Source organism: Aerococcus sp. HMSC23C02 (assembly GCF_001806805.1).
Classification (GTDB): Bacteria; Bacillota; Bacilli; order Lactobacillales; family Aerococcaceae; genus Aerococcus; species Aerococcus sanguinicola.
Genome location: NZ_KV786044.1, coordinates 140,798 through 190,088 on the forward strand (window position 1 = coordinate 140,798; position 49,291 = coordinate 190,088).

At 46.1% G+C, this 49,291-nt stretch carries 57 protein-coding genes and 1 pseudogene; 55 read left to right on the forward strand and 3 right to left on the reverse strand.

Annotation, left to right across the window (positions count from 1 at the left end; translation table 11 throughout):
• Window positions 1-160 precede the first annotated feature (160 nt).
• Complete coding sequence (locus tag HMPREF3090_RS04780) at window positions 161-1,123, reverse strand: L-lactate dehydrogenase (protein ID WP_067973132.1); 963 nt, start codon at window positions 1,121-1,123, stop codon at window positions 161-163.
• Window positions 1,124-1,533: 410 nt separating this feature from the next.
• Between HMPREF3090_RS04780 and pth the strand changes: the two genes are divergently transcribed.
• From pth to lysS, 13 genes are all read left to right on the forward strand, one after another.
• Window positions 1,534-2,103, forward strand: coding sequence for an aminoacyl-tRNA hydrolase (gene pth, locus HMPREF3090_RS04785; protein WP_210382185.1), 570 nt, complete (start codon window positions 1,534-1,536; stop codon window positions 2,101-2,103).
• Between the two features lie 15 nt (window positions 2,104-2,118).
• Complete coding sequence (mfd, locus tag HMPREF3090_RS04790; RefSeq protein ID WP_246818692.1) at window positions 2,119-5,658, forward strand: transcription-repair coupling factor; 3,540 nt, start codon at window positions 2,119-2,121, stop codon at window positions 5,656-5,658.
• Window positions 5,659-5,667: 9 nt separating this feature from the next.
• Entirely contained in the window at window positions 5,668-7,290 is a 1,623-nt protein-coding gene (locus tag HMPREF3090_RS04795) for a putative polysaccharide biosynthesis protein (RefSeq protein ID WP_067973124.1), read from the forward strand.
• A gap of 12 nt (window positions 7,291-7,302) precedes the next feature.
• The gene (locus tag HMPREF3090_RS04800; protein WP_067973121.1) at window positions 7,303-7,581 is read left to right on the forward strand and encodes an RNA-binding S4 domain-containing protein; all 279 of its coding nucleotides are present in this window, start codon (window positions 7,303-7,305) and stop codon (window positions 7,579-7,581) included.
• Window positions 7,582-7,717: 136 nt separating this feature from the next.
• Window positions 7,718-8,173: an FtsB family cell division protein gene (locus HMPREF3090_RS04805; RefSeq protein ID WP_067973118.1), complete on the forward strand. Its 456-nt coding sequence runs from the start codon at window positions 7,718-7,720 to the stop codon at window positions 8,171-8,173.
• A gap of 31 nt (window positions 8,174-8,204) precedes the next feature.
• Window positions 8,205-8,648 (forward strand): S1 domain-containing RNA-binding protein, encoded by a 444-nt coding sequence (locus tag HMPREF3090_RS04810; RefSeq protein ID WP_067973116.1) that lies wholly within the window; start codon window positions 8,205-8,207, stop codon window positions 8,646-8,648.
• Between the two features lie 339 nt (window positions 8,649-8,987).
• On the forward strand, window positions 8,988-10,367 hold the full coding sequence (tilS, locus tag HMPREF3090_RS04815) for a tRNA lysidine(34) synthetase TilS (protein ID WP_067973113.1): 1,380 nt from the start codon (window positions 8,988-8,990) through the stop codon (window positions 10,365-10,367).
• A gap of 136 nt (window positions 10,368-10,503) precedes the next feature.
• Window positions 10,504-11,049 (forward strand): hypoxanthine phosphoribosyltransferase, encoded by a 546-nt coding sequence (hpt, locus tag HMPREF3090_RS04820; RefSeq protein WP_067973109.1) that lies wholly within the window; start codon window positions 10,504-10,506, stop codon window positions 11,047-11,049.
• 45 nt (window positions 11,050-11,094) lie between these two features.
• Window positions 11,095-13,236, forward strand: a complete 2,142-nt coding sequence (gene ftsH, locus HMPREF3090_RS04825; RefSeq protein ID WP_067973107.1) for an ATP-dependent zinc metalloprotease FtsH — start codon at window positions 11,095-11,097, stop codon at window positions 13,234-13,236.
• Between the two features lie 183 nt (window positions 13,237-13,419).
• Window positions 13,420-14,301 carry an Hsp33 family molecular chaperone HslO gene (hslO, locus tag HMPREF3090_RS04830; protein ID WP_067976541.1) on the forward strand — a complete coding sequence of 294 codons (882 nt, stop codon included), beginning with the start codon at window positions 13,420-13,422 and terminating at the stop codon, window positions 14,299-14,301.
• A gap of 14 nt (window positions 14,302-14,315) precedes the next feature.
• Window positions 14,316-15,212, forward strand: coding sequence for a pyridoxal-phosphate dependent enzyme (locus HMPREF3090_RS04835; protein WP_067973104.1), 897 nt, complete (start codon window positions 14,316-14,318; stop codon window positions 15,210-15,212).
• A 75-nt stretch (window positions 15,213-15,287) separates the two neighbouring features.
• Window positions 15,288-16,283 carry a tRNA dihydrouridine synthase DusB gene (gene dusB / locus HMPREF3090_RS04840; RefSeq protein ID WP_067973102.1) on the forward strand — a complete coding sequence of 332 codons (996 nt, stop codon included), beginning with the start codon at window positions 15,288-15,290 and terminating at the stop codon, window positions 16,281-16,283.
• A 73-nt stretch (window positions 16,284-16,356) separates the two neighbouring features.
• Window positions 16,357-17,880, forward strand: a complete 1,524-nt coding sequence (gene lysS / locus HMPREF3090_RS04845) for a lysine--tRNA ligase (protein WP_101603701.1) — start codon at window positions 16,357-16,359, stop codon at window positions 17,878-17,880.
• A gap of 163 nt (window positions 17,881-18,043) precedes the next feature.
• Here the strand turns inward: lysS and HMPREF3090_RS04850 are convergent, their stop codons facing one another.
• Window positions 18,044-18,739 (reverse strand): ABC transporter permease, encoded by a 696-nt coding sequence (locus HMPREF3090_RS04850; RefSeq protein ID WP_067973094.1) that lies wholly within the window; start codon window positions 18,737-18,739, stop codon window positions 18,044-18,046.
• The gene (locus HMPREF3090_RS04855) at window positions 18,732-19,580 is read right to left on the reverse strand and encodes an ABC transporter ATP-binding protein (protein ID WP_067973091.1); all 849 of its coding nucleotides are present in this window, start codon (window positions 19,578-19,580) and stop codon (window positions 18,732-18,734) included. Before HMPREF3090_RS04855 ends, HMPREF3090_RS04850 begins: the two co-directional genes overlap by 8 nt.
• A gap of 281 nt (window positions 19,581-19,861) precedes the next feature.
• Here HMPREF3090_RS04855 and HMPREF3090_RS04860 point away from each other — a divergent pair, with 281 nt between their 5' ends.
• From HMPREF3090_RS04860 to rplQ, 42 genes and pseudogenes are all read left to right on the forward strand, one after another.
• Window positions 19,862-22,567 (forward strand): GW dipeptide domain-containing protein, encoded by a 2,706-nt coding sequence (locus HMPREF3090_RS04860; RefSeq protein ID WP_067973089.1) that lies wholly within the window; start codon window positions 19,862-19,864, stop codon window positions 22,565-22,567.
• A gap of 464 nt (window positions 22,568-23,031) precedes the next feature.
• Window positions 23,032-23,445, forward strand: a complete 414-nt coding sequence (gene rpsL / locus HMPREF3090_RS04865; RefSeq protein WP_067973086.1) for a 30S ribosomal protein S12 — start codon at window positions 23,032-23,034, stop codon at window positions 23,443-23,445.
• 24 nt (window positions 23,446-23,469) lie between these two features.
• On the forward strand, window positions 23,470-23,940 hold the full coding sequence (rpsG, locus tag HMPREF3090_RS04870; RefSeq protein ID WP_067973083.1) for a 30S ribosomal protein S7: 471 nt from the start codon (window positions 23,470-23,472) through the stop codon (window positions 23,938-23,940).
• 208 nt (window positions 23,941-24,148) lie between these two features.
• A complete protein-coding gene (gene fusA / locus HMPREF3090_RS04875; RefSeq protein ID WP_067973080.1) occupies window positions 24,149-26,239 on the forward strand; it encodes an elongation factor G in 2,091 nt (696 codons plus the stop codon).
• A gap of 163 nt (window positions 26,240-26,402) precedes the next feature.
• Entirely contained in the window at window positions 26,403-27,590 is a 1,188-nt protein-coding gene (gene tuf, locus HMPREF3090_RS04880; protein WP_067973078.1) for an elongation factor Tu, read from the forward strand.
• Between the two features lie 562 nt (window positions 27,591-28,152).
• Window positions 28,153-28,545 carry an SseB family protein gene (locus tag HMPREF3090_RS04885; protein ID WP_067973075.1) on the forward strand — a complete coding sequence of 131 codons (393 nt, stop codon included), beginning with the start codon at window positions 28,153-28,155 and terminating at the stop codon, window positions 28,543-28,545.
• A gap of 109 nt (window positions 28,546-28,654) precedes the next feature.
• Window positions 28,655-29,335, forward strand: a complete 681-nt coding sequence (locus HMPREF3090_RS04890; RefSeq protein WP_067973071.1) for a 2,3-bisphosphoglycerate-dependent phosphoglycerate mutase — start codon at window positions 28,655-28,657, stop codon at window positions 29,333-29,335.
• A gap of 211 nt (window positions 29,336-29,546) precedes the next feature.
• Window positions 29,547-30,095 (forward strand): carboxymuconolactone decarboxylase family protein, encoded by a 549-nt coding sequence (locus HMPREF3090_RS04895; RefSeq protein WP_067973067.1) that lies wholly within the window; start codon window positions 29,547-29,549, stop codon window positions 30,093-30,095.
• A gap of 12 nt (window positions 30,096-30,107) precedes the next feature.
• A pseudogene (locus HMPREF3090_RS04900) lies at window positions 30,108-31,171 on the forward strand (acyl-CoA dehydrogenase family protein).
• A 152-nt stretch (window positions 31,172-31,323) separates the two neighbouring features.
• Window positions 31,324-31,668: a YbaN family protein gene (locus tag HMPREF3090_RS09590; protein WP_256364775.1), complete on the forward strand. Its 345-nt coding sequence runs from the start codon at window positions 31,324-31,326 to the stop codon at window positions 31,666-31,668.
• 44 nt (window positions 31,669-31,712) lie between these two features.
• The gene (locus HMPREF3090_RS04905) at window positions 31,713-32,624 is read left to right on the forward strand and encodes an FAD:protein FMN transferase (RefSeq protein WP_067976538.1); all 912 of its coding nucleotides are present in this window, start codon (window positions 31,713-31,715) and stop codon (window positions 32,622-32,624) included.
• A 23-nt stretch (window positions 32,625-32,647) separates the two neighbouring features.
• Window positions 32,648-33,274 (forward strand): NADPH-dependent FMN reductase, encoded by a 627-nt coding sequence (locus HMPREF3090_RS04910; protein WP_070486079.1) that lies wholly within the window; start codon window positions 32,648-32,650, stop codon window positions 33,272-33,274.
• Entirely contained in the window at window positions 33,274-34,557 is a 1,284-nt protein-coding gene (locus HMPREF3090_RS04915) for an NADPH-dependent oxidoreductase (RefSeq protein WP_070486081.1), read from the forward strand. Before HMPREF3090_RS04910 ends, HMPREF3090_RS04915 begins: the two co-directional genes overlap by 1 nt.
• A gap of 344 nt (window positions 34,558-34,901) precedes the next feature.
• Window positions 34,902-35,210, forward strand: a complete 309-nt coding sequence (gene rpsJ / locus HMPREF3090_RS04920; RefSeq protein WP_067973054.1) for a 30S ribosomal protein S10 — start codon at window positions 34,902-34,904, stop codon at window positions 35,208-35,210.
• A gap of 77 nt (window positions 35,211-35,287) precedes the next feature.
• The gene (gene rplC, locus HMPREF3090_RS04925) at window positions 35,288-35,923 is read left to right on the forward strand and encodes a 50S ribosomal protein L3 (RefSeq protein ID WP_067973051.1); all 636 of its coding nucleotides are present in this window, start codon (window positions 35,288-35,290) and stop codon (window positions 35,921-35,923) included.
• A 26-nt stretch (window positions 35,924-35,949) separates the two neighbouring features.
• Window positions 35,950-36,573: a 50S ribosomal protein L4 gene (rplD, locus tag HMPREF3090_RS04930; protein WP_067973048.1), complete on the forward strand. Its 624-nt coding sequence runs from the start codon at window positions 35,950-35,952 to the stop codon at window positions 36,571-36,573.
• The gene (rplW, locus tag HMPREF3090_RS04935) at window positions 36,573-36,866 is read left to right on the forward strand and encodes a 50S ribosomal protein L23 (protein WP_067973045.1); all 294 of its coding nucleotides are present in this window, start codon (window positions 36,573-36,575) and stop codon (window positions 36,864-36,866) included. The genes rplD and rplW overlap by 1 nt, the downstream gene beginning before the upstream one ends.
• Window positions 36,867-36,884: 18 nt before the next feature.
• Entirely contained in the window at window positions 36,885-37,715 is an 831-nt protein-coding gene (gene rplB, locus HMPREF3090_RS04940) for a 50S ribosomal protein L2 (RefSeq protein WP_067973042.1), read from the forward strand.
• Between the two features lie 39 nt (window positions 37,716-37,754).
• Window positions 37,755-38,033: a 30S ribosomal protein S19 gene (gene rpsS / locus HMPREF3090_RS04945; RefSeq protein WP_067973039.1), complete on the forward strand. Its 279-nt coding sequence runs from the start codon at window positions 37,755-37,757 to the stop codon at window positions 38,031-38,033.
• A gap of 21 nt (window positions 38,034-38,054) precedes the next feature.
• Window positions 38,055-38,408: a 50S ribosomal protein L22 gene (gene rplV / locus HMPREF3090_RS04950; protein ID WP_067973036.1), complete on the forward strand. Its 354-nt coding sequence runs from the start codon at window positions 38,055-38,057 to the stop codon at window positions 38,406-38,408.
• A 3-nt stretch (window positions 38,409-38,411) separates the two neighbouring features.
• The gene (rpsC, locus tag HMPREF3090_RS04955; protein WP_067973033.1) at window positions 38,412-39,062 is read left to right on the forward strand and encodes a 30S ribosomal protein S3; all 651 of its coding nucleotides are present in this window, start codon (window positions 38,412-38,414) and stop codon (window positions 39,060-39,062) included.
• Between the two features lies 1 nt (window position 39,063).
• Window positions 39,064-39,492, forward strand: a complete 429-nt coding sequence (rplP, locus tag HMPREF3090_RS04960) for a 50S ribosomal protein L16 (protein WP_067973029.1) — start codon at window positions 39,064-39,066, stop codon at window positions 39,490-39,492.
• Window positions 39,485-39,682 carry a 50S ribosomal protein L29 gene (gene rpmC, locus HMPREF3090_RS04965; RefSeq protein WP_067973027.1) on the forward strand — a complete coding sequence of 66 codons (198 nt, stop codon included), beginning with the start codon at window positions 39,485-39,487 and terminating at the stop codon, window positions 39,680-39,682. The genes rplP and rpmC overlap by 8 nt, the downstream gene beginning before the upstream one ends.
• 28 nt (window positions 39,683-39,710) lie before the next feature.
• Window positions 39,711-39,974 (forward strand): 30S ribosomal protein S17, encoded by a 264-nt coding sequence (rpsQ, locus tag HMPREF3090_RS04970; protein ID WP_067973024.1) that lies wholly within the window; start codon window positions 39,711-39,713, stop codon window positions 39,972-39,974.
• A gap of 28 nt (window positions 39,975-40,002) precedes the next feature.
• The gene (gene rplN / locus HMPREF3090_RS04975; protein ID WP_067973021.1) at window positions 40,003-40,371 is read left to right on the forward strand and encodes a 50S ribosomal protein L14; all 369 of its coding nucleotides are present in this window, start codon (window positions 40,003-40,005) and stop codon (window positions 40,369-40,371) included.
• A gap of 29 nt (window positions 40,372-40,400) precedes the next feature.
• Window positions 40,401-40,709, forward strand: a complete 309-nt coding sequence (gene rplX, locus HMPREF3090_RS04980) for a 50S ribosomal protein L24 (RefSeq protein WP_067973017.1) — start codon at window positions 40,401-40,403, stop codon at window positions 40,707-40,709.
• Window positions 40,710-40,732: 23 nt separating this feature from the next.
• Complete coding sequence (gene rplE / locus HMPREF3090_RS04985; protein ID WP_067973015.1) at window positions 40,733-41,275, forward strand: 50S ribosomal protein L5; 543 nt, start codon at window positions 40,733-40,735, stop codon at window positions 41,273-41,275.
• Window positions 41,276-41,293: 18 nt separating this feature from the next.
• The gene (locus tag HMPREF3090_RS09595; RefSeq protein ID WP_083272384.1) at window positions 41,294-41,479 is read left to right on the forward strand and encodes a type Z 30S ribosomal protein S14; all 186 of its coding nucleotides are present in this window, start codon (window positions 41,294-41,296) and stop codon (window positions 41,477-41,479) included.
• Between the two features lie 34 nt (window positions 41,480-41,513).
• Window positions 41,514-41,912, forward strand: a complete 399-nt coding sequence (gene rpsH / locus HMPREF3090_RS04990) for a 30S ribosomal protein S8 (protein ID WP_067973014.1) — start codon at window positions 41,514-41,516, stop codon at window positions 41,910-41,912.
• A 36-nt stretch (window positions 41,913-41,948) separates the two neighbouring features.
• Window positions 41,949-42,485: a 50S ribosomal protein L6 gene (gene rplF, locus HMPREF3090_RS04995; protein WP_067973011.1), complete on the forward strand. Its 537-nt coding sequence runs from the start codon at window positions 41,949-41,951 to the stop codon at window positions 42,483-42,485.
• A 55-nt stretch (window positions 42,486-42,540) separates the two neighbouring features.
• Window positions 42,541-42,888, forward strand: coding sequence for a 50S ribosomal protein L18 (gene rplR, locus HMPREF3090_RS05000; RefSeq protein WP_067973008.1), 348 nt, complete (start codon window positions 42,541-42,543; stop codon window positions 42,886-42,888).
• Window positions 42,889-42,908: 20 nt separating this feature from the next.
• Window positions 42,909-43,415, forward strand: a complete 507-nt coding sequence (rpsE, locus tag HMPREF3090_RS05005; protein WP_067973005.1) for a 30S ribosomal protein S5 — start codon at window positions 42,909-42,911, stop codon at window positions 43,413-43,415.
• A gap of 13 nt (window positions 43,416-43,428) precedes the next feature.
• Complete coding sequence (gene rpmD, locus HMPREF3090_RS05010) at window positions 43,429-43,611, forward strand: 50S ribosomal protein L30 (protein WP_067973002.1); 183 nt, start codon at window positions 43,429-43,431, stop codon at window positions 43,609-43,611.
• 33 nt (window positions 43,612-43,644) lie between these two features.
• Window positions 43,645-44,085, forward strand: coding sequence for a 50S ribosomal protein L15 (gene rplO / locus HMPREF3090_RS05015; RefSeq protein WP_067972999.1), 441 nt, complete (start codon window positions 43,645-43,647; stop codon window positions 44,083-44,085).
• A complete protein-coding gene (gene secY, locus HMPREF3090_RS05020) occupies window positions 44,085-45,383 on the forward strand; it encodes a preprotein translocase subunit SecY (RefSeq protein WP_067972997.1) in 1,299 nt (432 codons plus the stop codon). The genes rplO and secY overlap by 1 nt, the downstream gene beginning before the upstream one ends.
• A 27-nt stretch (window positions 45,384-45,410) precedes the next feature.
• Window positions 45,411-46,058, forward strand: coding sequence for an adenylate kinase (locus tag HMPREF3090_RS05025; RefSeq protein WP_067972994.1), 648 nt, complete (start codon window positions 45,411-45,413; stop codon window positions 46,056-46,058).
• Between the two features lie 120 nt (window positions 46,059-46,178).
• A complete protein-coding gene (gene infA / locus HMPREF3090_RS05030) occupies window positions 46,179-46,397 on the forward strand; it encodes a translation initiation factor IF-1 (protein WP_067972992.1) in 219 nt (72 codons plus the stop codon).
• 27 nt (window positions 46,398-46,424) lie between these two features.
• Entirely contained in the window at window positions 46,425-46,538 is a 114-nt protein-coding gene (rpmJ, locus tag HMPREF3090_RS09600) for a 50S ribosomal protein L36 (protein WP_083272385.1), read from the forward strand.
• Between the two features lie 19 nt (window positions 46,539-46,557).
• Window positions 46,558-46,923, forward strand: a complete 366-nt coding sequence (gene rpsM, locus HMPREF3090_RS05035) for a 30S ribosomal protein S13 (protein WP_067972988.1) — start codon at window positions 46,558-46,560, stop codon at window positions 46,921-46,923.
• Window positions 46,924-46,955: 32 nt separating this feature from the next.
• Window positions 46,956-47,348, forward strand: coding sequence for a 30S ribosomal protein S11 (gene rpsK, locus HMPREF3090_RS05040; RefSeq protein ID WP_067972985.1), 393 nt, complete (start codon window positions 46,956-46,958; stop codon window positions 47,346-47,348).
• Window positions 47,349-47,435: 87 nt separating this feature from the next.
• Window positions 47,436-48,380 (forward strand): DNA-directed RNA polymerase subunit alpha, encoded by a 945-nt coding sequence (locus HMPREF3090_RS05045; RefSeq protein WP_067972982.1) that lies wholly within the window; start codon window positions 47,436-47,438, stop codon window positions 48,378-48,380.
• Window positions 48,381-48,406: 26 nt separating this feature from the next.
• Window positions 48,407-48,787 (forward strand): 50S ribosomal protein L17, encoded by a 381-nt coding sequence (gene rplQ / locus HMPREF3090_RS05050; RefSeq protein ID WP_067972980.1) that lies wholly within the window; start codon window positions 48,407-48,409, stop codon window positions 48,785-48,787.
• The last annotated feature ends 504 nt before the right edge of the window (window positions 48,788-49,291 follow it).

Sequence of the window (49,291 nt, forward strand, 5' to 3'; positions counted from 1 at the left end):
AGACGGCGCTAGCCGTTCTTGAACCTTTGAAATTCAACGATCAAATTCAAAAGTGCAACGGATGCTCACCAATACAACTTGTTAAAGACACATTAAAAAAGCCGTCCCAGCTAGCGCATGAGCGTTAGCTGGGACGGCAATTTTTATGACTTTAGAGAGCTTATTTATTTTCTAATTCAGCAAAGGCTGAATCAATAACTTCTTTCATTTGACCAGCAGACTTGTCCATTAAGTTTTGTTCGTGGTCGCTGAGTGGTAATTCGATGACGCTACGAACGCCTTCGCTGGTTAGGACAGCAGGGGCACCGATATAGATGTCCTCTTGATTGTACTCACCATCAAGGTAAACAGAGATAGGGAGGATGGCTCCTTCATTGTTGAGGATAGCCTTCACGATCCGGGCTAGGGAAGCAGCGATACCGTAGAATGTTGCACCCTTGTTTTCGATAATGCGGTAAGCTTTATCGCGAACATCGTAATAGATTTCTGTCAAGCGTTCTTCATTGATTTCGGGGTGAACCTTAACCCAGTCTTCCATTGGGAGTCCCCCAATATTAGCGTGAGACCAGACGGCAAATTCACTGTCGCCGTGTTCCCCCATGATGAGGGCGTGGACACTACGGGAGTCAACATTGGTTAAAGCACCAATTTCTTGGCGGAAACGAGCACTGTCGAGGGCAGTCCCTGAACCGATAACCCGGGAAGATGGGAAGCCAGAGAATTTCCATGTGGCATAGGTCAGGATGTCTACAGGGTTGGTGGCTACCAGGAAGATCCCGTCGAAACCACTAGCGACAACTTGGTCAACCATGTCTTTGAAGATTACCAAGTTCTTGCTGACAAGGTCGAGACGCGTTTCACCTTCTTTTTGAGCCATGCCTGCGCAGAGAACCACGATGTCGGCATCCTTACAATCGCTATATTCAGCAGCAAAAATCTTCTTAGGGCTAGAATAAACTAGGGCGTCTTTTAAGTCTTCGACGTCACCAATCACACGTTTTTTATTAATATCAATGATACCAAGTTCGTGGCCGATGCCTTGCAATACAGTAGAGAAAGCGAAGCTAGAGCCAACTGCACCATCACCAATTAAAATAATTTTATGTGTTTTATCTTTTGCCATCAATAAGACCTCTCATTTCTATTGTATCAATATGCTTATACTAGCCATTATAGTGATTAGCTAGGGGGATTTCAATGCTTTCCTAGAAATTGTGAAATGATAAACGAAGTTAGAAAAAAACAGCAAGCGTTATCATATGTGATTTAACAAAAAAGGAAAGAAATTTAAGGGGATGAAATAAATACAAAAAATGTATTCGATAGATAATTGTGATTGTTTTTACAATTATGATAGCTAAGATTTAAGCCTTAAAAGATAGTCTTGGTCCTAGTTTAACTGCAAGCTGAGAACTTGTTTGCGCTGGGGGTCTAAGGTACAATAAGTATGATTAGAAGCTACTTGCGCTTCGCAATCAGAGCAGCAGTATAGGATGCTTAGAAGAGAAGGGCTCCGCCCTTAAATAAAGGAGTATGACGATGAAATTAGTAGCAGGCTTGGGAAATCCAGGCCCTAAATATGAACGATCCCGCCACAATATTGGTTTTATTACTTTGGATGAATGGGCTTACCAGCACCATCTGACCTTTGACCAGGAGAAATTCAAGGCCAAATATGTGGAATACCGTATCCAAGGGGAGAAGGTTTTCTTTATCAAGCCACAGACTTTTATGAACCTATCGGGTGAGAGTTTGATTGGCTTTGTGAATTATTTCGATATTGAATTAGAGGACCTCCTAGTGATCTATGATGATATGGATATGGATGTGGGTCGCTTGCGTATGCGGCGCAAGGGCAGTTCTGGTGGCCATAATGGGATGAAGAGTATTATCCAACACTTAGGGACTGACCAAGTCCAACGTTTAAAACTAGGCGTGGGCCGGCCACAAGCAGGCGTGAGTGTGGTGAACCATGTCTTAGGGAACTTCCCCAAAGAAGACCATACCGCCATGCTCGAGAGCACTCGCCAGGCGGTAGCAGCCATTGATTATTGGCTAGCCGGCCATTCTTTTGAAGAAACCATGACCAAGTATAACCATTAGAGAGCAGGTGTTTTCTTGCAATTAGATCAATATATGACTGAAGCGCTCGATACGGATGCCCGTCAAGCTCTGGCTGAAGGGCAGAGCGTTCTCTTTCTAGGCTTACAGGGCTTATCCAAGGCCTATATCGCCCAACTCGCCTACAAGCAGGCGGTGGGTCAAAAATATTTAATTGTGACTAATAATTTACTTGAAGCTGAACGCTATTTGGATGATTTAGCCAACTTCATTCCCGAAGACCGGCTCTATCTCTTTAATACCGCAGAGAGTGTGGCAGCCGACCTAGCTGTAGCCAGTCCAGAAGCCTTGGCTGACCGCTTGGCTGTGATGAAATTCTTAAGAGAAAGTGAAGAAGGGGGAATTATTCTTGCCCCGCTTTTTGCTTTGAAGAAGCGTCTGATGCCTGCTGCACTCTGGGACAGTCTGCACTTAGAATTAAGCTTGGGGGATGACTTGCCTGCCCCCCAACTGGCCAAGGACCTCTTAGCGCGGGGCTATAAGAGGCGGCCAATTGTCGCAAGTCCGGGTGAGATGAGTTTACGGGGAGATATTGTGGATTGCTTTCCTCTTGACCGGGACCAGCCCGTCCGCTTCTCTCTGGCCTTTGATGAACTGGAACGGATTTCAAGCTTTGATCCAGACAATCAGAAAAGTCTAGAGGACCTAGACCAAGTCCAGATCATCCCGGCTGATGACTTCCTCTTTCAGCCTGAACAAATGAAAGCCCAAGCGGACCGGCTCCAAGAAGCAGTCAAGCAAGAAGTTGGGGGCATGGCGGATGCTGACTTAGCCCAAGAAATCAAGGGAAATATGGCAGAAGAGGTCAACTTATGGCGGACCGGGGAGAGTTCGGAACTGACCGCTTACTTTAGCCAATACCTCTATGAGAGTGAGGACAACTTGCTCAGTTACTTAGGGGATGAGAGTCTTCTAATAATCGATGACTATCCTCGCCTCCAAGAATCTGCTGCTAGCATTGACGAGAATGCAGCAGCCTTCCTCCAAGCTAAAACGGAGCAAGGCCAGCTCCCGCCGCAAATCGCTTATTATACTTCCTTTAAGGAGAGTTTAGAGGCCTACAAGGGGCGGTGCTTGTACTTGGGCATCTTCCAGAGGGGCTATGGCCAGATGAAGTTTGACTATCTCCATGAATTCCAAACCCGGCCGGTCGTTCAATTTTATGAACAGATGGACGCCCTCAAGATGGAGATCCAGGCCTGGCAGAAGACCAAGCGCCAAGTGGTTATTGCCCTGTCGACCGCTGACCGCCGGCGCAAATTAGAGGAAATCCTCCAAGCTGAAGGCCTGGCGGTGGTGTCTTCGGACTTAGGCCGGCTCCAAGAAGATGCCGTGAACTTAGTTTTGGCTAATTTCACGTCTGGGATTGAGTTCGTCAATGAGCGCTTGGTCCTAGTCTCGGAGGCAGATATCTACCAGCAGGTCAAGAAGAAGAAACGCCCTAAAGCTAACAAGCAGCTCTCGAATGCGGAGCGCCTTAAGAACTACCAGCAATTAGAGGTGGGCGATTATGTCGTTCATATCAACCATGGGATTGGGCAATTCACAGGGATTGAGACCATTGAAGTGGCCGGGTCGCACCGGGACTATTTGACCATTGTCTATGCCGACCAGGCCGCTATCCATGTGCCTGTGGAGCAGATTGACTTGGTACAAAAATATGTCTCTAGTGAAGGCAAGACACCTAAGCTCAATAAGATGGGCGGCAGCGAATGGGCTAAGACTAAGCGTAAGGTGAGCGGGCAGATCGAGGATATCGCAGATGACCTGATCGAAATCTATGCCAACCGGGAAGCCCAGGAAGGCTATGCTTTCGGCCCCGATACCCCGGAACAAGCAGACTTTGAAGCAGCCTTTCCTTACAGTGAAACGGAAGACCAGTTGCGATCCATTGACGAGATTAAGACGGATATGGAGAAGTCCAAAGCGATGGACCGTTTACTCGTGGGAGATGTCGGCTTTGGGAAGACGGAAGTTGCCATGCGGGCTATTTTTAAGGCGCTAATGGAAGGGAAACAGGCTGCCTTCCTAGTGCCCACTACCGTGCTCGCCCAGCAGCATTATGAAACGCTCCTGGAACGTTTCCAAGACTGGCCCTTTGAAATTGCTCTCTTGAGTCGTTTTAGGACTAAGGCCCAGCAGGATGAAACCATTGAGGGCCTCGCTTCTGGCAGGGTCAACTTAGTTGTTGGTACCCACCGACTCTTGTCCAAGGATGTCAGTTTCCTAGACCTGGGCCTCCTCGTTGTCGATGAGGAGCAGCGCTTCGGGGTCAAGGCCAAGGAACGACTCAAGCAGCTCAAGGCCAATGTAGATGTGCTGACCCTGACGGCGACACCGATTCCACGGACCCTCCACCTATCGATTTTAGGGGGCCGCGACTTGAGTGTGATTGAGACGCCACCAGCCAACCGCTATCCAGTTCAGACTTATATTCTCGAGCAGAATCCGGAAGCTATCCGCGAAGCTATTGAGCGCGAGCTCGGCCGGTCGGGTCAAGTTTTTTATCTCTTTAATAATGTGCAAAAAATCGAAGAGAAGGCCTTGGCTATCTCGGGTCTGGTACCCGAAGCCCGGGTTGGGATTGCCCATGGTCAGATGTCGGTGAACCAGCTGGAAGAGGTCTTGATGGCCTTTATCGAGGGGGACTACGATGTCCTCGTAACGACCACGATCATTGAGACAGGCGTGGATATTCCTAATGTCAATACCCTTCTCGTTGAATCGGCTGACCGCATGGGGCTCTCAACCCTCTACCAATTGCGCGGCCGGGTAGGGCGGAGCAACCGGGTAGCCTATGCCTACTTCATGTACCAGCCGGACAAGATGCTCAGTGAAGTCTCTGAAAAACGCTTGGCGGCCTTGCGTGATTTCACTGACTTGGGCAGCGGCTTCAAGATTGCCATGCGAGACTTGGCCATCCGGGGTGCCGGTAATCTCTTAGGCAAGCAGCAGCACGGCTTCGTGAATTCGGTCGGCTTCGACCTCTATTCGCAAATGCTCAGTGAAGCGGTGGCTAAGAAGCGGGGCCAAGCGCCAAGCCAACCTGAAGAGCCGGTCGAACTCGAGATGAATATCAATGCCTATATTCCTTCGACTTATATTGCTGATGAGAAGCAGAAGTTGGAAATTTATAAGCGGATCAACCTATTAGAAGATACGGAAGCCATGTGGGACTTGGACGAAGAATTGATGGACCGTTTCGGCGAACCGCCGCTTGAAGTCCAACTCCTCTTGAATGTGGGTGCGCTTAAGGCCAATGCTAAGAAAGTTGGCATCAACCATATCCAGACTCGAAATAATGGGGTAGAGTTACACTTCCATGCCAGTCTGGACCAGCAGACGGCTGTACCTAAGATATTTGAGGCCTTGGATAAGATTCCTATGCGCCTACAAATGAAAGAAGACAAGGAAGGCCAACTTACCCTCTTCCTGCAGATTGGAAAGTTAGAGCCAGTAGAATGGCTCGACTACTTGCTCCAATTTGTGAGTCAACTCGCTGACCAGATCGATAGCCCGTCTGATGAGGAGAGCTAGGAGGCTAAAATGAAAGACCCAAGGAAAAATATTGCCAAAGGAGCCTTCCTCTTGACCCTAGCCGGTATCATTGCCAAGATTTTGAGTGCAGTCTACCGGGTGCCCTTCCAAAATATTGTGGGCGACGAGGGCTTCTATGTTTACCAGCAAGTCTATCCCATCTATGGGATAGGCATGACCTTTAGCCTGTCCGGTTTGCCTAATTTTATTGGCCGGCAGATTGCCTTCCAAGCCAAGCTGAGTCAGCGGCGTCTCTTTGTTCAACGTTACAGTCTGATGATGTTGGTTTTTGCTGGCTTATGTTTTGGCCTGACTTACTTTGGGGCTGGAGTCTTGGCCCAGGCCATGGGTGATCCCCTCTTGGCACCGGTCATCCGCTCGGTTAGCTTTATGTTCCTCTTTATGCCGGTGCTGATGATCTTACGGGGAAGTTTTCAAGCTTATCAAGTGATGCTACCCGTCGCCCTCTCCCAGATCATTGAACAAGTAGTCCGGGTAGGGGTGATTCTCCTAGCCGCCTTCCATTTTGTCAGCCTGAGTGCTGAAGGAAGAAATTATTACCAAATGGGAGCCCAGGCCATGCAGGGGGCTTGGCTTGCGGCCCTGGCTGCTAGTCTTGTCCTAGTTTGGGCCTTGGCTCAGAGCCGGAGCTTGCGCCGTTTTATTACCTGGCCGAAGCCCCAGCAGCAGGTAGAAAAGACCCCCTACCATCTGCGCTGGTCATATCTCATTAAGGAATTTCTCAGCGAAGGCCTGCTCTTGTGCTGCTTTGCCTCGCTCTTGGTCTTCTTCCAATTGGTGGATTCTTTCACCCTCTATGAGGCTCTGCTAGGGAGCGGTTGGTCGGATTTAAGCGCCAAGTTGGCTAAGGGGGTCTATGATCGAGGCCAGCCCCTCGTTCAACTGGGCATGGTCCTAGCCGTTGCTTTCTCCAGCTCCTATTTACCGGCCTTGACCCGGTCCTATATCCGTCGGCAAGAATCTGCCTTTATCCAGAATAGCCGGGTCTACCTCCGCCTGACCACTTTCGTTAGTCTGTTAGTGACGGCGGGTCTAATTAGCATCATGCCCCAGATCAACCACCTGCTCTTTAGCGACCGGGAAGGGGCTCTGGTTCTGGCCCAATATGTCCTGATGATTATCTTCGCCAGCCTGGTGACAGGTTTAGCCAACATCTACCAGGCCCAGGGGCGGAGCCTCTACGTTGCCTTTAGCTTTATCCTAGGTATTACGATCAAGATGGCGGTCAACTCCCTCCTGGTAAGCTGGGCGGGGAGTCAGGGGGCCGTCTGGGCGAGCTTGCTGGCCCTAGCTGCCATGCTGACCTCGCTCTATAGCCTCTTAAAGGCCAAGATTCGGTGCAAGCTAGGACTTGCTGATTTGGTGTTAAGGACCCTGCCTCTCTGCTTGCTCATGCTTAGCATCAATTATTTCGCCCTGACCAGCTTTGAAGCAATCTTCGGCGCTAGCCGCTTCTTGGATAGCCTAGCTGTCCTCCTGGGCGTGGGGATGGGCCTTCTTGTAACAGCGGTCTACATGCACCAAGTGGCCGTTCTCAGTGAAGAGGAGCTTTTAAGCTTGCCTCTAGGTCGGGCTCTGTTAAAATGGATAAAAGTAAGAAAAACACAGTAAAGGAGTGCTCTTATGCGTTTAGATAAGTTTCTCAAAGTCTCCCGGGTGATTAAACGGCGGACGGTTGCTAAGGACATTGCCGACAAGGGGCGGATCCAAGTGAATGGGAATCCAGCTAAGTCGGGGACCAAACTCAAGATTGGGGATGAAGTCAGCATTGAATTTGGTAATAAGACACTGAAAATCCGTGTCGACGACCTCAAAGAATCGACCCGTAAAGCAGATGCGACCTCCATGTATACGATTCTGGAAGAAGACTTCAAGTCGCGCGACCTACCTGAATTTTATTAAAAAATAATAAAAATGGCGCTATACTTTCTGACTTAAGATGGGTATACTGTATTAATAAGCTATCAGATAGAAGTTATGCTATAATAGATGCTGATAGATAAGAGCTGGGAATTTAGGCGGCTTTTAATCCTAGGTGATGAAGGTAGGTGTCAGTGTGCGGCCTAAGAAACGAAATAAAAAAGTAACCCCCCTCTATGCAAAAAGCTCCTCAAAGAAGCGTCCCCATCATTCTAAGCAGTCTGCCCGCCAGTGGTTAGTGCGGGGTCTCTTAGTAATTATGGGAGTGATTTGCTTGACGAGTCTCTTCCAGATCCGGCGCACCCAGCAAGCGACTGCTTCGGTTAAGGAAGAAATGAAGGCAGCGGAGGCTGCCTTGCTTAGTGAGGAGAATAATCTGGCTTACTTGAAGGACCAGGAGACCCTGCTTGAGAATGAAGACTATGTGGCTAAGCTAGCCCGCAGCCGCTTCTACTTAAGCAAGGACGATGAGATTATCTTTAGCCTGCCTGAAGATAATGATTCCAAACAAGCTAAAGCCTTCAATAAAGCCTATCTTAAGGAACAAGAGAATGCACAAAATCAAAAACAATAAGTAAGAGCTGAAGGGAGAAAGAAATTAGTTCATGGCAATTGAAATCGGAAGCAAACTGACTGGCAAGGTCACAGGCATTACAAATTTTGGTGCCTTTGTTGACCTTGGAGACGGTAAGAGCGGATTAGTACATATTTCTGAAATTTCAAATGAATATGTCAAAAATATTAATGACTTTTTAAGTGTAGGGGATGAGGTGAAAGTCCTCGTTACCAATATTGATCAATCAGGTAAGATTGCCTTGTCAATGCGGAAGGCGGAAGATTCTGCCCCAGCAAAAGCCCCTAAGGCAGCGCGTGACAACAAACCACGCCGGTCCAAACCCGCCCCTAATTTTAAGCGGCAACAAAGTTCGCGGAGTTCGGATTTCGATACCATGATGAGTAATTTCTTGAAAGACAGTGATGACCGCTTAGCATCGCTGAAGAAGAATACAGAAGGTAAGCGCGGTGGCCGTGGAGGTCGTCGTAGCTAGCAAGTGATGGAGAAGAGGCCTAGGAAGTAATTTCAAGCCTCTTTTTTCGTCGTTAATCGACATTTTACCAAATAGCGGCAGCATCCGTTCCACTTTTGAATTTGATCGTTGAAGAGCCGTGGCACCGGTTCGGGCCAAGGCCCCTCACCTAGCGAGCTTCAAAGGGCTAGTAACGGCTGACGCCGACTATCCCTAATTCACATCGCTTGCTTAGTCACGGCTAACGATCAAATTCAAAGCTCCACTGCTGCTCAAAAGAAGCTGATGTATCCGATATAAAACTATTTGTGACTAGCTATCAATATTAAAAATAGAGAACTGTTAAAGCAGGAGGTTGTGATGTTATTTAAAGAACTGGTTGAGCAAGTGGAAGCGTTTTTGCGACGGGAGGCGGCGGAAGTTTTTGAAGAGGGGGCGCCCTTATTGCTGGCGGTTTCTTATGGGGTGGACTCTATGGTTTTGCTGCGGGTGGCTGAGTATTTAGGGAAAACAAGGGGATTGAAATTTGCGGTGGCCCATATTAACCACCGCTTGCGTTCTGAGTCAGATGCTGAGCAGGAAGCGCTAGTGGCCTACTGCCAGAACCGGGATATTCCAATCTCTGTTCGCATCTGGGCCCATCCAGATTTTGGCCAAGCTTCTTATGAGGAGGCGGCCCGGCACTTTCGCTATGCCAATTTTGGTCAAATTTTGGAGCAGAAAGGCTGGTCCTACTTGCTGACTGCCCACCATCTAAATGACCAGGCGGAGACGGTACTCATGCGGCTCATCCAAGGCAGCCAGCTCCAAGCCCTAGCAGGCATGCGGCCAGTCAGCGCACTATATAGCTATTCTGAGGCCCAAGTCCTCCGTCCCTTCTTGGATGTTCCTAAGGCAGATCTCTATGCCATCGCCCAGGAAGAGGGACTTCCTTATGCGGAGGACGCCTCTAACCAAGAGCGAGCGGCTCTGAGAAACCGCTTGCGCTTAGACTATTTGCCCGCCTTAGAGGAGCTCAATCCTAATGTTCAGGACCAGCTAGCTACTTTTGCTAAGGACCTGGGAGCGGGTTGGCAATTGATGGAAGAGGCCCTAGAAGCGAAGACAAGGGGCCTCATGACAGGGTCAAAGGACCACTGGCAGTTAGCTATCGACCAGCTTGACCACTTGCCTAGGAACCAGCGCCTTTTGGCCTTGCAGTACGCTTTTCAAGGAAGTCGGGTGGAAGCCTTGGCTGCCTTCCCTCGCCAGGGCCTAGAGAAGCTGCTGGATTTTTTATTAGAAGGCAAGGCTCAGGGCCTGTGGAGCTTACCGGGTGGCTACCAATTAGCTAAGGTCTACCGCCAAGCTTACATCTACCCTGCTGGTCAAGAAAAGCTCAGTCCTAGTCTCAGCCTGACTTACTCGCTAAAGATCGGCCAGTCTTTAACTTTGGAAGATGGAAGTCAAATCAGTCTAAAAGTACAAAATTACGGCTACGGCTTCTTGCCTCGATCAGCTAGCCGTGACGCGCTCCAAGTGCGCCACCGTCAGGCTGGAGATTATCTGCTTTTGAGCCAAGGCCAGCATAAGAAAATTCGGCGCTGGTTTATTGATCAAAAACTTCCTCAAGCGGACCGCGACCGGGCCTGGCTGGTCGCTTTAGCCGACCAACATATCCTAGCCATCTTCTTAGATGGCGACTTTCTCTACCTGGAACGGCACGAGAACAGCCCCTTCCATTTGTTTCTTGAAAAATAAGCATTAAATTTTATATAATTAAGCGGCAATTGGTTTTAAATTATTAAAGTTATGATAGAATGAAGGAGTTCAGAATATTTGCTGATTCTGTAATTATTTTGTTAGAATAGAAAGCGTGTGGAGGATTATTAAAGCTATGACACATCCTAATGATGATATCCAAGAAGTGCTGCTGTCTCAGGAAGAAATTGCCGAGACAGTTGATCGCTTAGGGCAAGAACTAACTGAGGACTACCGGGGGAAGAATCCCCTTGTAATTGGTATCCTCAAGGGTTCTGTCGTATTTATGACGGACCTGGTACGCCGTATGGACTGTCCTTTAGAGATGGACTTTATGTCTGTTTCCAGCTACGGCTCAGGTACGGAATCCTCCGGTCAGGTTAAGATACTCAAAGACCTAGACCAAAGCGTTGAAGGGCGTCACATCTTAATTGTCGAAGATATTATCGATACAGGACGCACCCTCAAGAAGGTCTGTGAACTGATGGCCCACCGCAAGGCAGCCTCCGTTAAGGTCTGCGCCTTGCTGAACAAGCCTGAGCGCCGGGTGGTGGACATGACTTGCGACTATACTGGCCGTGATGTTCCAGATGAATTCGTAGTCGGCTATGGCCTCGACTATAACGAGAAGTACCGCGCCTTACCTTATATAGGTATCCTTAAGGCTGAGGTTTACAGTTAATCAGCATAACTATCAGATCAAAATTAAGCAGATAGGAGAAACTACATGCAGAGAAAAGGACCAAATAAGAGTTTTCTGACAAGTGGTCTTCTTTGGATTATTATCTTCTTCGCCCTAATTGGCTTGGTCAATTATATTGCAGGTGGTGGAGATGATGGATCAACCGAAGAAATCACGCAAACGGAATTTATGCAGGAATTATCGGATGAAAATCTGCAAAATATCGCCATTCAACCGCAAGCTGGAGCCTATCAGATAACTGGGGACTATCGGGCCTCGCGGGACAAGCAAGAGAGCCAGAGTGAAAACAACCTGCCTATCTTTAACAATGCTAAAACAGGCCAGGCTAAGAAGTTCTTCACGCGTGTCCTCCCCAACAATGACACCCTAGCTAAGATTAGCCAGACAGCTGAAGAGACCGATACCTCGCTCAAGGCTCTCAAGGAAGATAGCTCCGGGGTCTGGGTTAACCTCCTCTTCAGTGCCTTGCCATTAGTTATCTTTATTGGTTTTATGTACTTTATGACCCAGCGTGCCCAAGGCGGTGGCCGGGGGAACCCCATGTCTATGGGCAAGTCCAACGCCAAGGACCAATCCCAACAGTCTAAGGTACGCTTTGCCGATGTAGCTGGAGCCGATGAGGAAAAGCAAGAACTTGTTGAAGTGGTTGAATTCCTCAAAGACCCACGCAAGTACCACCAATTAGGGGCACGGATTCCTAAAGGGGTCCTCCTCGAAGGCCCTCCAGGGACCGGGAAGACCTTGCTAGCTAAGGCCGTAGCTGGGGAAGCCCAGGTGCCTTTCTACTCGATTTCAGGGTCTGAATTCGTTGAGATGTTCGTTGGGGTCGGTGCTAGCCGGGTCCGCGACCTCTTCGATACCGCCAAGAAGAATTCACCGGCTATTATCTTCATCGATGAAATCGATGCGGTCGGACGTAAGCGTGGATCTGGTATGGGTGGCGGCCACGATGAACGGGAGCAAACCCTCAACCAATTGCTGGTTGAATTAGACGGCTTTACCGAGCAGGATAATGTGATCGTTATTGCGGCAACCAACCGTTCCGATGTACTCGACCCAGCCTTGCTCCGTCCAGGTCGTTTTGACCGTCAAATCTTAGTTGGTCGCCCTGACGTTAAGGGCCGGGAAGCCATCCTCAAGGTCCATGCCCGCAATAAGAAGTTAGGGCCTGATGTGGATCTTAAGGTTTTAGCCCGTCAGACCCCAGGCTTTACGGGGGCAGAACTTGAGAATGTCTTGAATGAAGCAGCACTCTTAGCAGCCCGCTTGGACAAGGCAGCTATCGACATGGTGGATGTGGATGAAGCCCAAGACCGGGTGATTGCTGGGCCAGCTAAGCCAGACCGGCAAGTGAGTGAGAAAGAAAGACGGGTCACAGCCTTCCACGAAGCGGGCCATACCGTCTGTGGTCTGGTCCTCAATGAAGCTCGGATTGTCCATAAGGTGACCATCGTTCCCCGGGGCAAGGCTGGCGGTTATGCTATTATGCTGCCACGCGAAGACCAGAACATGTACAATGCTAAGGACTTGCGCGAACAGATTGTTGGCTTACTCGGGGGTCGGGCAGCTGAAGAAGTCTTCTTCAATACCCAAACCTCTGGGGCTTCCAACGACTTTGAACAAGCTACCTCACTAGGACGCAGCATGATCACCGAATATGGGATGAGCAAAACTTTGGGCCCTATCTCTTATGAAGGGAACCACAGCATGCGGGGCGCACAAAGTTATGGTGAGAAGACCTACTCTGCTCAAACGGCAGCCAAGATTGACCAAGAACTCCTCCAATTGATGGAAGACTGCTTGGCTGAAGCTAAACAAATTCTCAGCGACCACCGTGAACAAGTGACGATTATCGCTGAAAAACTCTTGGAACTTGAAACCTTGGATGCCCGCACCATCAAGAGTCTCTTTGAAACAGGTGAAATGCCGGCTGAAACTGTAACAGAAGTCGAAGAAGAAGCCCGTCCTAAGACTTATGATGAAGTCAAAGAGAAGATGCAGCGCGAAGGTCAAAAGAAACAGGAAGAATCTAAAGAACAGTTAGAAGAACGCCAAGGTCTAGACGCTTCTGAATCTGATTCAGAAGACCAAGAACCTGGTCGGCGAAATGAACATATTCAAGAAGAAATTGCTCAACGCCGGCAGGACGAAAAGGATGAGGACTAAGGCTCATCACTGGCTTGAAGATTAAGCAGGGAGCGCTTCGGCGCCCTGCTTTTCTGCTTTTTAATTTACTTATATCATTAAATCGTATTGGGGAGCATGCCTTCCGCTTTTGAAGCAAATTATTTGGCAAGGCCAAGAAAACAACGTAATCTGTAAGAAAAGATGAAAAAAGGACGTGAAGAAGTGACAGATCAATTAGTTAAAGCCACAGCCTTCGACGGGCAGATCCGTGTACGTGCAGTAGATGCTAGCCAGGTGGTTGCTAGCGCCCAAGAAAAACACGATTCTTGGAGCGCTTCTAGTGCAGCTCTGGGACGAACCCTTGCAGGAACCCTTCTCCTAGCTGCGGATATTAAAGACGATGCCAAGATGACGGTGCAAATCGCCGGAAATGGACCAGCGGGTAAGATTGTTGTGTCTGCAGATGGCCAAGGCCATGTTAAGGGCTATATTGACCAGCCCCATGTCAGCCTCGATTCCAATGCCCAAGGCAAGATTGATGTCCGCGGGGCAGTTGGAAGGGAAGGAACTTTTTCTGTCATCAAAGATCTCGGTTTAAAAGAACCTTTCCAGGGTCAAGTGCCCCTGGTTTCGGGCGAGATTGCCGAAGACTTCACCTATTATTTAACAGTTTCTGAACAGGTGCCTTCTGCTGTTGGACTGGGCGTTCTTGTGAACCCAGATGAGTCGATTGCTTGTGCGGGCGGCTGGATGATTCAAGTTTTGCCAGGCTGCTCCGAAGAAGTTATCGATCAACTTGAGGCAAGTATCGCTGACATGCCCCAAGTGACGGACTTGCTCAGCCAGGGCTTGACGCCAGAAGAGATGATTTATCGCTTGCTGGGTCAAGACCAGGTCAAGATCTTGAGTCAGGAAGAAGTCAGCTTTAAGTGTGACTGTTCCAAGGAACGTTTTGCCCAAGGCCTAGCTGCAATCGGCAGTCAAGAATTAGAAACGATTATTGAAGAAGATGGTGGCGCTGAAACGGTCTGCCACTTCTGTAACAAAACCTATGAATTTACGGCGGATGAACTGAGAGCCATTGCGGCCCAGGCACGAGCCTAGAAGAGGAGGAGAGCATGTCAGCTGTAGAGCGAGATTTGAGTCAATTAATTATGGGGACGCCCTTGGTTAAATTGCAGCGGTCGACCCCCTACCGTGCAGCGGATGTCTATGTCAAACTTGAAAACCGCAATTTGACAGGCAGCGGGCGCGACCGGGCAGCCTTGAACATGCTGGAGGTCAAAGAAGCGGAAGGAGCCTTCGATGAGAAACGTGCCTTCGTTGCTATCGATGATGGTTACTTTGGTCTCAGCCTGGCTAGCCTGGCTGCCATCCGTGGCTTCGATGCGGTAATCTTTCGCAGTCAGGCTTGGCGGCCGGAAGTGACAGAAAAGATTCAGGCCCTAGGTGCCCAGGTTGAGAGTCTGGATGGTCAGCTAAGTTTCAGCGAGCAAGTGGAAGCTGCTAGGACCTATGCTCTGGCCCATGACCTGCCTTTCCTAGATCCCTTCTCTGACCTAGCAAATCCAAGCATCCATGCAGTAACGACAGGTCCTGAGATTATTGAAGCCCTGGGCCGGGTACCGGATGCCTTTGTGGCGGGGGTCGGAACGGGTGGTACCCTGACTGGAGTTGCCCAGGCCTTGTGTGAGCAGAAGGAAGATGTTGGTATTTATGCTGTGGAACCCGCTCAAGCCGCTGTCCTATCGGGGGAAAGCGCCGGCCAACATCACTTATCGGGGATTGGCTACGGCTTTATCCCTGCTAGCCTGGACCGGACCTGCTTCGACCAGACTATCGTCGTGGACGAGGTCAAAGCTTTGCACTGCCAGCGTTCCTTAGCCATTAACGAAGGCTTGATCGTAGACTCTGGAAGTGGAGCAGCCGTCGCTGGAGCCCTCGCCCTAGCTGAACGCTTAGGCCAGGACCGTCAAGTAGTGGTAAGTGTGACTGCTGTTTATGAGGCTGTGTAGGCATAAATATGAGTAGAAGCTGGGGGATGCCCGGCTTCTTTGCACGAAGAAACGAATCGAGAAAAAGGTGACTGAATGATAAAAATAGGAAATATTGACATCTCCAATCCGATCGCTGTTGCCCCCATGGCTGGTATTTCGAATGCGGCTTTCCGGGTGATGGTGAAGGAGATGGGCGCGGGACTGGTGGTTTGTGAGATGATCTCCGACCAAGGCATCCACTACCGCAATAAAAAGACCCTGTCCATGCTCCATATTGAAGAGAGCGAATGGCCTCTCTCTGTTCAGATCTTCGGTGGGTCTGAAGAGTCTCTAGCTGAGGCCGCTCGCTTTGTCCAAGACAATACCCAGGCAGCGATCATTGACATTAATATGGGCTGCCCCGTCAATAAGGTTGTGAAGACTGATGCGGGCGCCCGCTGCCTCTTGGATCCTGAAGAAGTCCACTGCCGGATTAAGGCAGTCGTCGATGCAGTCGACCTGCCTGTTTCGGTGAAGATGCGGACAGGCTGGGACGCCGACCACATTCTGGCCAAGGAGAATGCTCGAGCTGCCGAGGAAGCAGGCGTCTCTATGATTGCCATGCACGGCCGGACCCGCGAGCAGATGTACCGTGGCCATGCCGACTGGGACATTATTGCTGAAGTTGCCCAGGAATTGACCGTACCTTTCTACGGCAATGGCGATATCCGGACCCCTGAAGAAGCCAAGGCGGCCCTAGATAATTATGGCGTCGACGGCGTCATGGTCGGCCGGGCCTGTCTGGGGGATCCTTTCATCATCCAACGCATGGTCCACTACTTAGAGACTGGTGAACTCCTGCCAGAGAAGAAGGGATCTGAACGAATCGATGAGGCCCTAGACCACTTGCGACGCCTAGTTAATCTCAAGGGAGAAGTCATCGGTGTCAAAGAATTCCGTGGCCTGGTGAGCTACTATCTCAAAGGAATTTCCCGGGCCTCTAAGGTGAAACTAGCCTGCACCCAAGCGGACACTTATGACGAAGTGCTGGGCCTACTCAGCCAGTTCCAAGAACAAGTCTTAGAACGCGAAGCAAAAGAAGGGCGCTAGGCCCAAATAGACCTTGCAATTTCGGCTAGAAATTGGCAAGATAGTAGGAGATAATAGAAATAGCGATAAAAGTATGGGAGTGAGAAGTTTGACGAAGGAAAATGTCAACCAAACAGCAGAATCGAGCACTGACCAATTGCAGGTTCGCCGTGCCAAAGTTGATGAATTAAGAGAGCATGGGATTAACCCCTTCGCTTCAGGTTATCAACGCGAAAACACAGCAGGTGAATTGCACGAGGGCTACGAAGCCTTCGACAAGGAAGAGCTTGCTGAGAAGGACTTAGATGTTGCCATTGCGGGGCGTTTGATGACCAAACGCGGCAAGGGGAAAGTTGGTTTTGGTCATGTCCAAGACATGAGCGGCCAAATCCAAATCTATGTCCGTAAAGACGAAATCGGAGAAGAAGCCTATAATACGATTTGGAAGAAGTCAGACCTGGGGGATATTCTAGGCATCCGCGGAAAATTAATGCGGACCAATACCGGTGAATTATCCGTTCAAGCCAAGGAATTGATCCACCTAACCAAGGCCCTCCGTCCCCTACCGGACAAGTACCATGGCTTACAAGACAAGGAACAGATCTACCGCCAACGCCACCTGGATTTAATTACCAATCCAGAAAGCATGGATCGCTTTGTCAAACGGTCTAAGATTGTCCGTGAAGTTCGTCGCTTCTTGGATGACCAAGGCTATTTGGAAGTGGAAACACCAACCCTCCATAACTTGGCTGGGGGAGCGAGCGCACGTCCCTTTATCACCCACCACAATGCCTTAGATATTGACCTCTACCTCCGCATCGCCCTGGAACTCCACCTCAAACGTTTAGTAGTTGGGGGCTTTGAGAAGGTTTACGAGGTGGGCCGGGTCTTCCGTAATGAGGGGATTGACCATACCCACAACCCAGAATTTACCCTACTTGAAGTCTACACAGCCTTTAGTGATATGGCGGGCGTGATGGACTTGGTGGAAGGCCTCTACCAACATGTGGCCCAGGAAGTACTGGGAACCACCCAGGTCACTTATGGCGACTATGAATTAGAGTTCGGTGGCAAATGGGCCCGCATCCATATGGTAGACGCCATTAAAGAGGCCTGCGGTGTGGACTTCTGGCAAGAAATGTCTGACCAAGAAGCTCGCGACCTGGCTAAAGAACATGGGGTTCCCGTGGAAGATAATCATACGGTAGGTCATGTGATCAATGAATTCTTCGAACACTTTGTTGAAGATACCTTGATTCAGCCAACCTTTGTCTATGGCCATCCTAAGGCCATCTCCCCATTGGCTCGGACCAATGAAGAAGATCCTCGCTTCACCGACCGCTTCGAAGCCTTCATTGCAGGAGCTGAAGCTGGGAATGCCTTTACCGAGTTAACCGATCCAATCGACCAGCGCGAACGCTTCGCGGCCCAAGCGGCTGAGAAGGAAGCGGGCAACGATGAAGCCCATCCTTATGATGAAGACTTTATCGAAGCTCTGGAAAGCGGGATGCCACCAACAGGGGGATTGGGTATCGGGATCGACCGGATGGTAATGATCATGACCAATGCCTCATCCATCCGCGACGTCTTGCTCTTCCCAACCATGCGGAATAAGTAATTGATAGTAAAGAAAAAGACCAGCACGCCTTTTGCGCGGCTGGTCTTTTTTGATTGAGGGAGATGGTGCGGGGGATTATTCGTTGTTTCGAATAAAAATCTCTGCTGAGCCCACTTGGTTAGAAAAGTTGTGAGCTACATGTTGTACACCCGGAAGTTTATAGCTAAGCTTTCTTCCGATAGAAGAAGATATTGGCAATAAACAGGCTGATGATCCAAATGACTAAGCCAATGAAACTACTATCAGCTATTTGGACTTGTTTTTGTTCGGACAAGAGCTGGGTTAAGGCCGCCATGAAGGAATATTCATTGATAGATTGTAAAGTTTCATTCATTTGGGAGAACATGGGAACGAGAGTAATCAGGACCATGGCCAAGATACTATTGATCTGCCCTTGAGACTGAGTGGATGAAAGCCAGGCAATCAGGAAATAGAATAGGATACAGGCTAGGGCAGTGAGGGCGCTGATGACGAAGTAGTTAAGCGACATCTCTCTCAAATTGCAACCGTCAATTAAGACGGGATATAAGATAATCGCTAAAAGACTAATTACACTAGGATAAAAGATAGTAGCTAATATATATTCACTACTCTTAACACCAATTAAGCGTAAGGAACGCAAACTGTTTTTCTCTTTTTCTTCCCCGATTGTGCTAGTAATCAGAGTTCCGATCGAGAGGCCAAAAGTAAAGGTCAAGCTAATAAAGAGGATTTCACTGCCATTTTCTCCATTATTATTTAACATCCCGTTATAAAGCAGAGAAAAGCCGAGGGGCATTAGAAGAAGGACAAGTGTATTTGGTGTTTTAACAATTAATTTTGATCTAAGTTTAATGAGAGACGAAATGGTATTAATCATATAAAGATTCTCCTGTCACTTGAATAAAGATGTCTTCGAGAGTCGGTTCACATGAATGGATAGCGACGACGTTCTGCTTGGTCAGATTCGGATCACAGTCATCGAAGGATAATTGTTGACTGCTTTTATCGGCATAAGTTAAACGAACTTGGCGGTCTGTCGTGTGCGCCATAATAATATCTTTCGGGGCACCCTCTTCAACAATCTCTCCCTTGTTCAATAAGACTAGGTTGTCGCATAACTTTTCAGCTTCGTCCATATCATGGGTGGTAAAGAAGATACTCGTTCCTTGGTCTTTTAAGCGGGCAAGTAAGCGGTGGACTTTCCTTGAAGTGCTAGGGTCTAAGCCGCTAGTGGGTTCATCAAGGAAGAGCAAGTCTGGCTTATTCAGAAGGGCGCGGATGAGCAACATTCTTTTTTTCATCCCTGTCGATAATTTCTCAGCTGGCTTATCGCGGTCTTCATAGAGGTCTAGTTCCTTCAATAGCGAATCAACATAGCTGTAGTCAGCCTTTAAGATATCCGCATAAGTTCTCAGGTTATCCAATAGGGAAAGCTTTTCATAGTAACCACTGGTGTCACTCATAATGCCAATATTCTTGAAATCATTAGAACTTAAGTGTTCAACAGGCTTGCCTAGGATGTAGATATCTCCCTGGTCTGGCGCCAGTTGCTTGGTGAGGATATTGATAGTTGTTGTCTTGCCTGAACCGGAAGGCCCTAGGAAACCTAAGATTTCGCCTTCCTGGATAGAAAAACTAATCTGGTCAAGAGCCACTGTATCCTTAAAGCGCTTGGATAGGTTTTTAACACTTATAATGTTGTCTTTTTTTGATGTCATAACTGTCCCTTCTAGAGGCTAAATGCCGATAGGTTTTTAAAATTTTATTAAGTAAATCCATAGTAACATAAGTCGTTTTCATTTGTCTAGTTTAAGCATTATATACTTTAAAGCTATGGAAATGTGCGAAAATCATTTTCCGTAAGTAGCGTAAACTTCTTTAAAATTGTCAAGAAAAGATTACAATTTGTTAACAAATACTTTAATAGCCCTAATCTTCTTTCGAATTCGATATAATAAGTGTACGCAAGAATATTAATAAGAATTAGGAGAGTTAAAGTATGAAGAAAAGATCCTATTTATTTTTAGCGTCACACCTGGCCCTAGCCAGCTTTATTGTGACCGCTCAAAATGTTCAGGCGGAAGAAGTGCCGGCTGAAGAGGGAAGCAATGCCTTAGAAGTTAAGGCGCCTGTAGAAGAAAACACCCAAGTCAATGAAGAAACACCTGCAGTAGAAGCAGCTGCCCAAGACCAAGACCAGGTCAAGGCGACCTACCAAGCGGGGAAGACGGATCAAGGCCCTAAAGTTGTTTATGAGGAACCCGGCCAAGCTTCTGAAACTACTAAGACTGAAGAAAGCCAGCCTAAAAATGAAGCAAACAAGGGCGATGCCTACACGGTTGAACCCCACAAAGTATCTTATGATGGCACTATTGTCCGTACCCAACATACCTTAGATACCAAGCCATGGGGCGTGCAAGGCTTTGAAACAATTCTGAATAATTTGAAATCCTATGATGGTCAAGCCGCCAAGGTAGATGCTGAAGCAGCGACCAAGCGGGCAGACTGGATCCGCGTGTCCTTTGCTGATGGCCAAGAAGGCTGGACCGATCGTCGGGCCCTCCGCAAGGGTGAGCGTTACACCAGCCCTGTTAAGGAAGTGAATGAAAGCATGACCCTGGCCAGTGGGAACCATACCCTGGACAGCCTACCTTGGGGGACTGCTGGTTTCAAGACTTTGAAGACCAACTTGAATGACCGCCAAGGCGAAGTGGTAAGGGTCAGCAAACTCGTTTCAACTGAACGGGCGAACTGGGCCTATGTGACCTTCCAGGATAGCTTAGCTGGTTGGGTGGACCGCAATGCCCTATCTAAGAAATTACCTGGGGACAAGTATCTGACGGAACCTGAATCGCTTAAGGCTTATGGCCGGATCACAGGTAAGAGCCACACCATCGACTCCAAGCCATGGGGGATTTACGGCTATCAGACTCTAGTGACCCGTCAACAATACCCGAACTACCGCAACAAAGCGGTCAAGATTGACCAAGCTGTCTCAACGACACGCGGGGACTGGCTCCATATTGAAGCAGTCGATGGGTCGGTTTCCGGTTGGATTGATCGCAAGGGGATTACTTTCTCTGGCGATGCCTACACTAGCCCAATTAAAGAAGTCAACTATACTGCCCATATTAAGAATGGCAACCACACCTTAGACTCCAAACCATGGGGTGCTCCTGGTTATGAAACCTTACGCAGCCGTGGTCAGATGAAGGCTTACCAAGGTCAGGATGTGAAGGTCACCAAGGAAGTGTCAACCACACGGGCTGACTGGGTCTATGTGAACTTCGCAGATGGTTTAGCCGGTTGGTTCGACAAGGCTGGTATTCAGTCAGGGGCTAACCCAGCGCCTAAGCAAAAGGGCGACCGCTATACCACAGCTGAAAGACAGGTCAACTATACGGCAACCATCGTCCAAGGGAACCATACCCTCGATTCGAAACCATGGGGGATTGATGGCTTCGAGACTTTAAGAAGCCGTCAACAAATGAAAGGCCACCAAGGCGAGTACGTTAAGGTCACTAAGGAAGTTTCCACCAACCGTGCCAACTGGGCCTACATTACTTTAGCGGATGGGACCAGCGGCTGGTTCGACCGGGCAGGCCTCGTTATCGGTAAGGAAGATGCCTACACCAGTCCGATGAAGGATGTTAACTACACCGCCTATATTAAGAACGGCAACCATACCGTGGACTCTAAGCCATGGGGGATCCCAGGCTACCAAACCATCAAGAGCCGTCAAGAGACTAAGGCTTACCAAGGTCAATCTGTTCAAGTAGACAAGGAAGTTTCTACCAACCGTGCCGACTGGGCCCATGTTCGCTTCAATGATGGGACCAAGGGCTGGATTGATGCAGCAGCCTTGACCCGTCAAGCCCCTCAAACCAAGCAAAAGCCAAGCACTTCCAAGGGTGTTAAAGTGCGTGATGTGGCCTATGCGGTCCAACACGGGGATACCTTGAATTCCATTGCTCGTGACTTCGGTATTAGTGTGGAAGCCCTTCAAAACTATAATAAGCATGTTTCGCCAAGTAATCTCTACTCAGGCCAACGCATCTGGATCCCCGAAGCCGTGGCTCAGCCAATGGACCTCGCCCGCTCACGTGATGGGCGCAAGGTCATCTACCTAGATGCTGGACACGGTGGGGCAGAGACAGGGGCCGCAGCTTATGGTTACTTAGAGAAGAACCTGAACCTCAACTTCACCAACCAATTAGCAACTGACCTCCGCCAACGCGGCTATGAATTGATCCTCAGCCGGACGGGCGACCAGTATGTGTCACTCACTGGCCGGTCAGCCGATGCCAACCAATCCAATGCGGACCTCTTCCTATCTATCCACCACAATGCGTCAGCTAACGGGGCCCAAAGCGGGATCGAAACCTTCTATTATGAATACACAACAGGTTACCCATCCACCATTAATGGTAACTACCACAATGATGCCCAACGCCTGACCAACAGCCGCTATATTGCTGGCTTGGTTCAAAACAACTTGATCAATGCCACAGGGGCTATTAACCGTGGGGTAAAACGGAACACCTTCGCTGTCGTTCGTGAAACTATGGTGCCAGCCGTCTTAATTGAACTCGGCTTCATTGATAACTATAACGAACTCCAAAAAGTCGCTACGCCTTCCTACCAACAAAAGATGGTCAAAGCCATCGGTAGCGCCGTAGACACCTACTTCAAGACCCTTTATTAAAGAAGAGTGCGCCAAAAGTCGCTTAGGCCTGCTTACACTGGAGTAAAGGCTAGGAGAGCCTTGCTAGAGGCTCGGATATCGTTTATGAAGTGGAAGCCTGGACTGACTTTTGAAGCAGGTTTCCAGTAGAGTGCGACAGAAGTCTTTAAGGCTTATTTGATTTATCTAAAGAGACCGGGACATAGCTTCCGGTCTCTTTTTATCTATATGAAACTTCAAAAGAAAATCTTGCGAAAAAGTTTGACAATGAAATGGCAACGTGGTATTCTATCAAAGGTGCTTTTTGTATACAGATTCCTGTTATTAGTGATACAGTCGTGCTGACTGCCATACATTAATGCACAGAAGTAGGAAAGTTAATCGATCATGGATCGGTTATTTCTTTTTTACAGTAAAATGACACACCAGGGTGTGTGGACTTAAAAAGAATCTCCCAATTATTGGGAAAGGAGGAGCAGTAGTAAATGCCTACTATTAATCAGCTAGTACGTAAACCACGTAAATCAAGCACAGAAAAATCAAAATCTCCTGCTTTAGGACGTGGTTATAACTCAATGAAGAAGAAACCAACACATAACAACTCTCCACAAAAACGTGGGGTATGTACCCGTGTTGGGACAATGACACCTAAGAAACCTAACTCCGCTTTACGTAAGTATGCGCGTGTTCGTCTTTCTAACCTTATCGAAGTAACTGCCTACATCCCAGGTATCGGCCACAACCTACAAGAACACAGCGTTGTGCTTATTCGTGGGGGCCGGGTAAAAGACTTACCAGGGGTTCGTTACCACATCGTTCGTGGCGCACTCGACACTGCCGGTGTTGACGGTCGTCGCCAAAGCCGTTCTAAATACGGTACGAAGAAACCTAAGGAATAAGAAAAGGCGAAAGGAGGAGTTTAAATGGCACGTAAAGGACATATCGCAAAACGTGATGTATTACCAGATCCAATTTACAATTCAAAAGTAGTAACTCGCTTGATCAACCGTTTGATGATCGATGGTAAACGGGGTAAAGCAGCTTCTATCTTATACAAAGCATTCGACAGCATTAAAGAACAAACTGGTCGTGAAGCAATGGAAGTCTTCGAAGAAGCACTTGAAAACATCAAACCATTGCTTGAAGTTAAAGCTCGCCGTATCGGTGGGGCTAACTACCAAGTTCCAGTTGAAGTGCGCCCAGACCGTGGACAAACTTTAGCTCTACGTTGGTTAGTTGGTGCAGCTCGCGACCGTGGTGAAGGTACCATGGAAGTTCGTTTAGCGCGTGAAATCATGGACGCTGCTAACAACACAGGGGCTGCTGTTCGTAAACGCGAAACTGCCCACAACATGGCAGAAGCCAACAAGGCCTTCGCACACTTCCGCTGGTAAGAGAGGAGCGAGTGGGGCCTGCCTCCACTTGGCTGCTTTATTTATTGGCTATATCATCAGCATTCACTCAATGCTCCGTAACTTTTATACGGAAATGCAAAAAGTGGTAGATTTTCAAGTCTGACGCTATCACTTTAGTATAATTAACGTTATAATATAAGTAGCAGAGCCAGCCTCTGTTGACTAAATTGAAAAGGAGTTAGAATAAATGGCTAAAAGAGAATTCCCTCTTGAGAAAACAAGAAATATCGGAATCATGGCCCATATCGATGCTGGTAAGACCACAACGACTGAACGTATCTTGTACTATACTGGTAAGATCCATAAAATCGGTGAAACTCACGAAGGGGCTTCACAAATGGACTGGATGGAACAAGAACAAGAACGTGGGATTACCATCACCTCAGCGGCTACAACCGCTCAATGGAAGGGTTACCGTGTAAACATCATCGATACGCCAGGGCACGTGGACTTCACAGTTGAAGTTGAACGTTCTCTACGTGTATTGGACGGTGCGGTAACAGTACTTGACGCGCAATCAGGGGTAGAACCTCAAACTGAAACTGTATGGCGTCAAGCAGATACTTACCATGTTCCACGTATCGTTTTCGCTAACAAGATGGATAAGCTAGGCGCAGACTTCTTATATGCTGTAAGCACAATTAGAGACCGCCTAGGTGCAAATGCACACCCTATCCAATTACCAATTGGTGCTGAAGATAACTTCACTGGCATCATTGACTTGGTAACCATGAAGGCTGAAATCTACAAAGATGACCTTGGTACTGAAATTGAAGAAACTGAAATTCCAGAAGAATACCAAGAACAAGCCGAAGAATGGCGTACAGACCTCGTTGAAGCTATCGCTGATACAGATGAAGATTTAATGATGGCTTACCTCGAAGGCGAAGAAATCTCTGAAGACCAATTAAAGGCTGCTATCCGTAAAGCAACCTTAGCTTTAGACTTCTTCCCAGTAATGTGTGGGTCTGCCTTCAAGAACAAGGGTGTTCAAATGATGTTGGATGCGGTAATTGACTACTTACCAGCACCAACTGATGTACCACCAATCGAAGCAGAAATGGCTAATGATCCAGAACATACCTTCGAAGTTCGTGCAAATGATGACGCACCATTCTCAGCCTTAGCTTTCAAGGTCATGACTGACCCTTATGTTGGTCGTCTAACTTTCTTCCGCGTGTACTCAGGTACGCTTGAAGCTGGTTCTTACGTTCTAAACGCGACATCAGACACACGTGAACGTGTTGGTCGTATCCTCTTCATGCACGCTAACTCACGTTCTGAAGTTGATGAAGTCTTCTCTGGTGATATCGCAGCAGCTGTTGGTTTGAAGAATACGACGACGGGGGATACTTTGTGTGATACTAAGACACCAATTATTCTCGAACGTATGGAATTCCCAGAACCTGTTATCGAAGTTGCGATTGAACCAAATACCAAGGCTGACCAAGATAAGATGCAATTAGCGCTTGCTAAGTTAGCTGAAGAAGACCCTACCTTCCGTGCGACAACTGACCAAGAAACTGGTCAGACCATTATCGCCGGGATGGGTGAATTGCACTTGGACATCATCGTTGACCGTTTGAAACGTGAATTCAACGTTGAAGCTTCTGTAGGTGCACCACAAGTTTCTTACCGTGAAACCTTCACTAAAGAAACTAAGGCTCAAGGTAAGTTCGTACGTCAGTCTGGTGGTAAAGGTCAATACGGTGATGTATGGATCGAATTCACACCTAATGAAGAAGGCGCTGGCTTCGAATTCGAAGACGCTATCGTCGGTGGGGTTGTTCCTCGTGAATACATCCCTTCAGTTGAAGCTGGTTTGAAAGACGCTATGGAAAATGGTGTTCTTGCAGGCTTCCCATTAGTTGACGTGAAGGCGAAACTTTACGATGGTTCTTACCACGATGTCGACTCTAGTGAGTCTGCCTTCAAGGTTGCTGCTTCTCTTGCATTACGTAATGCAGCTAAAGACGCTGGGGCCGTTATCCTTGAACCAATGATGAAGGTTGACGTGGTTGTTCCTGATGAATACCTAGGGGATGTTATGGGACACGTTTCTGCTCGTCGTGGCCGTATTGAAGGTCAAGAACCACGCGGAAACGCTATCCAAATTCACTCCATGGTACCACTTTCAGAAATGTTCGGTTATGCAACAACCCTACGTTCTGCAACTCAAGGTCGCGGTACCTTCACTATGGCTTTTGACCACTATGAACCAGTTCCTAAATCCGTTGGTGACGAAATTGTCGCTAAATACGGTAAGGGCGGCGAATAGTCTTAAAGCCTAAGACTTAACCCTTGACAAAGTAAGAGTTGACGGGGCAAATTGAGCAAGTTTTCTTGACTTTAGCCCCTGTCCCTCTTATAATATAATCATTCAATCTATAGTAGATTATTATGGATAATATTGCTTAAATTCTGAGGAGGAAATTTAAAAAATGGCAAAAGAACATTTTGATCGTTCAAAACCACACGTTAATATCGGTACTATTGGTCACGTTGACCACGGTAAAACTACTTTATCAGCAGCTATCGCTACTGTATTAGCTAAAAAAGGCTTTGGTGAAGCTAAAGACTACGCTGCAATCGATAACGCTCCAGAAGAGCAAGAACGTGGTATTACAATCAATACTTCACACATCGAATACGAAACAGCTAACCGTCACTATGCTCACGTTGACTGCCCAGGGCACGCGGACTACGTTAAGAACATGATCACTGGTGCTGCTCAAATGGACGGCGCGATTTTAGTAGTTGCTGCAACTGACGGCCCAATGGCTCAAACTCGTGAACACATCTTGTTAGCTCGTCAAGTAGGGGTTCCTTACATCGTTGTATTCTTAAACAAATGCGACATGGTTGACGACGAAGAATTACTAGAATTAGTAGAACTTGAAGTTCGTGACCTCTTATCAGAATACGACTTCCCAGGTGACGATACACCAATCATCGCTGGTTCTGCTCTTAAAGCCCTTGAAGGCGACGAAAAATACGAAGACAAGATCATGGAATTAATGGATGCTGTTGATGAATACATCCCAACTCCAGAACGTGACACTGATAAACCATTCATGATGCCAGTTGAAGACGTGTTCTCAATCACTGGTCGTGGTACAGTTGCTACTGGCCGTGTTGAACGTGGTAAAGTTGAAGTTGGTAACGAAGTTGAAATCGTTGGTATCAACCCAGATATCACTAAGACAACTGTTACTGGTCTTGAAATGTTCCGTAAGACTCTTGACTACGCAGAAGCTGGTGACAACGTTGGTGCCTTACTACGTGGGGTAACTCGTGAAAACATCGAACGTGGTCAAGTATTAGCTGCACCAGGAACTATCACACCACATACTAAGTTCGAAGCAGAAGTATACGTGTTGACTAAAGAAGAAGGTGGCCGTCATACGCCATTCCTATCTAACTACCGTCCACAATTCTACTTCCGTACAACAGACATCACTGGTGTTATCACTCTTCCAGAAGATACACCAATGGTTATGCCTGGTGACAACGTTACAATGTCAGTTGAATTGATCAACCCAGTTGCGATCGAAGAAGGTACAAACTTCTCTATTCGTGAAGGTGGCCACACTGTTGGTGCCGGCGTTGTATCAAAAATTGATGCTTAATTAAAGTATTCATTTCCTGACACTTAAGTTAAATATGATCAGACGAAAAAGGGGGCTTCGGCCCTCTTTTTATTTATTCTTTGAGATCTTTACCACACTTTGTTCGTGAGCATCCGTTTTGCTTTTGAATTTAATCGTTAAATATTTAGAGGATCAACACTGGCTAAAGCCGTCTTGTACTTTATCCGTAAGTCGCTAAAGCTCCAACGGCTAAAGCATGGCATCGGTTCGAGCCTTGGTCTCTCGCCTAGCGAGCTTCAAAGGGCTAGTAAGGCTAGCGCCAACTATCCCTAATTCACATCGCTTGCTTTTGTCACGGCTAACGATTAAATTCAAAGCTCCACTCCTGCTCATAAATAAAAAGCAAATTTTAATCTCAATGAATTAAAAATTAAATCCAAATATATAAGCGCTGTAAGCATTTTTAAAATTCGCTAATATTCTTTAAATTCTATAGATAATTTAAAGAAAATAAAGGCTTATCTTGACGATAACCCCTTTAAATATTTGTCCTCGCTAGTAAATCATGCTATATTTTATGGAGAGAAAAGGGGGCCTATTGATGACAAAGGATATTGAAGCTGTAATTGATCGCTATAAGGAAGAGAAGACGGGGGCTAATACCCTAGCCTTACTCCAAGCTGTTCAAAAAAGTCAGTTCCAGGTTCTGCTTGCCAAAGACCAAGATGGCGCACGAGCTGGAGAACAAGAACGTTTGATTACGGTGAAGAGCCCAGATGCTTTAACCTACTTGGCGGTTTTTACACCGCGCGGTTTGGAAGCGGTCTTGGCTGATTTGGGTCCTTTAAACACTAAAGACCTCGCTTACGCTGACCTAGCCGCCATGTTTATGGATGAGAAAGATAATCCCCAACTGGCAGGCTTTATGATCAATAATAATACAGACCATATCAAATTTACCCGCGAGCTGATTCAAAAGATTGCCCGGACTTAGCTTCCTTCCAGCGGTCCTTTTCAGGCCAATTGGATTGGTGTAAAATAAAGGCTAAGGGGCTAGCCCTGGCAATGAAGGGTTGGCTTGATTTTAAACAAGATGAGGGATTATGATGAAACTAATCTTAATACGACATGGGCAGAGTGAAGCCAACCTAGCGAATCTCTTTACTGGTTGGTATGATTCGCCCTTAACCGACCAAGGCAAGGCAGATGCCTACCAAGCCGGCTGCCTCCTAAAAGCAGCGAATATACACGTGGATGTGGCTTACAGTTCCTTACTCAGCCGGGCTATCCAGACCAGCTACTTTGTCCTATCTGCTATGGACCAGCTCTATGTGCCCTACCAGAAGAACTGGCGGCTGAATGGTCGACATTATGGGGCTTTGGAAGGCCACAATAAAAGCGCGATGAAAGAAAAATACGGGGAAGACCAGGTCCATGCCTGGCGTCGGACTTACGATGTGCGCCCACCAGTCGATCCGGCGGGCATCCAAGACCCACGCTACGCCCACTTGGACCAAGGATCGCTCCGGGCAGGGGAATCGCTCAAGGATACCTTAGAGCGCCTTGCTCCCTACTGGCAGGATGAGCTGGCTCCAGCCCTTAAATCAGGGAAAAATGTCCTGATTGTCGGTCACGGCAACGGCTTGCGGGCCCTGGTTAAATATATCGAAAATATTTCGGACGATGCCATTGAAGGTGTTGAAATACCCAACGCCCAACCTATCGTCTATGATCTAAACTCCGATTTAGAAATTCGATCACGCCAGATCTTGAAATCAGAATAAACTAATAAATCCAATAAAAGCAGCCTTTAGGGGCTGTTTTTATTGTTGCTTTAGCTGGCACCAGCTTATAAATAGTAAGGAAAATGATTAGCCTTGATCGTTAATTCATCATTTTCAATAGGCGATCAGTTTTGAGCTAAAGACAGTATTATCCAAGAGCAAGTCACTATGATAAAGTAAGTATAATCCAAAGAGAAAGAGTGTGATTTGCATGTCAGAATTTACCATCCATACCATTGAAAGTGCTCCAGAAAAATCGAAAAAAGTTTTAGAAACGGTCTATAAGGAAAACAAAGGCTATATTCCTAACTTGATTGGACTCTTAGCGAATGCTCCAGCTAGTTTGGAAGCCTACCGTAAAGTAGGGGCCATTAATCACAAGACCAGCCTATCTCCCCTGGAACGCGAAGTGGTACAGATTACAGCCGCCCGCCGCAACGGTTGCGATTTTTGTGTGGCAGGTCACACTGCCCTTGCAGTTAAGCAGCTAGATATTGATCCGAAGCTCCTAAAAGAATTAAAAGACCAAAGTCCCATTGTGAGTGACCAGAAGTTAGACGCCTTGGCTAACTTTACGCGGGCCCTTATCCAAGATCGGGGCAAGGTGAGCGACCAAGACTTGGCCAATTTTTTTGCAGCTGGCTATGACCAACAAGCTGCCTTAGAAGTCGTATTAGGGGTCAGTTTGGCTACACTCTGCAATTATGCGAATAATCTGGCGAAGACACCGATTAATCCAGAACTTCAGGAATACGCTTAAGGAGGGCTTGTCATGTCATTTTTCTCAGATGAATTCATTAGCTATTTAGACGCGCACGCTGATCTTATTGACCAGGAATCTGGACGCTACGGCGATGACCTCTTGGAACGCATTGCGGCTGAAGGGGCCTTCCGGGTTGGGGTTCCTGAAGCATTCGGCGGGACTGGGGGAAGCTCCAAGACGTGGTTGAAGTGCTAGCTGAATTAGCTCAACATTCCTTAACCGCAGCCTTTATCTCCTGGGGCCACCGCACCTTCATTGACAATATCCTCCATAGTGACAATGCCTTCTTCCGCGATCGCTATTTAGACCGTCTGTTGACAGGAGAATATGCAGGGGCTACGGCCTTATCCAATGCGGTTAAACATCTATCAGAATTAGAAGACCTGAACGTGACCATTCGTAAGGAAGGGGAGGCTTACAAGCTATACGGCCGTCTGCCCTGGGTCACCAATGCCCGTGCCCGCGACTTTATTACGATTTTCGTGGCTGGCTTTGAAGAGGAAGAACGGTCGCCGATTGTCCTGGCCATTCCATCCAATGCAGCTAACTTCCACCGGTCGCGGGACTTAGAATTTGTTTCCCTCCAAGGCTCCAATACGGCAGCCTTGACCTTCGACGGCGTGGTTTTGGATAAGAACTGGGTCCTTGCGGATGATGCTGGTGACTTTCTTAAAGAGAACCGTCCGGCCTTCCTTGGCTTCCAATTTGGACTAGCATTTGGCTTAGCTGAGAAGTCCCTGTCTGAAGTGGAAGACAATCTCGACCGGCGCTGGGTGCTTGAAGAGGAATACCATGACGCCTTGTCTGAGCTCAACCGCATTAAAGATGAGCTTTACCAAGGCCTAGAGAATCCCCATTACTTTGTTGAGCGGCCGCGTGAACTCTTCCAATTGCGGATTGATATTGTGGATGTGGTCGCCCAAAGCCTCTTGCTCGAACTTCAAGCGGGCGGTGGAGCAACTTATTTCAAAGCAGCCGAGTCAGGTTTTATCCGCCGTTGGAATGAGGGGGCCTTCCTACCCATTGTTTCTCCAAGTGCGGTGCAATTGCGCCATATCCTCCAAGTCAATTAATTAGTCAAATAGAACCTTCGATAGACGGGAGTTTCCACTCTCGTCTTTTTTGCTTGGCTTCTCAGTAGGTTAAGTTCCCGTCTTATGATAAACTAGGGATAAAGACCAAAATTATATAGAGAGGAGAGGATCGCATTAAAAGAAGACTTTATATCGTTCTGGGTTTTCTTTCCTTCATAATTGGAGCCATCGGAGTCGTCCTGCCAGTCCTGCCGACAACGCCCCTCTTGCTGCTTTCAGCCTGGTTCTTTGCCAGAAGTTCTGAGCGTTTTCGTGCATGGTTGGAGAGCACCCGGCTTTACCAGATTTATGTGGGAGAATATCAGCGAACGGGTGGAATTCGCTGGCGGAAGAAATGGCAGATTCTAATCTTTACTTACTTGGTCATGGGAATTTCGATTTACTTCGTTCCCCTGTGGCCAGTACGGGTTTTCATCATCATCTGTGGCTTGTGTTTTGGCTACTTCCTCTTCTTCCGTATTAAGACCATTCGTTAAGAGGAGGGATAACAGTGAAAGAAGAGAAGACAAGGATTCGCCTGATGGGTACCTGGATTGATCTCTATGTCCGCCATGACCAAGCTAAGGCTCTTCTAGCGCGGGCGGTCCAAAAGCTCTATGATTATAATGAGCGTTTCTCGGCCAATGATCCCAATTCACAATTGATGCAGGTCAACCAGAGGGCAGGCCGCTCTGCTCGGGCAGTCGATCCAGATCTCTTTGAATTGATTAAGCTAGGTAAGGCAGAGAGCATTGCTTCTAAGGGCCGCTTAAATATTGCCATTGGCCCCTTAGTCAAGCTTTGGGGGATAGGTTTTGAAGGAGCTCATAAGCCTAGTCACCAAGCAATCGAAGCTTGTTTGGAAAGGATTGACCCCAGGCAAATTGCGTTGAATGAGGCCAGCCATGAAGTTTACCTCGCTAGGCAAGGGATGGAGATCGACCTAGGGGCACTGGCCAAGGGCTATTTTGCGGACCAGATTATGGACGATTTTATCCAAGCTGGTGCCCAGTCGGCCATGATTAACCTGGGAGGCAATGTCAAGGTTTATGGCCCTCCACCCAAACGGCCGGAGCTTAGGGATTGGCGGATTGGCATCCAAGACCCCCGCAAGCCAAGAGGTCAGAACTGTGCTGTCCTCCAGGTCCACAACCAATCTGTGGTCACTTCAGGAGGCTATGAGCGCAAGTTGGACGTCGATGGCCATTCTTACCAGCATATTTTTGACAGCCGGACGGGTTACCCCGTGGAGAATGAACTGGCGAGTGTGAGTGTGCTGGCTGACCAGTCGGTGATGGCAGAGGTTTGGACCACCCGGCTCTACCCACTAAGCTTGACCGAAATCCAAGCAGAATTAGCCCAAGCCAAAGACTATCAGGCCCTCGTTATCGATAAGCAAGGTCGTCTCCTTGCTAGCCGCGGCCTCTTAGATCATTTACAAGTTTTGAAATAAGCTATATAGAAAGGAAGGCAGTTATGAAAAAAATTGCAGCCATTGTTGGCACTAATTCGAAGCAATCAACCAACCGGGATCTTTTAAACTATATGAAGGACCACTTCAAAGACCAGGCCCAATTCGATATCATTGAGATCGATGGTCTGCCCCTCTTTGCTAAAAATGAGGAGGGCAAGGTGCCAGAACTCGCCCTTAAGATTGGCGAGCGAATCGACCAAGCCGATGGGGTGGTCATCAGTACGCCGGAGTATAATCATTCGATTACCTCAGTCCTAACCAATGCCTTGCACTGGTTGTCCTACCACCAATACCCACTGGCTGATAAACCGGTGATGATCACTGGCGCTTCATATGGTCGATTGGGCTCTTCCCGGGCTCAGATGCACCTGCGTCAGATCCTGGATTCGCCAGATATTCGGTCGCGTGTTATGCCGAATGAAGAATTCTTACTTGGTTTCTCCTTGCAAGCCTTCGATGAAGATGGCGCTTTGAAGGATCCTGGGGAGGTTAAGCAGCTGGAAGAGATGTTTGATTCTTTCCTTAGATATATTGATAATACGAATGAATTTGTAGCGAATAATGCAGATGTTAAGGCAGAAGTGAAGAACTTCTCCTGGCAAGATGAAGCAGAGAAAGGAGACGCCTAATGAGAATAGTAGGAATTGTTGGATCAGCAGGTGATAAGTCATATAATCGCCAATTACTTCATTATATTCAATCCGAATTTGATGACCTATTTGATTTGGAAATTGTAGAGATTAAACACCTCCCCCTCTTCAACCAAGACCATCCAGAACTTATGGTGGAAGGCCCTCTGCACACTATCAATCGTAAAATTCTCCAAGCAGATGGGGTAATTATCGCAGTGCCAGAGCATAACCATACCATCCCTGGGCCCTTGAAGAGCTTATTGGAATGGCTATCCTTTACCGTTCATCCGCTTAAGAATAAGCCGGTTAAGATTGTGGGGGCCTCTTATTTAGACCAGGGGACTTCTCGGTCTCAGCTCCACCTCCGTCAAATTTTAGAAGCGCCAGGCATCGACGCCCTGGTTATGCCGGGTCAAGAATTCCTCTTGGGGAATTGCCAAACAGCTTTTGATGCCGAAGGACGCTTGAAGGACCAAGAAACGGCTAATTTCCTTCGTGAATCCTTAAAGAAATTTATCAAGTATGTCGATGCCCTCAAACCACTGGAATACACCCACAGCTTCCCAGATGAGGACCTAACCGCTCAGAAGGGAACGGATACAACAATTGAGGGGGTCGATATGACCGACCCAGAATGGGTGGAGAAAGCAGCGGAGAAAGTGGGCGCAGTGTCAGGGGACACCTATGTGAAATTAGACCGCGGTCTACTGACAGTCGACCAACTCAATTGGTTCCTGAAAACCATCCCTCTAGAATTAACCTATGCGGATGAAAATAACCAATACCTCTATTACAACCGGAACAAGCCAGGTGAAGAGATGTTCGCCTCTCGCTTTGAACCGGATGTTGGGAAACCTCTAGGCAACGTTCCCCCGCCACGGACCTATAAGAATGTTTCCTGGGTCATCTCCCAACTCCGTTCAGGGAACCTGGATGGGGTCCATGTCCATGTGCCAATCCACAAAGATCATTATGTGGTCCACAACTATGTGGCCATGCATGACGAAGACGGCAAGTATCGGGGGATCAACGAACACGTCCTCGACTTACAACCTGTGATTGATTGGTACTTAGAACAAACTGGCCAAGAGCTAGTGGGTTCAACTGATGCAGATTCTGGTGCTTCCATGGGTGGTGCTTGGGGCACAGACGACGCAAAAGATTCAGATGCCGATAGTGGAGCTAGTGACAGTGAAGAGACAACCGATCTTTCTTCAGGTGCTAGTGAAGCACAAGCAAGTGGTGAAACGGATATTGATTCTGGTGCTTCAGAAGTATAAGCATATCATCGGGCTAAGCCTCCCTGGGAAACTGGGGAGGTTTTTTCTTATTTAGATCACTCAAAAGTCATTGCGACTCACTAGGTAGCGTTGCCTACAAATACTTGGTTTTTAAGTCTTAGAAAGAAATATAAAAAAATCGCGAAAAAGCTTGAAATATCCATTAAGTATCTGTATAATATTACGAGTGCCCACCAGAAAGGGCGCAAACCCATATAAATCAATGGGTTGAGGAGCTTTGATGCGTAAGGTTGCGACACGCCCGGACGCTTTGCCATAGAGGGCGGGCCGGTCATTTACGCGGAGCAAGTCAATTTATAAAAACTGACGAGGAGGAAACAAACATGGCAAAACAAAAAATTCGTATCCGCTTAAAAGCTTACGAACACCGTGCACTTGATCAATCAGCACAAAAAATCGTAGAAACAGCAAAACGTACAGGGGCAGAGGTTGCTGGACCAGTTCCACTTCCAACTGAACGTTCATTATTCACCGTAATCCGTGCGACTCACAAGTACAAAGATTCCCGTGAACAATTCGAACTACGTACCCACAAACGTTTAGTGGATATCGTAAACCCAACACCTAAGACGGTTGATGCGCTAATGAAATTAGACTTACCGTCAGGCGTTAACATTGAAATTAAACTTTAATTCCATTATCCTAGAGAAGTTGTATAACTTCGCATTCATATAGTTATCAAAATTAAAAAAATTACGGAGGTGTAATCATGACTAAAGGAATCTTAGGTAAAAAAGTAGGGATGACGCAATACTTCACTGAGTCAGGTGAATTAGTTCCTGTAACTGTTGTCGAAGTAACTCCTAACGTTGTGTTGCAAGTAAAATCTAATGAAACAGATGGTTACGAAGCAGTGCAATTAGGTTTCGACGATAAACGTGAAGTATTAGCTAACAAACCTGAAAAAGGTCATGTAGCAAAAGCAGAAACTACTCCTAAGCGCTTCATTCGCGAATTTCGTAATGTTGAGCTTGGAGAGTACGAAGTAGGTAAAGAAGTAACGGTGGATATCTTCCAAGCAGGCGACATTGTCGATGTAACCGGAACCTCTAAAGGTAAAGGTTTCCAAGGCGCGATCAAACGTCATGGTCAACAACGTGGTCCAATGTCACACGGTTCACATTACCACCGCGCAGCTGGTTCAATGGGTATGGCTTCTGATGCTTCTAAAGTATTCAAAGGCAAAGCTCTTCCAGGCCGCATGGGTGGCAACACCGTAACAATCCAAAACCTAGAAATCGTTAAAGTCTTAGTTGACCAAAACGCTATCTTAATTAAAGGTAACGTACCAGGTGCTAAGAAATCATTAGTAGAAATCAAAACTGCTAACAGCGCACAAGCCTAATAATTGAGGAAGGGAGGAATTTCAGAATGGCTAATGTAACAGTATTTAAACAAGATGGTTCACAAGCAGGCGAAATCACATTAAACGACAACGTGTTCGCAATTGAACCTAACGAAAACGCAATCTATGATGTTGTAATTATGCAACAAGCTTCTTTACGCCAAGGGACCCACGATGTGAAATCACGTGGTGAAGTAAGCGGCGGTGGCCGTAAACCATGGCGTCAAAAAGGGACTGGCCGTGCACGTCAAGGCTCAATCCGTTCTCCTCAATGGGTAGGCGGTGGCCGCGCATTCGGACCAACTCCACGCTCTTACCAATATAAATTACCTCGCAAGGTACGTCGTTTAGCACTTAAATCTGTGTTATCACAAAAAGTTGCTGAAGGTAATTTAATCGTTGTGGACGCTTTAAACTTCGAACAAGCGAAAACTAAAGAATTCAAAGCCGTATTAAACAACTTAAATGTTGACAGCAAAGTGCTTGCCGTAATCGATGCCGACAACCAAGAAGCAGCTCGTGCTGCCCGTAACTTGGCTAAGGTAACCGTTGTAGACGAAAAGAACGTGAACGTTTATGACCTCGTAAATAACGAAAAAGTTATCATTACGCAATCTGCACTTTCTGATCTAGAGGAGGTACTTGCATAATGACAGCACATGACATTATCAAACGTCCAGTCATCACTGAAGCATCTATGGATGCCATGGACGAAAACAAATATACCTTCGAAGTTGATGTAAACGCCAATAAAGCAGCAGTTAAACATGCCATCGAAGAAATCTTTGACGTAACTGTTGTTAAAGTAAACATCATGAACGTGAAAGGTAAATTAAAACGTATGGGTCGTTACGCTGGTTACACGCGTAAAACCCGTAAAGCAATCGTAACTTTAGCTGAAGGCGACGCAATCGAAATCTTCGGCGCAGAAGACGCAGAATAAGAATAGGAGGAAACGAACGTGGCGATTAAAAAATATAAAGCTACTTCTAATGGTCGTCGTAACATGTCAGGTTATGACTTCTCAGAAATCACCAAATCGACTCCTGAGAAAACACTCTTAGAAAAACAAAGCAAGCGCGCAGGTCGTAACAACCGTGGTAGCATCACAGTTCGTCACCACGGAGGCGGCCACAAGCAAGCTTACCGTATTATCGACTTCAAACGTAATAAAGATGATATCGAAGGTGTAGTTAAAGCAATCGAATACGATCCAAACCGTTCAGCAAACATTGCTTTAATCCACTACACTGACGGTGTGAAAGCCTACATCATTGCACCTAAGGGCCTTAAAGTAGGGACCCGCATCATGTCTGGTGAAAATGCCGACATCAAAGTAGGTAACGCACTTCCATTACGCTCTATCCCAGTGGGTACTGTTATCCACAACATCGAAACTAAGCCAGGTAAAGGTGGCCAATTAGTTCGTGCAGCTGGGACTAGCGCTCAAGTATTGGGTAAAGAAGACAAATACGTATTAGTTAAATTAAGCTCAGGCGAAGTTCGTATGATCTTAGGCACTTGCCGGGCAACAGTTGGTTCAGTTGGTAATGAACAACACGAACTAGTAACTGTTGGTAAAGCAGGTCGCTCACGCTGGTTAGGCAAACGCCCAACTGTTCGTGGTTCTGTAATGAACCCTAACGATCACCCTCACGGTGGTGGTGAAGGTCGTGCACCAATCGGACGTAAGGTTCAAATGACACCTTGGGGCAAACCTGCTCGTGGGATCAAGACTCGTGATAAGAACGCACGCAGCAATAAACTTATTGTTCGTCGTCGCAACAAATAGCACTTCCATTAAATAGGAGATACGAAAGGAGCCAAATATATGAGCCGTAGTATTAAGAAAGGGCCTTTCTGTGACGACCATTTAATGAAAAAAGTGGAAGCACAGCAAGATGCCGATAAAAAATCAGTAATCAAAACCTGGTCACGTCGTTCAACAATTTTCCCTAACTTCATCGGGTTAACCATCGCTGTTTATGATGGACGCAAACACGTACCAGTTTACATTCAAGAAGACATGGTTGGCCACAAATTAGGTGAATTTGTACCAACACGTACTTATCGTGGACATGCGAAAGACGATAAAGCAACACGTCGTTAAGATGAGGGGAGGAAATAAATAATGGCAGAACAAACAACTGCAAAAGCAACTGCAAGAACAGTTCGCATCTCTGCTCGCAAAGCACGCTTAGTTATTGATTTAATCCGTAACAAGACAGTCGGCGAAGCAATTGCTATTCTAAAGAACACTCCTCGTGCAGCATCGCCTGTAATCGAGAAAGTGTTGAACTCTGCAATCGCAAATGCAGAACACAACTATGACTTAGATGTTAGCAAATTATTTATCAGTGAAGCATATGTGAACGAAGGGCCTACAATGAAACGTTTCCGCCCTCGTGCAAAAGGTGGCGCATCAAGAATTAACAAGCGTACTAGTCACATCACTGTTGTGGTAAAAGAAGCAGGGGAGGAATAATTAGTGGGTCAAAAAATTAATCCTACCGGTTTGCGTATCGGAGTTATCAAAGACTGGGACGCACGCTGGTATGCAGAAAAAGATTACGCAGATACTTTGCATGAAGACTTAAGCATCCGTGAATACATCGACAAAGCCCTTAGCGAAGCTTCAGTTTCCAACGTAGAAATCGAACGTGCAGCTAACAAGGTTAACGTGAACATCCACACTGCTAAACCAGGTATGGTTATCGGTAAAGGTGGTTCAGAAGTTGATGCTTTACGTAAGAGCTTAAATAACTTAACAGGTAAACGTGTACACATCAATGTGGTTGAAATCAAGAACCCAGACTTAGATGCACGCTTAGTTGCTAAGAATATTTGCGAACAACTTGAAAACCGTGTGGCCTTCCGCCGTGCGCAAAAACAAGCTGTTCAACGTACAATGAAAGCTGGCGCTCAAGGGATCAAAGTTATGGTTTCCGGCCGTTTAAACGGTGCAGATATGGCGCGTTCAGAAACAACTGACGAAGGAACTGTTCCATTACATACTTTACGTGCAGATATTGACTATGCATGGGAAGAAGCAGATACAACTTACGGTAAGATCGGTGTCAAAGTATGGATTTGTCGTGGTGAAGTCCTTCCTACAGTAAATAATCAAGAGGAGGAATAGCATGTTAGTACCAAAACGTGTAAAACATAGACGTGAATTCCGCGGTAAAATGCGCGGCGAAGCTAAAGGCGGAAAAGAAATTGCTTACGGCGAATACGGTCTACAAGCCTTAGATTCAAAATGGATTACTAACCGTCAAATTGAATCTGCGCGTATCGCCATGACACGTTTCATGAAACGTGGCGGGAAAGTTTGGATCAAAATCTTCCCTCATAAATCATATACCGCAAAAGCTATTGGTGTTCGGATGGGTTCTGGTAAAGGTGCTCCTGAAGGATGGGTTGCTCCCGTTAAACGTGGGAAAATCATGTTCGAAGTAGGTGGCGTTCCTGAAGAAGTAGCAAAAGAAGCGCTTCGTTTAGCAATGCATAAATTACCAGTTCGTTGCAAAATCGTAAAACGTGAAATTGGTGGTGAACTGAATGACTAAATTTGAAGAAATTAAAAATTTATCCGCTGCTGAACTTGAAGCAAAGGAAAAAGAATACAGACAAGAGTTGTTCAATCTCAGATTCCAATTGGCAACAGGTCAGTTAGAAAATACAGCACGCATCAAACAAGTGCGCAAAGAAATTGCTCGTATTAAAACTGCTCTACGCCAGGAAGAATTAGCTAAGTAATCATCAGTGAAGGAGGGAACCCAGTAGTATGGCAGAACGTAAAAATCGTAAAGTATACCAAGGACGTGTCGTTTCTGACAAAATGGAAAAGACCATTGTTGTCCAAGTAGATACTTTTAAATTCCATCCAACTTATGGAAAACGTATTAAATACTCTAAGAAATATAAAGCACATGATGAAAACAATTCAGCAAAAATGGGTGATATTGTACGAATTATGGAAACACGTCCATTATCCAAAGATAAGCACTTCCGTCTTGTTGAAATCGTTGAAGAATCAGTTATCATTTAACAATTAACTGGAAGGAGGATACTTTAGGATGATTCAAACAGAAACTCGTATGAAAGTGGCTGATAACTCAGGCGCTCGTGAAGTTTTAACTATTAGTGTACTCGGCGGATCAGGCCGTAAAACCGCTAATATTGGTGACGTCGTAGTTTGTTCAGTGAAGAACGCTACACCAGGTGGCGTTGTTAAGAAGGGTGACGTTGTCAAAGCTGTTATCGTTCGTAGCAAGAGCGGGGCTCGCCGTGCAGATGGTTCATACATCAAGTTTGACGAAAATGCATGCGTGATTATCCGCGACGACAAGACACCTCGTGGTACACGTATCTTTGGCCCAGTTGCTCGGGAATTGCGCGAAAACAATTTCATGAAGATTGTTTCCCTAGCTCCGGAAGTATTATAATAAATAGATCAAAAAGGAGGTGCCCATCGATGCGTATTAAAACAGGTGATACTGTAATTGTGATTGCAGGTAAAGATAAAGGAACGCAAGCAACTGTTAAGCAAACTTTACCAAAACAAGATAAAGTCATTGTCGAAGGCGTAAACATTGTTAAGAAACACCAAAAACCTTCACAAGTTAACCCACAAGGCGGTATTGTGGAAGAAGAAGCGCCAATCCATGTTTCTAACGTTCAATTAGTAGATCCAAAAACGGGCGAAAAAACACGCGTAGGTATCGAAGAAAAAGATGGCAAACGTGTACGTGTAGCTCGTAAATCTGGCGAAGTAATTGACTAATACGGGAAGGAGGACAATAGAACATGACTAATCGTTTAAAAGAAAAATACTCAAACGAGATCGTACCAGCATTAATTGAAAAATTTAATTATAGCTCTCCAATGCAAACCCCTAAGATTGACAAAATTGTGATCAACATGGGTGTTGGTGACGCTGTAACCAACTCTAAGAACTTAGACAAAGCAGTTGAAGAGTTAACTTTAATTTCAGGTCAAAAACCAGTTATTACTCACGCTAAGAAATCAATCGCTGGCTTCCGCTTACGTGAAGGAATGCCTATCGGTGCAAAAGTAACCCTACGTGGTGAACGCATGTATGACTTCTTAGACAAGTTAATCACTGTTTCATTGCCACGTGTACGTGACTTCCGCGGGATCAGCAAACGTTCATTCGATGGCCGTGGGAACTACACTTTAGGTATCCGTGAACAATTAATCTTCCCTGAAATCGACTTTGACAACGTTGACAAAGTACGCGGGATGGATATCGTTATCGTTACAACTGCGAACACTGATGAAGAATCAAAAGAGTTATTAACTCAAATTGGAATGCCGTTCCAAAAATAATAGGAGGAGGGAATCGATTTGGCTAAAAAATCAATGATTGCGAAAAATAAACGCAAAGCAAAATATTCAACACAAGAATACACACGCTGCGAACGCTGCGGCCGTCCACACTCTGTTTACCGTAAATTCAAGTTATGCCGTATCTGCCTCCGTGAACTTGCCTATAAAGGACAAATTCCTGGTGTCAGAAAAGCTAGTTGGTAATCGAGAGTAATAAGTAAAGGAGGGTGAACAGGTAATGGTCATGACAGATCCAATCGCTGATTTCTTAACACGCGTGCGTAACGCTAATATGGTACGCCACGAGTCTTTTGAAGTTCCAGCATCAGCAATGAAAGTTGCAATCACAAAGATTCTTAAAGAAGAAGGTTACATCAAAGATTTCGAAGTCATTGAAGATGACAAGCAAGGTATCATCCGTGTCTTCATGAAATATGGTAAGAATAACGAACGTGTTATCACAAACTTAAAACGTATTTCTAAACCAGGTTTACGTGTATATGCGAAAACTGATGAAGTCCCTAAAGTCTTGAACGGTTTAGGAATTGCCATCATTTCAACTTCTGAAGGTGTTATCACTGATAAAGAAGCTCGCGCTAAAAACGTTGGTGGCGAAGTCTTAGCTTACGTATGGTAGGCCCTAAAAAATAAAATTGAAAGAGGTGCAGTCTAGATGAGTCGTGTTGGTAATAAACCAGTAACAATTCCTAGTAACGTAACCATCGATGTACAAGACCACACTTTAACCGTTAAAGGCCCTAAAGGTGAACTAACTCGTACATTCGATCCACAAATTACAATCAATGTAGAAGAAAACGAAATCACTTTCGAACGTCCTAACAACCAAAAGAATGTTCGCGCTTTACACGGGACAACTCGTGCTTTAGTTAATAACATGGTTCTAGGGGTTAGCGAAGGTTTCAAGAAAACCTTACTCTTACAAGGGGTAGGTTACCGTGCACAAGCCCAAGGTAACAAATTAACGCTGAGCGTTGGTCTTTCCCACCCAGCAGAGTTTGACATTCCTGAAGGCATCGAAGTTGATTTACCATCAAATACTGAAATTAACATTTCAGGTGCAGATAAAGACTTAGTAGGCCAATTCGCCGCTAACGTTCGTGAAATTCGTCGTCCAGAACCTTACAAAGGTAAAGGGGTACGTTACTCTGACGAACACATTATCCGCAAAGAAGGTAAAACCGGTAAATAATCTTAGGATTATCCTTACCTATCAAATTAAAGTAGAAAATAAGAGGTGAACCATTTTGATTAGCAAACCAGATAAAAATGTCTTACGTAAAAAACGTCACGCACGTGTACGTCGTCACATTTCTGGAACAGCAGAGTGCCCACGCTTGAGCGTTTTCCGCTCAAATAAACACATCTACGCTCAATTAATTGATGACGTAGCGGGTGTTACGCTTGCAAGTGCCTCTGATGGTGAAGAAACTGGGACAAAAGTTGAAAAAGCTGCAGCCGTTGGTAAGAAAATTGCCCAAGCTGCATCTGAACAAAATGTCAAAACCGTTGTCTTTGACCGTGGCGGTTACCAATATCATGGCCGCGTACAAGCTTTAGCTGACGCTGCACGTGAAAACGGACTAGAATTTTAGGAAAAGGAGGAAGCCATAACATGACAAACAAATTTGTACAAGTTAACGACCGTGAAATCGAAGATCGCGTTGTTGCTATCAATCGTGTCACTAAAGTAGTTAAAGGTGGCCGTCGCATGAACTTCTCCGCGCTTGTAGTAGTAGGCGACAAAGATGGACACGTTGGATTCGGTACAGGTAAGGCTGCTGAAGTTCCTGAAGCAATCCGTAAAGCGGTTGAAGCTGCTAAGAAGAACATGATCGAAGTTCCTCGCGCAGGAACCACTATCCCTCATGAAGTATTAGGTATTTTTAACGGGGGCAAAGTCCTCTTGAAACCAGCTAAGAATGGTTCGGGGGTTGCTGCTGGTGGTCCAGTTCGTGCCGTTGTCGAATTAGCAGGTATTGCAGATATCACTTCTAAGTCACTCGGATCAAACACTCCAATTAACATTGTGCGTGCAACCATCCAAGGGCTTAAAGAATTGAAATCTCCTGAAGAAATCGCTGAATTACGTGGTAAGTCAGTCGAAGAAATTTTAGGTTAAGGAGGCTTACAACATGGCAAAAGTTCAAATAACTTTAAAACGCAGTGTTATCGGTCGTCCAGTTGACCAAATCAAAACCTGTGAAGCACTGGGCCTAACCCGGACTGGTCGCACAGTTGAAAAAGAAACAAATGCAGCAATCGACGGAATGATCAAGAAGATTGCCCATTTAGTTGAAGTTAAAGAAGTAAAATAATACAATAAGAAATAAGGAGGTGCCTTGAAGATTATGAAATTACACGAGTTAAAAGCAAGTGAAGGATCACGTCATGTCCGTAACCGTTTAGGACGTGGGTCTGGATCAGGTAACGGTAAGACTTCAGGTCGCGGCCAAAAAGGTCAAAAAGCTCGTTCAGGCGGTAAAGTACGTTTAGGTTTTGAAGGTGGGCAAACCCCATTGTACCGTCGTATCCCTAAACGTGGTTTTACAAACATTAACCGCAAAGAATACGCCATCGTTAATATCGACGATTTAAACGTTTTTGAAGATGGGGCTGAAGTAACGCCAGAAGCTTTAGTTGAAGCTGGTCTTGTTAAGAATACCAAGAAAGCTATTAAAGTTTTAGGTGCTGGTGAATTAGAACGCAAACTAACCGTTAAAGCAGCTAAATTCTCAGCTACAGCTAAAGAAGCAATTGAAGCAGCTGGGGGCACAATCGAGGTGATCTAATGTTCACTACTCTGAAAGCTGTATTTCAGGATAAAGACGTTAGAAGTCGCATCCTCTTTACTTTGGGAATGTTAATTGTGTTCCGTCTCGGGACACATATAACAGTTCCAGGTGTGAATGCACAAGCGATAAATACGCTCGTTAATTCAGGGCTCTTTGGTCTGTTGAATACCTTTGGCGGCGGGGCCTTGCACAACTACTCAATCTTTTCCTTAGGGGTCTCCCCTTATATCACGGCTCAGATTGTGGTACAGCTTTTGCAGATGGACATTGTGCCAGCCTTTACAGAATGGTCGAAACAAGGTGAAGTGGGACGGCGTAAGCTGAATAAGTGGACACGCTATCTCTCTGTTCTTGTTTCTTTCTTCCAAGCCATTGCGATTTCGGTTGGCTTTAACTCCCTCTCGCAATTCGGCCTGATCAAGGATCCAGGAATGCTCACTTACTGCATTATTGCCTTGGTCATGACAGCTGGGTCCATGCTCGTTGTATGGATCGGGGAGCAAATCACCCAATTCGGTATCGGGAATGGGGTTTCTCTGATTATCTTCTCGGGGATTGTTGCTCGGATTCCCGGCGAAGTCCTCACCGCTGTTAAGAAAGGCTTAATTGATGTGACTGACCAAGCTCAGCTCACTCAAAATGCCATCTTTGGGGGTATTTTTGCCCTTGTTGCATTACTTCTAATTATCTTAGTTGTTTACGTCAACCAAGCTGAACGGCGTATTCCGGTACGCTATTCCAAACGGGCGAGCACAGTAGTGGAACAATCCCATATGCCGCTGAAGATTAACTCAGCCGGGGTTATTCCAGTTATCTTTGCCAGCTCCATCATCATGGTGCCACAAACGGTTCTCAGCCTCTTGTCGGCCCAGTTCTCAGATGCCGCTTGGTTCAAAACAGCAGAGACAGTCTTTAATCTCGAACAACCAATCGGGATGACCATATATGCGGTAACGATTGTACTCTTTACATTCTTCTATGCGCATATCCAAATTAATCCTGAACGCGTTGCCGAGAACTTCCAAAAATCAGGCGCTTATATCCCTAGTGTGCGTCCTGGTTTACCAACAGAACGTTATATTTCCAAGATGCTCAATCGTTTAAGCAGTGTGGGCTCATTATTCTTAATGATGATTGCCATCCTACCTCTAATGGGGTCCTATTTCTTTGATCTTCCACGAACGATTGGTCTTGGAGGGACAAGTTTACTCATCGTTGTCGGTGTCGCACTCGATACAGCTAAACAAATTGAAGGTCGCTTAATCAAGCGTCGCTATGTAGGCTTTATTCGCTAGTCAAGAATTGAAGTTCGGAGGATGGAAATGAATATTATTTTGATGGGGCTGCCAGGTGCTGGTAAGGGTACCCAAGCAGAAAAAATTGTGGCAACTTATGACATTCCACATATTTCAACAGGAGATATGTTCCGTCAAGCCATCAAAGACCAAACCCCACTCGGTAAAGAAGCTAAATCATACATGGACAAGGGTGGCCTTGTGCCAGATGAAGTAACGAATGGGATTGTTAAAGAACGTTTACAACAAGCAGACACAGAAGCTAAGGGTTTCATGTTAGATGGCTTCCCACGGACGCTCAACCAAGCTAAGGCCTTGGAAGAAATCCTGGAAGACATTAACAAGACCATTGATGCTGTCATTTATATCGATGTTGATCCTGAAGTCCTAGAAAAACGCCTAAGTGGTCGGATTATCTGTGGCAATTGTGGGGCAACCTTCAATGTCAACTTTAACCCTCCGAAAGAAGAAGGCGTCTGTGATCGCTGTGGGGCAGAAGAATTCTATACCCGCGACGATGATAAGGCTGAAGTGGTTAAGAATCGGATCGAAGTTAACCAAGAGCAACAAGCCCCAATCCTCGACTTCTACGAAAGTCAAGGTAAGGTTTACCGGGTGCCTGGTGACATCGGAATCGATAATGTCTTTAACGAAATCAAAAAGATCATTGAATAAAGTCTTGCATTAGATGTTCTTTAATGGTATAATGTTCAGTTTAATCCTATTGAGAACTTTTGAGATGAGTTTTTCTTCATGTTGTCGTGTCGCACATATGTGTAACGAGGAGGAAATATAGTGTCTAAAGAAGATATGATCGAAGTAGAAGGTACAGTCACTGAGACTTTACCTAATGCAATGTTCAAAGTCGAACTTGAAAACGGCGTAGAGATTCTTGCCCATGTGTCTGGGAAGATTCGTGTGAATTATATTCGAATTCTACCGGGTGACCGTGTAAAAGTCGAAATGTCTCCATATGATCTGACCAAGGGACGGATTACATATCGTTTCAAGTAATTTCTAAATGATATAAGGAGGTCAATCGTGAAAGTTAGAGCGTCTGTTAAACCAATTTGCGACAAATGCAAAGTGATTCGTCGTAATGGCAAAGTCATGGTAATTTGCCAAAACCCTAAACATAAACAACGCCAAGGTTAATAAAGGAGGTGCCAATCGAATGGCTCGTATTGCAGGGGTAGATATTCCACGTAACAAACGTATTGTCATTGCCTTAACTTACATTTATGGGATCGGGAACACAACAGCTAAAAAGATCTTAGCTGATGCTGGCGTTTCTGAAGATATCCGTGTGAATGATTTAAGCAATGATGAATTAGATAAGATTCGTGCAGAAGTTGATAAGATCAAGGTTGAAGGTGACTTACGTCGTGATGTCAACATGGACATCAAACGTTTACAAGAAATCGGTTCCTACCGTGGTATGCGTCACCGTCGTAACCTACCAGTTCGCGGTCAAAATACTAAGAACAATGCTCGTACCCGTAAAGGTCGCGGTGTAGCGATCCCAGGTAAGAAGAAATAATTAATTTAAAGTAAAGGAGGCAAGTTAATCAAATGGCTAAAGCAAAACGTCAAACACGTAAACGTCGCGTGAAAAAGAATGTTGAAGTTGGTGTTGCTCATATCCACTCAACTTTCAATAATACTATTGTTATGATTACTGATGAACATGGTAATGCAATTTCATGGTCATCCGCAGGTGCACTTGGTTTCAAGGGTTCCCGTAAATCAACACCTTATGCTGCCCAAATGGCTTCAGAAGCTGCTTCTAAGACTGCTATGGACCAAGGCATGAAGACTGTTGAAGTATCTGTTAAAGGCCCAGGACCTGGTCGTGAATCTGCAATTCGTGCTTTACAAGCTGCTGGTTTGGAAGTTACCTCAATTCGTGACGTAACCCCAATCCCACACAACGGTTGCCGTCCTCCAAAACGTCGTCGTGTATAGTACTGTTTTTCAAACAGCTTGCCGAAAACTTTTTGGAAGCAGTAGTGGTGCAAAATTCACGTTTTGAAAGGGGAATACTTGTAGATTATGATCGAAATTGAAAAACCAACTATTGAAACGATTGAGATCAGCGATGATAACAAATTTGGTAAATTTGCGATTGAACCATTAGAACGTGGTTACGGAACAACCTTAGGCAATTCCCTGCGTCGTATTTTACTCTCATCATTGCCTGGTACAGCGGTAACATCAGTTCAGATTGATGATGTTTTACATGAATATTCTACAATCCCAGGTGTCCGCGAAGATGTCACTCAAATTGTATTGAACATCAAGAAGCTTTCCTTGAAACTTTATGATGTTGAAGAAAAACAAGTCGAAATTGATGTAGTTGGCCCAGCAGAGGTCACTGCAGCGGATATTACGGCCGATGCTGATTTTGATATCATGAATCCAGACTTGCACATTTGCAGCCTCGAAGATGGAGCCCGTTTCCATATGCTGATGAATGTTCAAAATGGTCGTGGTTTTGTTCGCTCTGAACATAACAAATCAGAAAATATGCCAATTGGCGTAATTCCAGTAGATTCAATCTACACACCAATCGAAAAAGTTAACTACCAAGTTGAAAATATCCGTATTGGTGAAATTAACCAGTTCGATAAGTTGACTTATGATATCTGGACTGACGGGACGATAGCCCCTCATGAAGCGTTGAGTTTAGCTGCTAAGATTCTAACGGAACACTTGGCGATCTTCGTTGATATGACCAATGAAGCAAAATCTGCTGAAATCATGGTCGAAAAAGAAGAAACTCAGAAAGAAAAAATGCTCGAAATGTCAATCGAAGAATTGGATCTTTCTGTTCGCTCATACAACTGTTTGAAACGTGCAGGTATCAATACTGTGGATGAATTAACTGACCGAACTGAACAAGAAATGATGAAAGTTCGTAACTTAGGCCGTAAGTCACTCGATGAAGTCAAGAATAAGTTGGCTGCCCTCGATTTAAGCTTGCGCCAAGAAGATTAATTATAAAGTGAAGGAGGAATTCTCTGATGAGTTACCGTAAATTAGGTCGCACCAGCTCACAACGTAAAGCTCTATTACGTGATTTGACGACTGATTTAATTATCAATGAACGTATCGAAACTACCGAATCTCGTGCTAAAGAAATCCGTAAATCTACTGAAAAAATGATTACTTTAGGCAAGAAAGGTGACCTTAGCGCACGTCGTCAAGCTGCTAAATTTGTTCGTAACGAAATCGCTGATGTTCGTGCGGAAGATGATGACATCGTTATTGAAACAGCCTTACAAAAATTATTCAACGAGTTAGGCCCTCGCTATGCTGATCGTCAAGGCGGCTATACCCGTATTCTTAAGACTGAACCTCGTCGTGGTGACGGTTCTAAGATGGCGATTATTGAATTAGTGTAAGCCAGATGTATGTAGAGCGTTATGATGATGGGGTAACCCAAGTCTAGCTCTTTCACTTCCGGGGCAGGTGCTCCGGAAGTGAAAATATATCCTAATTCCAAAACACGAGCATCCATGTTATTGCATGAATGCTTTTTTTGTTATCAGGGTGTGAGCAGTTGCGTCCAGACTTGAATGACTGGAGCCCAAACGGAAAAGAGCGGCTTTAGCCGATCGTTCCGATTGGGTGAAGTCACTTCAAGTCTGCAACTGCGAACCCGACTATATCAGGGTGTGAGCAAAGGCGGTTAGAAAAGGATGACTGGAGGCAAAAGGGATAAGAGCGGCTTCAGCCGGTCGTTTCCTTTTGCTGAAGTCACTCCTTTTCTGCCTTTGCAAGCCCGACTATACCAGGGTGTGAGAGGATGCGGGAGAAAGGGACCTCTGGAGTAAAAAGACAGAGAAGGCTGCAAGCCTTCGACGTCCTTTTACGAAGAGGAGCCCTTTCTGCATCCTCGAACCCGA

What these genes read in the sequence shown, in the direction of transcription:
- HMPREF3090_RS04780 (WP_067973132.1), bottom strand. Translation starts at nt 1,123, where the DNA reads ATGGCAAAAGATAAAACACATAAAATTATTTTAATTGGTGATGGTGCA.
- pth (WP_210382185.1), top strand. Translation starts at nt 1,534, where the DNA reads ATGACGATGAAATTAGTAGCAGGCTTGGGAAATCCAGGCCCTAAATAT.
- HMPREF3090_RS04795 (WP_067973124.1), top strand. Translation starts at nt 5,668, where the DNA reads ATGAAAGACCCAAGGAAAAATATTGCCAAAGGAGCCTTCCTCTTGACC.
- HMPREF3090_RS04800 (WP_067973121.1), top strand. Translation starts at nt 7,303, where the DNA reads ATGCGTTTAGATAAGTTTCTCAAAGTCTCCCGGGTGATTAAACGGCGG.
- HMPREF3090_RS04805 (WP_067973118.1), top strand. Translation starts at nt 7,718, where the DNA reads ATGAAGGTAGGTGTCAGTGTGCGGCCTAAGAAACGAAATAAAAAAGTA.
- HMPREF3090_RS04810 (WP_067973116.1), top strand. Translation starts at nt 8,205, where the DNA reads ATGGCAATTGAAATCGGAAGCAAACTGACTGGCAAGGTCACAGGCATT.
- tilS (WP_067973113.1), top strand. Translation starts at nt 8,988, where the DNA reads ATGTTATTTAAAGAACTGGTTGAGCAAGTGGAAGCGTTTTTGCGACGG.
- hpt (WP_067973109.1), top strand. Translation starts at nt 10,504, where the DNA reads ATGACACATCCTAATGATGATATCCAAGAAGTGCTGCTGTCTCAGGAA.
- ftsH (WP_067973107.1), top strand. Translation starts at nt 11,095, where the DNA reads ATGCAGAGAAAAGGACCAAATAAGAGTTTTCTGACAAGTGGTCTTCTT.
- HMPREF3090_RS04835 (WP_067973104.1), top strand. Translation starts at nt 14,316, where the DNA reads ATGTCAGCTGTAGAGCGAGATTTGAGTCAATTAATTATGGGGACGCCC.
- dusB (WP_067973102.1), top strand. Translation starts at nt 15,288, where the DNA reads ATGATAAAAATAGGAAATATTGACATCTCCAATCCGATCGCTGTTGCC.
- lysS (WP_101603701.1), top strand. Translation starts at nt 16,357, where the DNA reads ATGGGAGTGAGAAGTTTGACGAAGGAAAATGTCAACCAAACAGCAGAA.
- HMPREF3090_RS04850 (WP_067973094.1), bottom strand. Translation starts at nt 18,739, where the DNA reads ATGATTAATACCATTTCGTCTCTCATTAAACTTAGATCAAAATTAATT.
- HMPREF3090_RS04855 (WP_067973091.1), bottom strand. Translation starts at nt 19,580, where the DNA reads ATGACATCAAAAAAAGACAACATTATAAGTGTTAAAAACCTATCCAAG.
- HMPREF3090_RS04860 (WP_067973089.1), top strand. Translation starts at nt 19,862, where the DNA reads ATGAAGAAAAGATCCTATTTATTTTTAGCGTCACACCTGGCCCTAGCC.
- rpsL (WP_067973086.1), top strand. Translation starts at nt 23,032, where the DNA reads ATGCCTACTATTAATCAGCTAGTACGTAAACCACGTAAATCAAGCACA.
- rpsG (WP_067973083.1), top strand. Translation starts at nt 23,470, where the DNA reads ATGGCACGTAAAGGACATATCGCAAAACGTGATGTATTACCAGATCCA.
- fusA (WP_067973080.1), top strand. Translation starts at nt 24,149, where the DNA reads ATGGCTAAAAGAGAATTCCCTCTTGAGAAAACAAGAAATATCGGAATC.
- tuf (WP_067973078.1), top strand. Translation starts at nt 26,403, where the DNA reads ATGGCAAAAGAACATTTTGATCGTTCAAAACCACACGTTAATATCGGT.
- HMPREF3090_RS04885 (WP_067973075.1), top strand. Translation starts at nt 28,153, where the DNA reads ATGACAAAGGATATTGAAGCTGTAATTGATCGCTATAAGGAAGAGAAG.
- HMPREF3090_RS04890 (WP_067973071.1), top strand. Translation starts at nt 28,655, where the DNA reads ATGATGAAACTAATCTTAATACGACATGGGCAGAGTGAAGCCAACCTA.
- HMPREF3090_RS04895 (WP_067973067.1), top strand. Translation starts at nt 29,547, where the DNA reads ATGTCAGAATTTACCATCCATACCATTGAAAGTGCTCCAGAAAAATCG.
- HMPREF3090_RS04905 (WP_067976538.1), top strand. Translation starts at nt 31,713, where the DNA reads ATGGGTACCTGGATTGATCTCTATGTCCGCCATGACCAAGCTAAGGCT.
- HMPREF3090_RS04910 (WP_070486079.1), top strand. Translation starts at nt 32,648, where the DNA reads ATGAAAAAAATTGCAGCCATTGTTGGCACTAATTCGAAGCAATCAACC.
- HMPREF3090_RS04915 (WP_070486081.1), top strand. Translation starts at nt 33,274, where the DNA reads ATGAGAATAGTAGGAATTGTTGGATCAGCAGGTGATAAGTCATATAAT.
- rpsJ (WP_067973054.1), top strand. Translation starts at nt 34,902, where the DNA reads ATGGCAAAACAAAAAATTCGTATCCGCTTAAAAGCTTACGAACACCGT.
- rplC (WP_067973051.1), top strand. Translation starts at nt 35,288, where the DNA reads ATGACTAAAGGAATCTTAGGTAAAAAAGTAGGGATGACGCAATACTTC.
- rplD (WP_067973048.1), top strand. Translation starts at nt 35,950, where the DNA reads ATGGCTAATGTAACAGTATTTAAACAAGATGGTTCACAAGCAGGCGAA.
- rplW (WP_067973045.1), top strand. Translation starts at nt 36,573, where the DNA reads ATGACAGCACATGACATTATCAAACGTCCAGTCATCACTGAAGCATCT.
- rpsS (WP_067973039.1), top strand. Translation starts at nt 37,755, where the DNA reads ATGAGCCGTAGTATTAAGAAAGGGCCTTTCTGTGACGACCATTTAATG.
- rplV (WP_067973036.1), top strand. Translation starts at nt 38,055, where the DNA reads ATGGCAGAACAAACAACTGCAAAAGCAACTGCAAGAACAGTTCGCATC.
- rplP (WP_067973029.1), top strand. Translation starts at nt 39,064, where the DNA reads ATGTTAGTACCAAAACGTGTAAAACATAGACGTGAATTCCGCGGTAAA.
- rpmC (WP_067973027.1), top strand. Translation starts at nt 39,485, where the DNA reads ATGACTAAATTTGAAGAAATTAAAAATTTATCCGCTGCTGAACTTGAA.
- rpsQ (WP_067973024.1), top strand. Translation starts at nt 39,711, where the DNA reads ATGGCAGAACGTAAAAATCGTAAAGTATACCAAGGACGTGTCGTTTCT.
- rplN (WP_067973021.1), top strand. Translation starts at nt 40,003, where the DNA reads ATGATTCAAACAGAAACTCGTATGAAAGTGGCTGATAACTCAGGCGCT.
- rplX (WP_067973017.1), top strand. Translation starts at nt 40,401, where the DNA reads ATGCGTATTAAAACAGGTGATACTGTAATTGTGATTGCAGGTAAAGAT.
- rplE (WP_067973015.1), top strand. Translation starts at nt 40,733, where the DNA reads ATGACTAATCGTTTAAAAGAAAAATACTCAAACGAGATCGTACCAGCA.
- rpsH (WP_067973014.1), top strand. Translation starts at nt 41,514, where the DNA reads ATGGTCATGACAGATCCAATCGCTGATTTCTTAACACGCGTGCGTAAC.
- rplF (WP_067973011.1), top strand. Translation starts at nt 41,949, where the DNA reads ATGAGTCGTGTTGGTAATAAACCAGTAACAATTCCTAGTAACGTAACC.
- rpsE (WP_067973005.1), top strand. Translation starts at nt 42,909, where the DNA reads ATGACAAACAAATTTGTACAAGTTAACGACCGTGAAATCGAAGATCGC.
- rpmD (WP_067973002.1), top strand. Translation starts at nt 43,429, where the DNA reads ATGGCAAAAGTTCAAATAACTTTAAAACGCAGTGTTATCGGTCGTCCA.
- rplO (WP_067972999.1), top strand. Translation starts at nt 43,645, where the DNA reads ATGAAATTACACGAGTTAAAAGCAAGTGAAGGATCACGTCATGTCCGT.
- secY (WP_067972997.1), top strand. Translation starts at nt 44,085, where the DNA reads ATGTTCACTACTCTGAAAGCTGTATTTCAGGATAAAGACGTTAGAAGT.
- HMPREF3090_RS05025 (WP_067972994.1), top strand. Translation starts at nt 45,411, where the DNA reads ATGAATATTATTTTGATGGGGCTGCCAGGTGCTGGTAAGGGTACCCAA.
- rpsM (WP_067972988.1), top strand. Translation starts at nt 46,558, where the DNA reads ATGGCTCGTATTGCAGGGGTAGATATTCCACGTAACAAACGTATTGTC.
- rpsK (WP_067972985.1), top strand. Translation starts at nt 46,956, where the DNA reads ATGGCTAAAGCAAAACGTCAAACACGTAAACGTCGCGTGAAAAAGAAT.
- HMPREF3090_RS05045 (WP_067972982.1), top strand. Translation starts at nt 47,436, where the DNA reads ATGATCGAAATTGAAAAACCAACTATTGAAACGATTGAGATCAGCGAT.
- rplQ (WP_067972980.1), top strand. Translation starts at nt 48,407, where the DNA reads ATGAGTTACCGTAAATTAGGTCGCACCAGCTCACAACGTAAAGCTCTA.